Origin of the sequence: Lentzea aerocolonigenes, assembly GCF_000974445.1 — a bacterium.
Lineage (GTDB): Bacteria > Actinomycetota > Actinomycetes > Mycobacteriales > Pseudonocardiaceae > Lentzea > Lentzea aerocolonigenes.
The window spans coordinates 173,015-228,983 of record NZ_BBOJ01000002.1; the positions used below are offsets into that span (position 1 = coordinate 173,015).

At 70.0% G+C, this 55,969-nt stretch carries 58 protein-coding genes (2 of these 58 cut by a window edge); 24 read left to right on the forward strand and 34 right to left on the reverse strand.

The features are described from left to right. Both AOM45_RS04620 and AOM45_RS04625 read right to left on the reverse strand, forming a co-directional pair. On the reverse strand, nt 1–780 hold the 5' portion of the coding sequence (locus AOM45_RS04620; protein ID WP_081902648.1) for an AI-2E family transporter. Its footprint begins 366 nt before the window's first position; 780 of the gene's 1,146 nt are visible here — the first part of the coding sequence; it begins with the start codon at nt 778–780; its stop codon lies beyond the left edge, outside the window. A gap of 53 nt (nt 781–833) precedes the next feature. Then, nucleotides 834–1,241: a nuclear transport factor 2 family protein gene (locus AOM45_RS04625; RefSeq protein ID WP_030472422.1), complete on the reverse strand. Its 408-nt coding sequence runs from the start codon at nt 1,239–1,241 to the stop codon at nt 834–836. Nucleotides 1,242–1,324: 83 nt separating this feature from the next. On the opposite strand from AOM45_RS04625, the gene AOM45_RS04630 reads away from it, so the two are divergent. Further along, complete coding sequence (locus AOM45_RS04630) at nt 1,325–1,711, forward strand: winged helix-turn-helix transcriptional regulator (protein ID WP_030472423.1); 387 nt, start codon at nt 1,325–1,327, stop codon at nt 1,709–1,711. Here the strand turns inward: AOM45_RS04630 and AOM45_RS04635 are convergent. Further along, entirely contained in the window at nt 1,698–2,852 is a 1,155-nt protein-coding gene (locus AOM45_RS04635; protein ID WP_030472424.1) for an FAD-dependent oxidoreductase, read from the reverse strand. The two genes, AOM45_RS04630 and AOM45_RS04635, sit on opposite strands and share 14 nt — an antisense overlap. A gap of 15 nt (nt 2,853–2,867) precedes the next feature. Further along, a complete protein-coding gene (locus tag AOM45_RS04640; RefSeq protein ID WP_051784535.1) occupies nt 2,868–3,641 on the reverse strand; it encodes a DUF4142 domain-containing protein in 774 nt (257 codons plus the stop codon). 94 nt (nt 3,642–3,735) lie between these two features. Between AOM45_RS04640 and AOM45_RS04645 the strand changes: the two genes are divergently transcribed. Then, a complete protein-coding gene (locus AOM45_RS04645) occupies nt 3,736–4,224 on the forward strand; it encodes a MarR family winged helix-turn-helix transcriptional regulator (RefSeq protein WP_030472426.1) in 489 nt (162 codons plus the stop codon). Here AOM45_RS04645 and AOM45_RS04650 read toward each other — a convergent pair. From AOM45_RS04650 to AOM45_RS04665, 4 genes are all read right to left on the reverse strand, one after another. Next, nucleotides 4,171–4,728 carry a TetR/AcrR family transcriptional regulator gene (locus AOM45_RS04650; RefSeq protein ID WP_030472427.1) on the reverse strand — a complete coding sequence of 186 codons (558 nt, stop codon included), beginning with the start codon at nt 4,726–4,728 and terminating at the stop codon, nt 4,171–4,173. The genes AOM45_RS04645 and AOM45_RS04650 overlap by 54 nt on opposite strands. Nucleotides 4,729–4,737: 9 nt before the next feature. Further along, nucleotides 4,738–5,814, reverse strand: coding sequence for a CU044_5270 family protein (locus AOM45_RS04655; RefSeq protein ID WP_030472428.1), 1,077 nt, complete (start codon nt 5,812–5,814; stop codon nt 4,738–4,740). After that, nucleotides 5,807–6,397, reverse strand: coding sequence for an RNA polymerase sigma factor (locus tag AOM45_RS04660; RefSeq protein WP_030472429.1), 591 nt, complete (start codon nt 6,395–6,397; stop codon nt 5,807–5,809). Before AOM45_RS04660 ends, AOM45_RS04655 begins: the two co-directional genes overlap by 8 nt. A 70-nt stretch (nt 6,398–6,467) precedes the next feature. After that, nucleotides 6,468–7,034 (reverse strand): GNAT family N-acetyltransferase, encoded by a 567-nt coding sequence (locus AOM45_RS04665; protein ID WP_030472430.1) that lies wholly within the window; start codon nt 7,032–7,034, stop codon nt 6,468–6,470. A 58-nt stretch (nt 7,035–7,092) separates the two neighbouring features. Here AOM45_RS04665 and lexA point away from each other — a divergent pair, with 58 nt between their 5' ends. Continuing rightward, the gene (gene lexA / locus AOM45_RS04670; RefSeq protein ID WP_030472431.1) at nt 7,093–7,749 is read left to right on the forward strand and encodes a transcriptional repressor LexA; all 657 of its coding nucleotides are present in this window, start codon (nt 7,093–7,095) and stop codon (nt 7,747–7,749) included. Here lexA and AOM45_RS04675 read toward each other — a convergent pair. After that, nucleotides 7,746–8,639 (reverse strand): LysR family transcriptional regulator, encoded by an 894-nt coding sequence (locus AOM45_RS04675; protein WP_035913182.1) that lies wholly within the window; start codon nt 8,637–8,639, stop codon nt 7,746–7,748. The two genes, lexA and AOM45_RS04675, sit on opposite strands and share 4 nt — an antisense overlap. A gap of 56 nt (nt 8,640–8,695) precedes the next feature. On the opposite strand from AOM45_RS04675, the gene AOM45_RS04680 reads away from it, so the two are divergent. Next, the gene (locus AOM45_RS04680; protein ID WP_030472433.1) at nt 8,696–9,358 is read left to right on the forward strand and encodes a type 1 glutamine amidotransferase domain-containing protein; all 663 of its coding nucleotides are present in this window, start codon (nt 8,696–8,698) and stop codon (nt 9,356–9,358) included. On the opposite strand, the gene AOM45_RS04685 is transcribed toward AOM45_RS04680, so the two are convergent. The 3 genes from AOM45_RS04685 to AOM45_RS04695 are packed head-to-tail and all read right to left on the reverse strand — an operon-like array spanning nt 9,350 to nt 12,814. Next, nucleotides 9,350–10,873, reverse strand: coding sequence for a nucleotidyl transferase AbiEii/AbiGii toxin family protein (locus AOM45_RS04685; RefSeq protein ID WP_081902650.1), 1,524 nt, complete (start codon nt 10,871–10,873; stop codon nt 9,350–9,352). The two genes, AOM45_RS04680 and AOM45_RS04685, sit on opposite strands and share 9 nt — an antisense overlap. Nucleotides 10,874–10,901: 28 nt before the next feature. Further along, nucleotides 10,902–12,206, reverse strand: coding sequence for a DUF6297 family protein (locus AOM45_RS04690; RefSeq protein ID WP_156094300.1), 1,305 nt, complete (start codon nt 12,204–12,206; stop codon nt 10,902–10,904). Next, nucleotides 12,203–12,814: an ABC transporter ATP-binding protein gene (locus AOM45_RS04695; RefSeq protein WP_030472436.1), complete on the reverse strand. Its 612-nt coding sequence runs from the start codon at nt 12,812–12,814 to the stop codon at nt 12,203–12,205. Before AOM45_RS04695 ends, AOM45_RS04690 begins: the two co-directional genes overlap by 4 nt. A gap of 87 nt (nt 12,815–12,901) precedes the next feature. Between AOM45_RS04695 and AOM45_RS04700 the strand changes: the two genes are divergently transcribed. From AOM45_RS04700 to AOM45_RS04710, 3 genes are read left to right on the forward strand one after another with little or no spacing between them, the layout of a single operon-like run. Then, nucleotides 12,902–14,059 carry an LLM class flavin-dependent oxidoreductase gene (locus AOM45_RS04700; protein ID WP_030472437.1) on the forward strand — a complete coding sequence of 386 codons (1,158 nt, stop codon included), beginning with the start codon at nt 12,902–12,904 and terminating at the stop codon, nt 14,057–14,059. Between the two features lie 4 nt (nt 14,060–14,063). Then, nucleotides 14,064–14,489 (forward strand): MarR family winged helix-turn-helix transcriptional regulator, encoded by a 426-nt coding sequence (locus tag AOM45_RS04705; RefSeq protein WP_030472438.1) that lies wholly within the window; start codon nt 14,064–14,066, stop codon nt 14,487–14,489. Beyond that, nucleotides 14,486–15,154: a CE1759 family FMN reductase gene (locus AOM45_RS04710; RefSeq protein WP_030472439.1), complete on the forward strand. Its 669-nt coding sequence runs from the start codon at nt 14,486–14,488 to the stop codon at nt 15,152–15,154. Before AOM45_RS04705 ends, AOM45_RS04710 begins: the two co-directional genes overlap by 4 nt. Nucleotides 15,155–15,879: 725 nt before the next feature. Here the strand turns inward: AOM45_RS04710 and AOM45_RS04715 are convergent. From AOM45_RS04715 to AOM45_RS04750, 8 genes are all read right to left on the reverse strand, one after another. Next, nucleotides 15,880–17,010 carry an HNH endonuclease signature motif containing protein gene (locus AOM45_RS04715; protein WP_063778349.1) on the reverse strand — a complete coding sequence of 377 codons (1,131 nt, stop codon included), beginning with the start codon at nt 17,008–17,010 and terminating at the stop codon, nt 15,880–15,882. Nucleotides 17,011–17,091: 81 nt separating this feature from the next. Next, entirely contained in the window at nt 17,092–17,841 is a 750-nt protein-coding gene (locus AOM45_RS04720; RefSeq protein ID WP_035911793.1) for an ABC transporter permease, read from the reverse strand. After that, entirely contained in the window at nt 17,838–18,566 is a 729-nt protein-coding gene (locus tag AOM45_RS04725) for an ABC transporter ATP-binding protein (protein WP_030470102.1), read from the reverse strand. The genes AOM45_RS04720 and AOM45_RS04725 overlap by 4 nt, the downstream gene beginning before the upstream one ends. Further along, nucleotides 18,563–19,555, reverse strand: a complete 993-nt coding sequence (locus tag AOM45_RS04730) for an ABC transporter substrate-binding protein (RefSeq protein ID WP_030470103.1) — start codon at nt 19,553–19,555, stop codon at nt 18,563–18,565. Before AOM45_RS04730 ends, AOM45_RS04725 begins: the two co-directional genes overlap by 4 nt. A gap of 285 nt (nt 19,556–19,840) precedes the next feature. Next, nucleotides 19,841–20,215, reverse strand: coding sequence for a YciI family protein (locus AOM45_RS04735; RefSeq protein ID WP_030470104.1), 375 nt, complete (start codon nt 20,213–20,215; stop codon nt 19,841–19,843). Nucleotides 20,216–20,275: 60 nt separating this feature from the next. Beyond that, a complete protein-coding gene (locus AOM45_RS04740) occupies nt 20,276–21,955 on the reverse strand; it encodes a GMC family oxidoreductase (RefSeq protein WP_051784106.1) in 1,680 nt (559 codons plus the stop codon). Beyond that, nucleotides 21,952–22,230 (reverse strand): hypothetical protein, encoded by a 279-nt coding sequence (locus AOM45_RS04745; protein ID WP_030470106.1) that lies wholly within the window; start codon nt 22,228–22,230, stop codon nt 21,952–21,954. Before AOM45_RS04745 ends, AOM45_RS04740 begins: the two co-directional genes overlap by 4 nt. A 51-nt stretch (nt 22,231–22,281) precedes the next feature. Further along, the gene (locus tag AOM45_RS04750; RefSeq protein ID WP_030470107.1) at nt 22,282–22,614 is read right to left on the reverse strand and encodes a putative quinol monooxygenase; all 333 of its coding nucleotides are present in this window, start codon (nt 22,612–22,614) and stop codon (nt 22,282–22,284) included. A gap of 103 nt (nt 22,615–22,717) precedes the next feature. Here AOM45_RS04750 and AOM45_RS04755 point away from each other — a divergent pair, with 103 nt between their 5' ends. Next, a complete protein-coding gene (locus tag AOM45_RS04755; protein WP_051784131.1) occupies nt 22,718–24,673 on the forward strand; it encodes an MDR family MFS transporter in 1,956 nt (651 codons plus the stop codon). Here AOM45_RS04755 and AOM45_RS04760 read toward each other — a convergent pair. Continuing rightward, nucleotides 24,670–27,288, reverse strand: coding sequence for an AfsR/SARP family transcriptional regulator (locus tag AOM45_RS04760; RefSeq protein WP_201779888.1), 2,619 nt, complete (start codon nt 27,286–27,288; stop codon nt 24,670–24,672). The two genes, AOM45_RS04755 and AOM45_RS04760, sit on opposite strands and share 4 nt — an antisense overlap. 127 nt (nt 27,289–27,415) lie before the next feature. On the opposite strand from AOM45_RS04760, the gene AOM45_RS04765 reads away from it, so the two are divergent. Both AOM45_RS04765 and AOM45_RS04770 read left to right on the forward strand, forming a co-directional pair. Further along, a complete protein-coding gene (locus AOM45_RS04765) occupies nt 27,416–27,784 on the forward strand; it encodes a hypothetical protein (RefSeq protein ID WP_156094095.1) in 369 nt (122 codons plus the stop codon). Nucleotides 27,785–27,918: 134 nt separating this feature from the next. Beyond that, nucleotides 27,919–29,052 (forward strand): endonuclease/exonuclease/phosphatase family protein, encoded by a 1,134-nt coding sequence (locus AOM45_RS04770; protein WP_030470111.1) that lies wholly within the window; start codon nt 27,919–27,921, stop codon nt 29,050–29,052. 10 nt (nt 29,053–29,062) lie between these two features. On the opposite strand, the gene AOM45_RS04775 is transcribed toward AOM45_RS04770, so the two are convergent. Further along, entirely contained in the window at nt 29,063–29,353 is a 291-nt protein-coding gene (locus AOM45_RS04775) for a DUF1905 domain-containing protein (protein ID WP_030470112.1), read from the reverse strand. Nucleotides 29,354–29,492: 139 nt separating this feature from the next. Between AOM45_RS04775 and AOM45_RS04780 the strand changes: the two genes are divergently transcribed. From AOM45_RS04780 to AOM45_RS04795, 4 genes are all read left to right on the forward strand, one after another. Continuing rightward, nucleotides 29,493–30,503 (forward strand): iron ABC transporter substrate-binding protein, encoded by a 1,011-nt coding sequence (locus AOM45_RS04780; protein ID WP_236703132.1) that lies wholly within the window; start codon nt 29,493–29,495, stop codon nt 30,501–30,503. A gap of 62 nt (nt 30,504–30,565) precedes the next feature. After that, on the forward strand, nt 30,566–32,020 hold the full coding sequence (locus AOM45_RS04785; protein WP_081902397.1) for an ABC transporter permease: 1,455 nt from the start codon (nt 30,566–30,568) through the stop codon (nt 32,018–32,020). Then, on the forward strand, nt 32,017–33,018 hold the full coding sequence (locus tag AOM45_RS04790; RefSeq protein ID WP_030470115.1) for an ABC transporter ATP-binding protein: 1,002 nt from the start codon (nt 32,017–32,019) through the stop codon (nt 33,016–33,018). The genes AOM45_RS04785 and AOM45_RS04790 overlap by 4 nt, the downstream gene beginning before the upstream one ends. Further along, entirely contained in the window at nt 33,015–35,504 is a 2,490-nt protein-coding gene (locus AOM45_RS04795) for a non-ribosomal peptide synthetase (protein ID WP_035911802.1), read from the forward strand. Before AOM45_RS04790 ends, AOM45_RS04795 begins: the two co-directional genes overlap by 4 nt. On the opposite strand, the gene AOM45_RS52125 is transcribed toward AOM45_RS04795, so the two are convergent. After that, on the reverse strand, nt 35,488–36,075 hold the full coding sequence (locus tag AOM45_RS52125; protein WP_051784107.1) for a hypothetical protein: 588 nt from the start codon (nt 36,073–36,075) through the stop codon (nt 35,488–35,490). The genes AOM45_RS04795 and AOM45_RS52125 overlap by 17 nt on opposite strands. Before the next feature lie 85 nt (nt 36,076–36,160). Here AOM45_RS52125 and AOM45_RS04805 point away from each other — a divergent pair, with 85 nt between their 5' ends. From AOM45_RS04805 to AOM45_RS04815, 3 genes are all read left to right on the forward strand, one after another. Beyond that, nucleotides 36,161–36,712: a TetR/AcrR family transcriptional regulator gene (locus tag AOM45_RS04805; protein WP_030470118.1), complete on the forward strand. Its 552-nt coding sequence runs from the start codon at nt 36,161–36,163 to the stop codon at nt 36,710–36,712. Between the two features lie 5 nt (nt 36,713–36,717). Next, a complete protein-coding gene (locus AOM45_RS04810) occupies nt 36,718–38,883 on the forward strand; it encodes an MMPL family transporter (protein WP_030470119.1) in 2,166 nt (721 codons plus the stop codon). 71 nt (nt 38,884–38,954) lie between these two features. After that, complete coding sequence (locus AOM45_RS04815; RefSeq protein WP_156094096.1) at nt 38,955–39,365, forward strand: peptidase inhibitor family I36 protein; 411 nt, start codon at nt 38,955–38,957, stop codon at nt 39,363–39,365. A 128-nt stretch (nt 39,366–39,493) separates the two neighbouring features. Here AOM45_RS04815 and AOM45_RS04820 read toward each other — a convergent pair whose 3' ends face one another. The 5 genes from AOM45_RS04820 to AOM45_RS04840 form a co-directional block, all read right to left on the reverse strand. Then, nucleotides 39,494–41,218 (reverse strand): AfsR/SARP family transcriptional regulator, encoded by a 1,725-nt coding sequence (locus AOM45_RS04820; protein ID WP_051784108.1) that lies wholly within the window; start codon nt 41,216–41,218, stop codon nt 39,494–39,496. 190 nt (nt 41,219–41,408) lie between these two features. Then, entirely contained in the window at nt 41,409–41,762 is a 354-nt protein-coding gene (locus AOM45_RS04825; protein WP_051784109.1) for a DUF6292 family protein, read from the reverse strand. Nucleotides 41,763–41,877: 115 nt separating this feature from the next. Continuing rightward, entirely contained in the window at nt 41,878–42,828 is a 951-nt protein-coding gene (locus AOM45_RS04830; RefSeq protein WP_030470123.1) for a sporulation protein, read from the reverse strand. Between the two features lie 31 nt (nt 42,829–42,859). Then, nucleotides 42,860–43,891 (reverse strand): hemolysin family protein, encoded by a 1,032-nt coding sequence (locus tag AOM45_RS04835; protein ID WP_030470124.1) that lies wholly within the window; start codon nt 43,889–43,891, stop codon nt 42,860–42,862. Further along, complete coding sequence (locus AOM45_RS04840; protein WP_236703134.1) at nt 43,888–45,147, reverse strand: hemolysin family protein; 1,260 nt, start codon at nt 45,145–45,147, stop codon at nt 43,888–43,890. The genes AOM45_RS04835 and AOM45_RS04840 overlap by 4 nt, the downstream gene beginning before the upstream one ends. Before the next feature lie 121 nt (nt 45,148–45,268). Between AOM45_RS04840 and AOM45_RS04845 the strand changes: the two genes are divergently transcribed. Genes AOM45_RS04845 through AOM45_RS04855 form a run of 3 tightly spaced genes read left to right on the forward strand, consistent with a single transcriptional unit; the run spans nt 45,269 to nt 47,914 of the window. After that, nucleotides 45,269–45,673, forward strand: coding sequence for a helix-turn-helix domain-containing protein (locus AOM45_RS04845; RefSeq protein WP_236703136.1), 405 nt, complete (start codon nt 45,269–45,271; stop codon nt 45,671–45,673). A gap of 59 nt (nt 45,674–45,732) precedes the next feature. Further along, nucleotides 45,733–46,152, forward strand: coding sequence for a YybH family protein (locus AOM45_RS04850; protein WP_051784110.1), 420 nt, complete (start codon nt 45,733–45,735; stop codon nt 46,150–46,152). Between the two features lie 58 nt (nt 46,153–46,210). Next, complete coding sequence (locus tag AOM45_RS04855; protein ID WP_030470128.1) at nt 46,211–47,914, forward strand: dihydroxy-acid dehydratase; 1,704 nt, start codon at nt 46,211–46,213, stop codon at nt 47,912–47,914. Nucleotides 47,915–47,926: 12 nt separating this feature from the next. Here AOM45_RS04855 and AOM45_RS04860 read toward each other — a convergent pair whose 3' ends face one another. The 5 genes from AOM45_RS04860 to AOM45_RS04880 all read right to left on the reverse strand — a co-directional run bounded on the left by AOM45_RS04860 (nt 47,927) and on the right by AOM45_RS04880 (nt 52,025). After that, the gene (locus tag AOM45_RS04860) at nt 47,927–48,451 is read right to left on the reverse strand and encodes a class F sortase (protein WP_081902399.1); all 525 of its coding nucleotides are present in this window, start codon (nt 48,449–48,451) and stop codon (nt 47,927–47,929) included. Further along, on the reverse strand, nt 48,451–49,194 hold the full coding sequence (locus tag AOM45_RS04865; RefSeq protein ID WP_156094097.1) for a DUF4397 domain-containing protein: 744 nt from the start codon (nt 49,192–49,194) through the stop codon (nt 48,451–48,453). The genes AOM45_RS04860 and AOM45_RS04865 overlap by 1 nt, the downstream gene beginning before the upstream one ends. A 44-nt stretch (nt 49,195–49,238) precedes the next feature. Then, nucleotides 49,239–50,102 (reverse strand): PfkB family carbohydrate kinase, encoded by an 864-nt coding sequence (locus AOM45_RS04870; RefSeq protein WP_236703141.1) that lies wholly within the window; start codon nt 50,100–50,102, stop codon nt 49,239–49,241. A 28-nt stretch (nt 50,103–50,130) separates the two neighbouring features. After that, nucleotides 50,131–50,787 (reverse strand): hypothetical protein, encoded by a 657-nt coding sequence (locus AOM45_RS04875; RefSeq protein ID WP_059362218.1) that lies wholly within the window; start codon nt 50,785–50,787, stop codon nt 50,131–50,133. A gap of 116 nt (nt 50,788–50,903) precedes the next feature. Then, nucleotides 50,904–52,025 carry a GAF domain-containing protein gene (locus tag AOM45_RS04880; protein WP_169774270.1) on the reverse strand — a complete coding sequence of 374 codons (1,122 nt, stop codon included), beginning with the start codon at nt 52,023–52,025 and terminating at the stop codon, nt 50,904–50,906. Nucleotides 52,026–52,140: 115 nt separating this feature from the next. Between AOM45_RS04880 and exaC the strand changes: the two genes are divergently transcribed. The 4 genes from exaC to AOM45_RS04900 are packed head-to-tail and all read left to right on the forward strand — an operon-like array spanning nt 52,141 to nt 55,696. Then, nucleotides 52,141–53,664: an acetaldehyde dehydrogenase ExaC gene (gene exaC / locus AOM45_RS04885; protein WP_030470134.1), complete on the forward strand. Its 1,524-nt coding sequence runs from the start codon at nt 52,141–52,143 to the stop codon at nt 53,662–53,664. Continuing rightward, nucleotides 53,664–54,014: a DUF779 domain-containing protein gene (locus tag AOM45_RS04890; protein WP_030470135.1), complete on the forward strand. Its 351-nt coding sequence runs from the start codon at nt 53,664–53,666 to the stop codon at nt 54,012–54,014. The genes exaC and AOM45_RS04890 overlap by 1 nt, the downstream gene beginning before the upstream one ends. A gap of 9 nt (nt 54,015–54,023) precedes the next feature. After that, a complete protein-coding gene (locus tag AOM45_RS04895; protein WP_030470136.1) occupies nt 54,024–54,878 on the forward strand; it encodes a hypothetical protein in 855 nt (284 codons plus the stop codon). Continuing rightward, entirely contained in the window at nt 54,875–55,696 is an 822-nt protein-coding gene (locus AOM45_RS04900) for a hypothetical protein (protein WP_030470137.1), read from the forward strand. The genes AOM45_RS04895 and AOM45_RS04900 overlap by 4 nt, the downstream gene beginning before the upstream one ends. Here AOM45_RS04900 and AOM45_RS04905 read toward each other — a convergent pair. Next, nucleotides 55,684–55,969, reverse strand: partial view of an acetoacetate decarboxylase family protein gene (locus AOM45_RS04905; RefSeq protein ID WP_162185709.1) — the 3' portion only. The gene runs 305 nt beyond the window's last position; 286 of the gene's 591 nt are visible here — the last part of the coding sequence; its start codon lies off the right edge, out of view; the stop codon is at nt 55,684–55,686. The two genes, AOM45_RS04900 and AOM45_RS04905, sit on opposite strands and share 13 nt — an antisense overlap.

Sequence of the window (55,969 nt, forward strand, 5' to 3'; positions counted from 1 at the left end):
CGGGATGAAGCCGCCGAGGAACGTGAGCGCCGCCAGCGGAATCGCGAGCGGGACGCCGAGGATGACCAGTCCGAGGCCGATGAAGACCGCGTCGATCAGCGACACGACGGCCTGGCTGCGGATGAAGCTGCCGAGCGTGACCCAGACCCGCTCCAGCACGGTGGTGACGTGGCCGCCCGCGCGCTCACCGATCACGCCGCGCAGCCACGGCGTGAACCGGGCGCCGTCCTTGACGAAGAAGAACGCCAGCAGCAGCGCGACCAGCCCGGTCACGACGCCGGACGTCACCGCGCCCGCCCCGGTGAGCAGCCCGCTGGCGATCGACCCGATGCTCGACCTGAGCTGGTCGACGCCCTGGGCGATCAGCCGGTCGAGGTCGGTGTCGCGCAGGTTGAGCGGCGGCCCACCGGCCCAGTTCTGCAGCTGCGTGATGGCGTCCTGCGCGCTCTCCGCGATCTCCGGCACACCGGACGCGATCGACGACGAGATCGCCGCGATCACACCGACCAGCACCGCGAGCCCCAGGACCAGCACGATCGACGCCGCCAGTGCCGAGTTCAGCCCCTTCGACATGAGCCACCGGGCGGGCGGCCACAGCACCGTGGTGATCAGCAGGCCGAGCAGCACGGGCATGACGACCACCCACAGCTGCCCGATCAGCCAGAACACCATCCACAAGCCGAGCACGGCCAGCGCCGTCCGCAGACTCCACCGCGCGAGCCAGCTGATGCCGTGCCCGATGGCCTCACCCTTGTCCGCCCACCTGCGTTCCCGTTCCACGCCGCACAGTCTGTCGTGATCTAGCCCGAACGGGTGGCAGACATGCGGCAGCGTTACGACTTCGAGCCGCTCGGCCCCCAGAACGCGTCCTCTTCGGCGGGGTCGGCGGTGAACAGCCACACCTCCGCCACCTTGCCGCCGTCGACGCGCATCACGTCGACGCCGACCCCGTCCATCTCGGCCCCGGAACGCTTGCCGCTCCACTGCACGGACGCCGCGACGACGTCACCGTTCACCATCAACGGAGCGTTGCGCCGCAACGAAAAGGTGCCCTCGGACACGCTCATCATGCCGCCGATCATCGCGCCGACGGCCTCGCTGCCGCGGTGCACGCCGGAGAACTGGTTGTCGCCCGGCTGGTGCCACACGACGTCGTCGGCGAACTGGGCGGCGACGGTGGCGAAGTCACCGGACTCGAGAGCCTCGAAGTAGGTGGTGATGACGGCGAGCGGGGTGGTCATGGTTTCTCCTTTTCGCTGGTGTTGCCCTATGCTCACCTTTAGTAACCAATTACCTCAACGTAACTAATGGACGGATGTTCGCCATGTCACAGCCCTTGGTCTCGCCGGACCACTGGAACGTGCTGGCGTCGACCTGCCCCTCCCGCACAAGCCTCGCCCGCATCGCCAACAAGTGGACGGCGATGGCAGTGTCGGTGCTGGGCAACGGACGTCTGCGGTTCGGTGACCTGAAGACGCGGCTCGAGGGCATCAGCGGCAAGGTGCTGACGGAGACGCTCAGGGACCTGGAGCGCGACGGGCTGGTGACGCGGCACGTGCACGCCGAGGTCCCGCCGCGGGTGGAGTACGAGCTGACGCCGCTCGGGCTCACACTGCACGAGCCGTTGCTGGCGTTGTGCCGGTGGGCGGAGGAGCACATCGCCGAGGTGCTGGTGAACCGCGAGAACTACGACTCGCTCAAGCAGGTGTGAGCACGCCCTCGACGTCCGGCATCACCGAGCCGCGGATCAACCCCCGCACCACCGGCAGCCCCGACAGCCGGAAAGCCAGGTCGCGCAACGAGATCCGCCACCGCGACGACGGCGCCATCCAGCCGATGAACCGCCGCCCGAACTCCTGGGTGTGCTCCACGGCGGGCTTCATCCGCGCCTGGTAGCGGCCGAACGCGCCCTCGAAGCCACTGGAAAGCTCCTCCGCCAGAACACAGGCGCCCGTCATCGCGAGCGACGCGCCGTGCCCCGCGAACAGCGACACCGCCCCGCACGCGTCACCCACCAGGACGACCTTGCCGCGGTGCCACACCGGCATGTCCACTTGGGACACCTCGTCGTAGTAGATGTCGTCCGGCACAACGGAGAGCAACGACGGCGCCACCCAGCCGAGGTCGCCGAACCGGTCGCGCAGCGCCGCCGCCGGGTCCGCCGGCAAGGTCTGCGACGGGGATCGGTACAGCATCAGCGCCGCCATCGCACCGTCGCGCACGGCGTAGCAGCCGATCATCCGGTGCGGCACGGTCAGCATCTGGTAGCGGTAGCCGATCCGGGCGCTCAGCGCGGTGTCCTGGACCGAGAACGCCGCCGTGTGGTGCCCGAGATACCGCACGAACTGCGCCGACGGGCCGAACACCAGCTCACGGACCCGCGAGTGCACCCCGTCCGCACCCACGACCAGGTCGAAGGCGTCCACCGAACCGTCCGAGAACGTCACGACACCGTCGTCGATCGCAGAAACCGTTGTGCCGTACCGGATCGAAGCCCGCACGTCGTCCCGGATCACCGACGCCAGGTCGCCGCGGAGGAGGCTGATCACCCCGGACGCGACCGACTCGTACGCCTCGGCGGAGATCGTGGCGCGCGAGCGGCCGCGGGCGTCCACGCTGGTCACCGACGAGATGGGGGCTCGCCGGGCCTCCAGGGCCGGCAGCAGGCCCATGCGGCGCGCCACCTCGTGACCGGGGCCGAAGAAATCGATCATGTAGCCGCCCGCGCGGAACGACGACGCCCTCTCCACGACCAGGACGTCCCACCCGGCACGTTCCAGCCACCACGCCGTCGCCAGCCCGGCTACTCCCGCTCCCACCACCAACGCTCGTTGGGCGTCCGACTTAGGCATATGCCCAATCTAGCATCACGGGTGCATTTTGCGACTGCTCCGCCCTCCGCTCCACAGCCAGATCGCGATCGCCGACGCCACCAGCACACCCAGGCCGATCAGACCGTCCGGGACGCCGCCGATGTCCTGCTGCTGTTGCGGCTGCGAGGTGTTCTGACTGACGACCGGCGCCTGACGAGGAGGTGTCGCGGGAGCGGCAGAGGAAGGTTGCGCCACCAGCGCCAACGGGATCGCCTTCGTGTCGGCGAAGTCGACCATCCCGGTCGCTTCGAGCACCGTCATGTGGTCGAGCACGGTGTCCATGCAGACCTTGGCGTAGTCGCGGATCGCGGTGTTGCGTGTGCCGGTGCGCACGGTGGCCAGGAACTTGTAGACGCCGCCGTGCGCGGCGCGCAGCCGGTTCGCGAAGACCTTGTCGAACTCGGCACTGCGCGCGGGCGCGGCCTGCATCTCGTTCAACCAGCCCTGCTGGTCGGCGTTGGGCTGTGTGGGGAGGTCCACGCCCAGCGTGCGGGCGAGCTGGACGGTCCGCCGGTCCAGGTCGGCGTGACCTTCGATCAGGTGCCGGCCGGCCTCCTGCACCAGCGGGTTGGCCGACTTCTCCAGGCCCATCCGCCCGGCGGGGCCTTCCCACAACCCGGCGAGCGCCACCTTCTGCAACAGGTCGCGCCCGGCCGGTCCCATGGGTCCGAACTGGGTCTGGACGTAGTCGGGGCCCAGGTCCGGCTGCGCGAACGCGGACGGGGAGCCGAGCAACACCATCAGCAGTGCGACGAGGAGTATCCGCATGCCGGGAGGTACGGACGGAGCGGGAAGCGCCGACCGTTGCACAGTGCAATGGTTATCGGTTCGTTACCAAAAGCGGGGCCTGTAGAACTGACGGGTGAGCGATGTCGACGACCTGACCGACGCGGTCCTCACCGCGTCCCGCCTGCTGATCGCCGTGTCAGCGCGCTCGCTCGCGGCGGTCGAGGAAACGCTGACGTTGCCGCAGTTCAGAATGGTCGTGCTGCTGGAGGACCGCGGTCCGATGAGCCTCACCGCGCTCGCCGACCTGCTCGAGGTCAACCCGTCCACGGCCAAGCGCATGATCGACCGGCTGATCACGTCCGGCATGGTCGACCGCGAGCAGAACCCCTCCAGCAAACGCGAGGTCGTGGTGGTGGCCAGCGAGGAGGGCCGCCGGGTCGTCGGCCAGGTGATGGCGCGCCGGCGTGCCGAGATCAGCTCGATCGTGGCCCGCATGCCGGAACACCTGCGGCACGGCCTGGTCGAGGCGCTGACCGCGTTCACCGAGGCCGGTGGCGAACCGCGCTGGTCAGCCCGCGACGAGACGCCGGAACGGGGCCGCGACCACGCGGAAGTCGACTGACTCGTCCAACGCGCGGTGCAGCACCAACCCGTCGATGGCCGCTCCCAACAACAACGCCACCGCCTCAGCGTCGCGAACGTCCGCCGCACGCAACCAGTCCGCCACACGTTTCCGGAACTCCGCGACCAGCGACGACAGTCCGGCCCGCAGCGCGGGAAGCCGGTGCGCGGCCAGGAACGCCTCGGCCAGCAGCAACGACTCGGGGTCCGTGCCGGTGTAGCGCGCCAGCTCCTCCAGCATCCGCTCGATGCCGTCGGCGGGGTCCGCGAGCGACAGCGCCCGCGCCGACTCCTCCAGCGCCTTCGCGGCGAACTGCAGGGCGGCCGTCGACAACAGCTCCTGCACCGAGGAGAAGTGGTAGTGCACGAGCGCCGCGTTGACGCCCGCCCGTTCGGCGACCAGCCGCGTGGTCACCGCACCCCAGCCGACCTCGCCCACCAGGCCGGCGGCGGCGTCGAGGAGCTGTTCACGGGTGCGGCGACCGCGGTCGGCTGACTTGGGCACGCGCCTAACTTACGGACGGGCGCCGAGCGAGTCCACGACCGCCGAGGTCACGGCGTAGGACTGGCGGACCGTGCCCTTCTCCAGCCCGCCCTCGTCGTCCGGCTGGTCCTCGGCGACGGTGTCCCTGCCGCCGATGAAGTCACCGTTCTCCGGGTCGACGATGATCTCGGTGAAGTTGTCGTAGGACTTGATGCCCAGCGCGACGCCTTCCTTGCCGTCGAGGTTCGCCTTCTTGTCGGTGACGACCAGGCCGGGCAGCAACGCGAGCGCGCGGAAGATGTTCGCCCGCACCTCCGCCGGGAACTGACCCGACTGCAGTGCCGCACGAGCCGACGTCAGCACACCGGAGTCGTCGGTGTGCCCCTCTTCCTTGAGCGTGGCGTACAGCTCCTTCGGGTCCTTCGGCAGCGACGCGATGAACTCCGGCGTGGGGTTCGAGAAGGAACCCGCGGTGCAGCGGTCCTGCTGACCCTCGGCGTAGTAGGAGTACTTGCCGCACTTGCCGCGGAACTCCTGGCCGTCCTTGAACCGGCCACCGTCCGGCGTGCCGTCGCCCTCGTGACCGTCCAGCCACTCCGGAGCCTTCACGCTGAACTTGATCAGCCACTCGTCGCGGCGGTCGGCGGGAATCCACTGCTCGGTGGTCTGCTCGCTCGACCACGCCTTGGTCGAGCCGAGCTCCACGGTGATGCCGGCGTACCGGCTGCGCACGTAGCGGTACTGACCGGGCGACAGCGGCCGTTCGACGACACGGGAGGCGAGGTCCGCGGCACGGATCAGCTCCTCGGCGGCGGTCGCGGAGTTGCTGCCGACACCGGTGAGGTCGACGGTCGACGCGACCAGGGCACCACCGGTCAGCACGGCGACGGCGGCCGCGGCGGCGAGCCATCGAGTGCGACGACGCGGCCGGCGCCCCGCTCCGACGGCGGCGGGCACCTCCGCGGGTTCCTCCGCACGAGCCTTGAGCGCCGTGGCCAACGCGGTCCTGCCCGCGGCGACGTCGAAGTCGACGGGCTCGTCGGCGGCACGGGCCAGCACGGCGTCGAGCACCCGGTCGAGGGTCTCGGGCTTGGTCGGCTCAGACATGGCGGTCCTCGGTGAAGTCGTGGTCGGTCGCGGCGAGACGGGTGCGGAGCCGGGAGCGGCCGCGGTGCAGCCTGGTGCGCACGGTGGCCACCGGGACGTCGAGCGCCACGGCGATCTCGGCGGGCGCGAAGTCCGCCCACGCGTGCAGCAGCAGCACCTCGCGTTCCTCGACGCGCAGTTCGGCGAGCCAGGCGGTGAGAGGTCCCGCGAGCACGTCCGCGTCCGCCGCGGCACTCACCCGGTCACCGATGTCGGCCTCGTCGGTGCGCGCGGCGTGAGCCTTGCTCCACGCACGCAACTTGCGTTCCTCCGCGCGCACGTGCCCGCGCAGCAGATTCGTCGCCACGCCGTAAAGCCACGCACGCACGGCATCGGCCTCATAGGACTGTCCCGCGCGTTGGTCCCACAGCACCAGGAACGCCTCGGACACGACGTCCTGCGCGGTGTCGGCACCGACCCGTCTGGCCACGTAACGGTGCAACCGCTCGGCCGTCGACTCGTACAGGGTGAGCAGCGCTGCCTCATCGAGCACGGCGGGCGCTTCTTCGGGTGTCAGCGCCACTGGCGCCACGTCGCTTCGCACACCCCTACCTGGCCGCAGGCCCCAGGAGCGTTCCCGGCGTGTGCTCACCGCCACATGGTGGAGGCTGAGCTCAGATCTCGCGCGGGAACGGGTGCCGTGCGGCGAACTCGGACGCCGTCATCCCGAACAGCACCACGTCGTGATGCCGACCCGCGTGGAACTCGTGATCGCGCAGCCTTCCCTCTTCGGTGAAACCGAGCTTGCGCTGGAACGCGAGAGAGGGCTCGTTGTACGCCCACACGCTCGCCTCGCACTTGTGGAACCGCCGCTCGCCGAACATGAAGTTCAGCAGCAGCGGCACCGCGTCCGACCCGTAGCCGCGTCCTTTGTGGTCACCGCAGACGGCGATGCCGTACGAGAACCGTCCCGCGCGGTGGTCGATCAGCGCCGTCGACACCGACCCCACGAGCGCGCCGTCGGCCAGTGACTCGATCGCGAGCTGGAACTTGTCGCCGTCCGGCTTCTCGAGCGCTGCCTGCTCGGCCCACTCGCGTTGCCTCGCGGCCGAGCGCGGCGGGTAGATCTTGTCCATCCGCCGCATGTCCACGCTGTTCTCGTCGAAGCCGTGGAAGACCTCCCAGTCCTCCGGTTCCACGCCGCGGAGCCGTACGAGGTTCCCCACCCAGAATGAGCTCATGCCGTGATCAAACGACCACCCGATCGTGTCCGGCAACCGGATTACTACTATCTGCCCGGTGACCGCCTACGACGATCTTGAGCTCGACACGACGGTGCTGCCGGAACGCCAGCAGAAGATCCTCCTCGCCATCCGCGACTGGGTCGTCGAGCACGGCTACTCCCCCAGCACCCGCGAGATCGGCGAGGCGGTCGGGCTGAAATCCTCGTCCAGCGTGTCGAAGCACCTGTCGGCGTTGGAGGACAAGGGTTTCCTCAAGCGCGGCGCCTCCGTGACGCGGCCGATGGACGTGCGGGTCTTCCTGGACGGGACGGCGGTGCCCGGCCAGGTCTCCGAGGACTCGATCTCCGTGCCCGTCGTCGGTGACATCGCCGCCGGCACGCCGATCTCCGCCGTCGAGCACGTGGACGACGTGCTGAACCTGCCGCGCGGGCTGGTGGGGCGCGGCAGCAACGTGTTCGCGCTGCGCGTGCGCGGTGACTCGATGATCGACGCCGCGATCTGCGACGGCGACATGGTCGTGGTGCGGCAGACGCACGAGGCCTACAACGGGCAGATCGTCGCCGCCATGATCGAGGAGGAGGCGACGGTCAAGGTGTACCAGCGCCGGGGCGGCCACGTGTACCTCGAACCGCGCAACCCCGACTACCCGGTGATCGACGGCGACAAGGCCGTGATCCTCGGCATCGTCGTCTCGGTGCTTCGCAGCGTCTAAAGCACGCCCCAGTCGCGTGACCTGAGGTGCTCCACCACGAGGTCCGTGGCCGGAGTCGTGGCTCCCCGCGTCACGACGTAGAGGGTGTTGAGCGGCGCGACCTCCGGGTGGTGCAGCAGCTCGACGGCACCGGCGGTGAGCGCGGACTCGGTGAGGTAGCGCGGCAGTGCCGACACGCCCGCACCGGCGATCACCGCGGCCAGGGCCGCGCGCAGGTCCGGCACGACGACGGCGGTCGGGTTCTTCGGGCGCTCGCCGAACTCGCTGCGCCAGTACCGCCGGATGATCGGCAGGTCGGCGGAGTAGGCGACCAGCGGCAGGTGTTCGAGCGCTCGCGCCGGGTCTCGCGCGAGCAGCTCCTGGTCGACGGTCCTGGCCAGCAACGGCGGCCCGACCAGCAGGAACTCCTCGTCCGTCAACGGTGTCGCGGTGAAGTCCTCGCCTGGCCGGACGGCGGACAGCACGACGTCGAGTCCGTCCGTCCTGAGCGCGGTGAGGAGATCGTTCGCGAGGCCCAGCGTGATCTCGAACCGGAGACCGCGCCGGGTCAGCGGAGCGAGCGCGGCCAGCCCGCGGACCGTCATGAACTCGGTGGCTCCCCCGACCCGCACCGTGGCCTCGACGGCGGGCGCGGGGTCGAGAGCGGTTCTGAGCTGGTCGATGTGCGACCCGACGCGGCGCGCGAGCTCGTCGGCCCTGGCCGTGGGCGTGACCCCGCGGCCGCCGCGGAGGAACAGCGGTTCGCCGAGCTCCCTCTCCAGCCTGGCGAGCTGACCGCTCACGGCGGGCTGGGTGAGTCCGCGCCTGTTCGCCGCGGCCGTGATCGAGCCGCCGCGGTAGATCTCGAGGAACGTCGCGAGCAGATCGAGGTCTGTCAACTTCTCAGCCATAAGGCAGCTTATGGCTCAGCCGACACGTCCCGCGAATTCGTGATGGTATGGCTGACATGAAGAAGCTGCTGATGGTCGTGTCCGCCGCCGACTCGCTGACTCTGGCGGACGGCACGAGCCACCCCACGGGGTTCTGGGCCGAGGAGGTCGTCGAGTCGGTGCGCGTGCTGCGGGAAGCCGGCGTCGAGGTCACCCTGGCGACGCCCGGCGGTGTCCTGCCGACGGTCGACAAGGCGAGCCTGGACGGCCGGTTCGACGACGCCGTCACCTCACTGGAGGACCTGCGCGCGCCCGCGACGCTGTCCGAGCTGGACGCCGCCGGCTTCGACGCGATCTACCTGCCCGGCGGGCACGGGCCGATGGCGGACCTCGCGTCCGACCCGGCACTGGGCGCGTTGCTGGCGGACTTCCACGACGGCGGCAAGGTCGTCGCGGCGCTCTGCCACGGACCGGCCGGCCTGCTGAGCGCGGTCCGCGCGGACGGCACGTTCGTGTTCGCCGGCAAGGAGATGACGGTGTTCAGCAACGAGGAGGAGCGCCAGGGCGGCCTGAACGTCCCCTACCTCGTCGCCGACCGGCTGGCGGAGCTCGGCGGACGCGTGACCACGGGTGAGCCGTGGTCGAGCACGGTCGTCGTGGACGGCACGCTCGTGACGGGCCAGAACCCGCAGTCCACCGTGGCCACCGCGGAACGCGTCGCCTCGCTGCTGTCAGCGTAGGGACGCCGCGATCCGTTGCAGCAGAGCCGGTTCGTCGGCCTTGGTGACCGGCAGCTCGGACGGTGCGTTGTCCCAGTCGACGTGGTCGAGCGAGAGCAAGGACTTCCGGTCGAAGTCCAGCGCACGCTCACCCAGTTCGGGTTCCAGGAGCTCGATCACGAGACCGGTGTTCACGGTGGTGCGTTCCGCGAGCAGCGCCGCGTCGTAGAGGTCCTTGGCCTGCGGGTAGCTGTCCGTCACGAGCCACTGGAGCTTCCAGGCGAGCGACAGCTCCTGACCGGCGGCGAGCAGGATCGTGCCGGCGACCTCCACGGGCTCCGGCGCGATCGGCAGTTCCTCGTTGAACACCAGGTCGATCTGGACCGCACCGTCGGGCAGGCCGTCCACGGTGAACGGGAACACGATCCGCCGTCCTGGCACCCGTTCGTACGTCCAGATGTGCGAGGTCTCGGCCCCGCTCGCCCACACGCCGGGCCCGGGATCGTCCGCCACGGCCTCGACGATGTCGTCGATGAGCTGCTGCGCCCTCGGGCTCTCGAAGGTGATGTACCGCGGGGTGACCACGAAGTCGAGGTCGCCGGGCTCCCGCGCGACGTCGCCGAACCACGCCCGCATCACGACGCTGCCGCGCAGCACCAGGTTCTCGGCCCAGTCCGAGCTCCCGATCAGGTTCAGGACGTGCGCCATCGCCTTCCTGCGCGCGTCGAGCCACCGTGCTCCCTCCGCCGGGTCGCCGAACCTCGGTTCGCCGCCGCGGAAGGCGTGGGAGAACTGCTTGAGGGCGGGGTCGAACACCGCGCGTTGCGTGATGTCCTGGCCCGGCTTGATGTCGAGCGGGTGAAAGGTCGGGGGAAAGCCCCGCACCCAGCGCGGTGCCCGGCGCAGGCGTTCGTCGTGGCTGAGGCCGGTCTCGCCGTGGATCCAGCCGTTGTCGATGTGCAGTGCGTCGTCCTCGACGACGTACTCCTCCTCGACCTCCAGCGCCTCGAACGCGTTCAGGTCTTCGAGCAGCGCGTCCAACCGCTGTTTCGCCGTGGACCTGCCCACGCCGAAGCAGCGCTGCGTGACGAACCGTTCCTCCGTGCCGTCCTCGCTGATGCGGCGCGCGTTGCGGGAGACATGGGCGTCGTGCGAGTCCATCGCCTTGTAGAGACCCATGTAGTAGTCGCGCCACGACCCCTGCAGACGCAACTTCACGTGGTGCTCGAAGTAGAGGCCGGGATCGGCGTCGTCGTCGTTCTGCGGCACGCCCTCGTTCCACGGCGCCGCCTCGATCTTCACCCGCACCAGGTGCAGCTCGGCCTCGAACATCTTCGCGCGCCAGCCGTCGGCGACCGCCCTGACCTCGTCGATCGTGCCCTTGGCACCGATCGTGAGCATCGGCTGCGACGGCACGTCACCCCGCGCCAGCTCGATGTGCGTGAACTTGAGCCCGTGGCGCCCGGCGAACTCCCGCAGCTCGTCGACCTGCCACTCCGAGCCGGTCAGGTGTAACTCGAACTCGCCCGCATACATGATCTCCCCCTCTTCGAGGGCGCTGACCTTAGCCGAGGATCACCTGCAACACGCACAACAAATACAGCAGCACCGGCCCCCGGCCCAGCTGCACGACCAGTCCCAGCGGAACCGGCCCGAGCACCCCGAAGTCGATCGCGGCCACTCCGTAGTCGAGCGGCGGGCGGGTCGAGATCCGGTACACCACGACGACCGCCCCGATCGCCGACACCACTGCGGTGAGCCAGGAGACGTGCGGCGTGAACGACGCAGTGATCGCGCACCACACCACCGCACCGCCGGCGGGCACGACCAGGTGCGTCAGCCGCGACAACCGGTCCGGCCCACCGAGCATCCTGCGGATCGCCGCGGACCGGCACACGGCTTTGAGCCCGGCAGCCAGCCGATCCGTGGCGACGAACGCGGCGACCAGATGCACCGCGGGCACCCAGTCGACCTCCCCGCCCAGTGCCACCAACGCGGGCAACGGCAGCAGCCCGGCCCAGACCAGCAGCGCGTTCGGCGCCCGCCGCACCCGGAGCACATCCGTCCACACCAGCACGGTCAGCCGCGATCCCCGCAACCGGGCCGAGCGCACGCGGCCGAGCAGCCGCGCCCGGCGTTCGGTCAGGATCGCGCCCAGCAGAGCCAGATCGAGCCAGCTGACCGACACCCGCACCGCCGCGGCGAGGTGCGCTCCGGCGGCCAGGTCGGCTCTGTCGAGCCGCCGCAGCGACAGAGCCGCGACCAGGACGAGCAGCACCGCCACCGGGGCGAGCCAGACCGCGTGGGGAACAGCGAACTCCAAGGGGCGCCAGAACAACGCGATCACGCAGGCACCGGCGAACACGCTCAGCCACGACTGCGAGGGCCGCATCCGTTGCAGAACCACCGCACCCGCAGCGATCGCGACCCCGGCCGCCGCGGATCCCGCGAACAGCAGCGGTCCTGGTGGTGAGGCCGCTCCGACGACCCCGAACACCGCGGCGGGCCAGACCGCGCCCAGCACCGCACCGAGGCCGAGCAGTCCGAGGAAACGGGGAAGCAGCAGCGCGGCCCGGTCCACCGGCGCGCTCAGCACCCAGAACATCCGGTCCCGCCCCGCGAACACCGGCCCGAACGCCAGCAGGACCTTGAGCAGCACCACCGCCGCCAGCACCGAGAGCCACAGCGCGGTCCACTCGCTCGCGCCGGACCGCCCGGTCTTCTCCAGGCCCTTGAACGCGAGTCCCCACCCGATCGCACCGACGATCGCGGTGTTCACGAGCCTCTCGTACAGGCGGGCGAGCCGGAACCGCCACGGCGGAGGAGGCCGCCGCACCCTTCGGCGGACCTCCGCGGCTGATGGCGTCACAGCGTCACGCTGCGGTCGGCGACCGCCTCGACGAGCTCCTGGTCGTGCGACGCGAACACCACGGCCACCCCGGCCGCCTTCTCCGCTTCGAGCCGCTCCCGCAGCCACGTCCGCCCCTGCACGTCGAGCCGCTGTTCCGGTTCGTCCAGCACCAGCAGGCCGTGCGGCCGCACGAAGCACGAGGCGAGCCCCAGGCGGTGCCGCTGCCCGCTGGACAACGTCGGTGGCAGCTTGTCCCTCACCACGTCCAGCCCCAGCTCCCCCAGCACGTCGAGCACCGCGCGTTCCGGCTCCGGGGTGCCGTGCAGCCACGCCAGCAGCCGCAGGTGCTCGACCACCGACACGTCCGGGAAGTAGTCCGCGTCGTCGAGCAGCGAGGCGGTCAGGGCCCGGAACGACGCGGAGGCCTCGTCGCGCGGCACGCCGTCGACCAGCACCTCACCGCTGTCCTGCGGCTCGGCCCCGACCAGGCACTTCAGCAGCGTCGACTTGCCGGAGCCGTTGCTGCCGACGACGGCGACCGCTTCCCCCGCCCCCGCGGTGAACGTCAGTGCCGAGAACACGGGGTCGTCGCCGTAGCTCTTGCGGACGTCCCGCACCTCAAGCATGTGATCAGCGTAATGGGAATAGCTCGCCCGCCCGTGCGTTAAGGTAGATGCAAACGCATGGAACTCAGATCGAAGGAGGCGGGGACCGTGCAGTTCGGAGTGTTCTCGGTGAGCGACATCACCAGGGACCCGGTCAGCGGCGAAACCCCCAGCGAGGCCGAGCGCATCGACGCCATCGTCCAGATCGCGGAGAAGGCCGAGGAGGTCGGGCTCGACGTGTTCGCGATCGGCGAGCACCACAACCCGCCGTTCTTCTCGTCCGCGCCCACCACGCTGCTCGCCCACATCGCGGCGAAGACGAAGAAGCTGATCGTCAGCACCGCGACGACGCTGATCACCACCAACGACCCGGTGCGCATCGCGGAGGAGTACGCGATGCTGCAGCACCTGGCCAAGGGCCGCATGGACCTGATGCTGGGCCGCGGCAACACCGCGCCGGTCTACCCGTGGTTCGGTCAGGACATCCGGCAGAGCCTGCCGCTGGCGCTGGAGAACTACAACCTCCTGCACCGGTTGTGGCGCGAGGACGTCGTGGACTGGGAAGGGAAGTTCCGCACGCCGTTGCAGGGCTTCACCTCCACGCCACGGCCGTTGGACGACGTGCCGCCGTTCGTGTGGCACGGCTCGATCCGCACGCCGGAGATCGCGGAGCAGGCCGCCTACTACGGCGACGGCTTCTTCGCGAACAACATCTTCTGGCCGAAAGAGCACTACATGCGCCTGATCAAGTTCTACCGCCAGCGGTACGCGCACTACGGCCACGGCACGGAGAAGCAGGCCGTCGTCGGCCTGGGTGGTCAGGCGTACATCGCCAAGCGGTCGCAGGACGCGATCAAGGAGTTCCGCCCGTACTTCAACGAGGCCCCGGTCTACGGGCACGGCCCGAAGATGGAGGACTTCATGGAGATGACGCCTCTGTCGGTCGGCAGCCCGCAGGAGGTCATCGACAAGACGCTGACCTTCCGCGAGCACTTCGGCGACTACCAGCGCCAGATGTTCCTGATGGACCACGCGGGACTTCCGTTGAAAACCGTGCTGAACCAGCTCGACCTGCTGGGCGAGGAGGTGGTTCCGGTGCTGCGCAAGGAGATCGAGTCGCGCCAGGACCCGGAGACCGCCAAGCCGCCGACGCACGCCCTGCGCGTCAAGGAGAAGTACGGCGACAAGCCCGCGCGTCAGCCCAGGCCCAACGCCAACCGCGGCGACAACGTCACGGGCGGCTCGCCCTACCAGGACGCCGAGTAAGACCATGACCCGCGCGAACGAGGCGTGGGAGTCGCTCATGAAGGCCTACGCCGTGTTGATGAAGCAGTTCAACGCGGAGGACGTCTGGGGCGAGCTCACCATGCGGGAGTACGACGTGCTGTACCAGCTGTCCAAGTGCGACAGTCCGCTCAGGCTGAGCGAACTGAACCGCCACGTGCTGCTGAGCCAGCCCGCTCTGTCCCGCATGGTCGACCGCCTGGTCGAACGCGGCCTGGTCGAACGGTGCCCGGATCAGGGCGACCGCCGGGGTGTGCGCCTGTCGCTCACCCCGGCGGGCCGCGAGACCCAGCGAGCCATCGGCCGCCCGCACGCCCGCAGCGTCACGCGCGCCCTGAGCGTGCTGACGCCAGAGGAAATCGCACAGCTAGCCGTGATCACCGGCAAACTGGCCGGAAACGAGGAGAAATGACCACACAGTTCCAGCTCGTGGTGGTGTCGGCCGGCACGAGCGACCCGTCGTCCACGCGCCTGCTCGCCGACCGCGTCGCCCAGCGCGTCGCCACGCTCGGCACCCAGAAGAAGCTCACCGTCGACGTCCAGACGATCGAGCTGCGCGAACTGGCTGGCGAGATCGCGAACGCCCTGGTGTCCAACCACATCGGCGCCCGTCTGCAGAAGGCGATCACCGCCCTGCAGCACGCCGACGGCATCGTCGCGAGCACGCCGGTCTACAAGGCGGGCGCGAGCGGACTGTTCACGTCGTTCTTCCAGATCCTCGACAACGACCTCCTGATCGCGAAGCCGGTCGTGCTGGCCGCCACCGCCGGAACCGCACGGCACGCGCTCGTGGTCGACGACCAGATGCGCGGCCTGTTCGCCTACCTGCGCACCGTCGTGGTGCCGACGTCACTGTTCGCGGCGACCGAGGACTGGACGGACACGGGGCTGAACAAGCGCATCGACCGCGCGGCCCTCGAACTCGTGGCGCTCATGGCCGCAGGGTTCGAGAAGACGGTGCGCGACGAGTCGTGGGGGCGCTACCAGCACGAGTTCGGCAGCGCGGGCGGGACCGAGCTGTCGATCGACCTCGACTCCGACCTGATGCGGCTCGCCGCGGGCGGGGCGGCCAACTAACGCCTGTCCTGCAAGTCAACGGAGCCCGCCGTGTGAGCCTCTTGTCCACGCGGCGGGCGATCCTGGCATCACGCTCAGGTTTGACACGATGCGGCGGGCCTGTGGCGCCTCGCGGGTCGACGGATGCGGGTAGGGCTTGTCCGCGACCACTACATCCGGGTCGGGGGCGAAGCCTGCGCGGCGGTGAGCAGCTCCCGCTCCCGCAGGCCACAGTTGTCTACCGCTCGGTGGGCCTTCAGCGGTTCGCAGCTTCCGCAGACGTCGCGTTGATCACCTGCTTGTCATTGCGCCGCCTGCAGCCGCGCACGCTCGATCCGTCAGCTCGACCCGACTTGCACCTGATCAACGAATTGCAGGACCAGGCTCTCGTCGGGGTGACGGCACGGCTTCGCCGACCCGGCACATGCCCTCCTTCGTCGGGCGTGTGCCGGACCGAATTTCTGTGGTCGCCCTGCGGGGGTGGTTGCGGGGCGTGGTCCAGTGCCGTGTGGTGGCCGCCGGTTGCGGTGGTGGTCCTTGGGCGCGGGTTGCGGGGCCTGGTCGAGTGCCCCGCGGTGACCTCCGGTTGCGTGGTGGTTCTTAGGCGCGAGTTGCGGAGCCTGGTCCAGTGCCGTGCGATGGCTGCCGGTTGCGTGGTGGTTCTTAGGCGCGAGTTGCGGGGCGTGGTCCAGTGCCCCGCGGTGGCCGCCGGTTCGTGGTGGTTCTTAGGTGCGGGTTGTGAATTTCTAGAATGGTGGTGGGTCGCCCAGTACTGGTTCGGGGTGGCGTTCGTAGGCTTTTCCTGCCGGGCTGCGGAAACAGAACCTGCCCGGTTTCGGTTGGCTCACCTGCCAGGCCGTGCGGTGTTTCACGCGGTGGTGTCTGCGGCAGAACGCCCCCAGGTTGGCTGAGGAGGTCGTGCCGCGTGGGAACGGGACCGTGTGATCCAGATCCGACTCGTGTGACGGGCGCATGCAACCGGGGAAGCGGCAGGTCCGGTCCCGCGTCCACACGAAGCGGCGCAACGCTGCGGGCGGGCGGTAGGTGCTGGTGCCGAACTCCAGGGCCTCACCGGTGACCGGGTCGGTCAGCAGCCGTCGCCACGTCGCGTCCCCGGCCAGGTCGCGGGCCAGCTCGGCGGTGATCGGGCCGTAGCCGGCCAACTCGCCCGGCTGCGACGAGAGGCCCAGCAGGGTCGCGGCTGAGATGGTCACGTACAGCTCGACCTTGACCGCGCTGGTCTTGTCGGGAGTGGCGAGCAGCAGATCGGCGAACACGTCCGCGCGGACCTGGTCCAGCGTGCGCGGATCGGACGGCGTGTGGGCCTGACGCGCGATCGCGTCGACCCGCGCCGAGCACGCCGCCGCCAGATGTGCGGGCAGGAACGCCCAGATCCGCGCCATGTCGTCCTCGACCGAGTCCAGACCGGTGCAGCGCTGCTTGCGGCGCTCCCGCGCCCGTTCCTCATGCCCCGCGGGGTCGACCTTCATCACCACGCGACGGGTCAGCTGCCGCATCTGGGCGCCGGTCTGGCCCGCGGCCTTGGCCAGCAGGCGGGCCTCCACCTCGGCGGCCAGGTCGGCCGACAGCGGCATGGTCTGGTCGTGCAGCACGCGGGCCTTGTAGAGGTCGATCTCCCCCTTCTCCAGGGCATCGAGCGTCAGCGGCAGCCTGGACGCCAGGTCCAGCGCCAGCGCGATCTGGTCGGTGGTCCAGCGCGACGTCCACCGCATCGCCGCCGCGATCTCGGCGTCGAAGAACTCCTCGCCCTCACAGGCGATCGCGTACTCCGCGAGCACACGCAACGACTGCGCCTGGTGATAGGCGATCTGTTTGTGGTGATAATCGAGAGCATCGAGGACCTCGACCGCTTCCATGCCCACAATTTTATTCGTGATCAAAAACCGCAAAGGGGGCTCAGAGCCTCACGATCGAGTGAAAACGCGGCGTTGATCCGTCTAGAAGTCGCGGTGCTCCTCGGCCCACGGCAACAACTTCCGTTCAGCGAACGTCAAGCCGTAGAAGAGCGCGACGCTGATGATCGCGAGCAAAGCCATTGCCGCGAACGCCAGTGAGGTGTCCGCGCTGGCCCCGGACGTGGAGATCACGTACCCGAGGCCCGCGCGGGCACCGACGAACTCACCGATCACCGCACCGATGACCGCGAGCGTGACCGCCAACTTGAGCCCGACGAAGATCTGCGGCAGCGCGTGCCACAGTCGCAGCTTGAAGAACTCGTGCGTGCGCGAGGCGTCCAGCGAGCGGAACAGCTCGACGAGGTCCCGGGGCGTCGACTTCATGCCCGACGCGGTGGAGACGACGATCGGGAAGATGCACACCAGCACCACCATGAGCACCTTCGAAGAGATGCCGAACCCGAACCACACCACCACGATCGGTGCGATGGCGACCTTCGGCACGGCGTTCAGTGCCACCAGCAACGGGTAGAACATCCGCTCCAGCACCTGAGACCCGACGATCAGCAACGCCAGCGGCACCCCGATCGCGACGGACAGGCCGAAGCCCGACACGGCCTCCCACAACGTGATCAGCGTCTGTTCGAGCAGATATCCGGGCAGCTCCAGGAACGACGCGACGACGTCGGCCGGTGACGGCACCAGGAACGGCTCGATCCCGAACACGATCGTCGCGAGCCACCACAGACCGACGATCACCAGCATTCCCAGCACCGGCAACGCGATCCTCACGCCGTCACCTCGCCCAGCAAGCCGCGCAACGACCGGCTCACCTCGTCCAGCTCCACCTGCCCGAGCGCACGCGGCCGCGGCAGGGTGACGTCGACGATCTCGTGGATCCGGCCGGGGCGCGGGCTGAGCACGACGATCCGGTCGGCGAGCAGCACGGCCTCGTCGATGGAGTGCGTCACGAACACGACCGCGCGCGGGTGCTCCAGCTGAATCCGTTGCAGTTCCTCGGAAAGCTCCGTGCGGGTGATCGCGTCCAGGGCGGAGAACGGCTCGTCCATCAGCATCACGCGCGGGCTCTGGATCAGCGACCGGCACAGCGACACCCGTTGCTGCATGCCGCCGGACAGCTCGTGCGGCAACCGTTTCTCGAACCCGGCGAGTCCGACGAGGTCCAGCAGCTCGTGCGCCCTCACCCGGTGATCACCCAGGCCCAGGACCTCGGCCGGCAGCAGGACGTTGGCAAGCACCGACCGCCACGGCAGCAACGCCGGGCGCTGGAACATGAGCGAGACGTCACGGCGCGGCCTCGTGACCTCCTGCCCCGCCACGAGAATCCGCCCGGAGGTGGGTGCGAGCAGCCCTGCGATCAGCCGCAGCAACGTCGACTTGCCGCAGCCGGACCGGCCGATCACCGCGACGAACTCGTGCTCACCCACCTCCAGGTCGATCCCGGCCAGCGCGTGCACCGGCCCGAAGGTCCGCGCGACCCGCTGGAGCGAGATCACTTCGGCGCCAGGTCGAAGGAGGCGACGTCGCCGGGACGCACCGACCCGTCCGGGATCGCACCGGCCCCGACGAGCGTGCGGAGGACCGTCTCGACCCGCGGCTCGGTCAGCTCGCCGACAGGGCCCCGGAAACCGACCGGCTTGACGTACCACTTCATCAGGTCCAGCTCGGCGCGCGCGACGGCGGCATCTTGGGTCGGCTGGTACTTCTTGAGGATCTGACCGGTCTCCTCCGGGTGCTCGACCGCGTAGTCGAGGGCGCGCAGCAGCACGGCCGTGAACCGCTGCACCAGACCGGGATCGTTCTGCGCCATCTGCTTCGACGTCACCAGCACGTTGCCGTACAGGTCGGGAACCAGATCGCCGTACGGCAGGACCACCGCCTTCCGCCCCTTGGCCGCGGCCTCGATCAACGGTGTGCCGACGACGAACTGCCCGATCCCGTCCACCTGCCCGGCCGCGAGCAGCTGCGGGAGCGACGGCGGAGGTGACGGCACGAACTGGACCTGCGCCGGGTCGATGCCGGCGGCCTTGGCGTAGACCGGGAACATCACCTGGTTCGTGGAACCGGGCTGGTCACCGATCTTCTTGCCCACCAGGTCGGCAGGCTTGGAGATCCCGTTGCCCTCCAGGGAGACGATCGCGGCGAGCGACCGCTGGTGGATCGCCGCGACGGCGGTGACCGGCAGCTTCTCCTTGGCGACGGTGATCGCGGTGGCGGTGAAGTCGGCGATGCCGAAGTCGGCGCGGTTGCCCGCGACCAGCTTGAGCACGTCGACGCTGCCGGTGCCCGGCGTGATCGTGACCTCGATGGCCTCGGCGTCGAAGAAGCCCTTCTCCAACGCGATGTACACGTACGCGTCGCGGCCGAAGGTGCTGAACGACGTGAGATAGTTGATCTTGCTGAAGCCCGTGTTGTCCCGCGGTGGCGGTGTGCCGCAGGCGGCGACGGCGAGCACGACCAGGACAGCTGCGACGACTTTCCGCATTGTTCCCCTCCCCCGGAAACGTCCTTCTGGACGAACATAGAGGCTGGGGAGGACGAATGAACACGACCAATCCGCCCGTGGCCGTCAACGGCACGGGCCGATCGGAGTGTCCAGAACCGCTACCTGCGGGAGGTGCGCCTTGCGGGGTGACCTCGTGCTCTCACCGTCCGGCGAGAAGATCGTCTCACCGACGTCGGCAGTCGTCCACCGGCCCGTGCACAGGCTGACGAACACCGTGCACGACCCTGGACCTGGAGGGTTGTGCACGGTGGACGGCGAACTGAGTTACTTGTTCAGGTAGGGCTCCAGGTCCTCGAACTCCGCGACCTTGCGGACCTCGACCGACATCTCCTCGACGCCGGCGAAGCAGGTGATGTACTCCTGCGCGACGGCCGTGGCCTCGGCCAGGTCCTTCGCGTTGATCAGCAGGAACCCGCCGACGACCTCCTTGGCCTCGGCGAACGGTCCGTCGATCGCACTGATCGCCGCACCACGCCTGCGCACCACGGCGCCGGCCTTCTGCACGCCCTCGGCGCCGAGCATGACGCCGTCCGCGGTCAGCTTCTCGACGAACGCGTTCATCCGGTCGATGAGCTCGGCGTTCGGCTCCCACGAGGCCGGGTCGTCTTCGGGGACCCGGTGCATGAGCATGAACCGCATGTTCTCTCCTCGGTGTCGACTGGCAGCGTCGAACAGCTGCCACCCCTGCGTCGAACGACGTCACGGAGCTTTCGACATTGTGCAGACAACTTCTTCCGGACGGCGCGACACGAGGTGGCCGGCCGTCCGCAGGGCGAGCGCCGCCATCGTCAGCGACGGGTTCGACGTGCCGAGCGACGGCATGCTCCCGCAGCCCACCGCGTACAGGTTGGGGTGGTCCCAGCACCGCTGCCACCTGTCCACCACCGAGTCGCGTGGCGAGTCCCCCATCACGTGCGTGCCACCGCCGTGGCCCGCGCCCCAGTACCGGAGCGGCTCGCCGTCGTGCTCGAAGTACCGTTCGTCGTCCGGCTTGTACGACGTGTGGTCCTCGGCGCCGAGCAGCTCGAAGATGCGGTCCGACGCCCGTTTCGCGGCCAGCAGACCGTCCTTCACGTAGTCCGACAGTCCGTAGTGGACGCTCGGCCGCGGGTTGCCCAGGGCGTCGAGGTCCGTGCCGAGCGTGACCCGGTTCGCCGGATCGGCCTCCTGCTCGATCTCGAACTGCAGCGCGAACTGCCGGCCGACCCGGTCCGCGACGGCCTGCCGCAGCGCCTTGCCGCGCAGGCCCGCCGCGACGAACTCGGCCGTGTCCGAGCCGGGACTGCCCGCCGACCAGCCCCAGCCCCAGTTGCCGATCTCGATCCGGAACGGCGCCCGCGTGCAGCGCTGCGGACCGGAGCGGAACACCTCGATGCCCGTCGTCGAGCCGGGGCCGCGGAACGGGCCGATCTGCTGCGGCATCAACGCCCACGTCAGCAGCGCCGGGTGGTCCATCAGGTTGCGGCCCACCTGGTCGCTGCTGTTCGCGAGCCCGGACATCAGCAGCAGTTTGGCGTTCTCGATGGCGTGCGCGGCGAGGACGACGAGGTCCGCCTCTTCCTCGTGCCGCGTGTGCCTGCCGCTCGTGTCGTCCTCGTAGCGCTGGTAGGTCACTTTGGTGATGCGCCCGAACTCGTCGGCGTGCACCCGGTTCACGACGCAGCGGGTGCGCAGCTCGACGGCGGCGGACCACTGCTTCTGCGTGCGGTGCGGCGTGTACTTGGCGTTCTCCGGGCAGATCGGCACGCAGCTCGCGTAGCCCGCGCACAGCTGCCCGTGCGGCCGGTAGCCGTTCACCGGAATCCCGTTGCGCGCCTGAGGAGTTCCGACGACGAGAAGCTCGTTCCCGTCGATGCTCTGACCGTCCACGACGGACGCGATCGCCTCGTCGAGGTACGTGCGGGGCAGGGCGTGCATGGGATAGCGGTAGCCGTCCGCCACGGGAAGGTGCTGGCGCTGCTCGTCGGCGTCGGCCGCGACGCCGATCTCCCACTCCGCGGCGCGGTAGTAGGGCTCCAGCTCGTCGTAGGAGAGCGGCCAGTTGCGGCCGCGCCCGAGGTCGGCGGTGCGGAAGTCCTCGGGATGCATGCGCGGTGTGATGCCGGTCCACGCGGTGCCGGTGCCACCGTTCATCCGCAGGTAGGGGCTGCTGTAGTCGAACGGCCCGGTGTTGATCAGGTAGTCGCTCGACGGCGCCGCGGCGGTCGTCCGGTACGGCGCGAGCGGTGTCTTGACGAGCGCGGTCCGGAACCTGCGCACCGCCTCGTCGTGGTCGTTGTGCGCTCCCGCCTCCAGCACGAGCACGCGAAACCCGTTGTCCCCCAGCACCTTGGCGATCAGCGAGCCGGCGAACCCCGCGCCGACGACCACGGCCCTCACGAGGTGCTTCTTCTGGGTCTGCGCTCCCAGCTGCCGAAACCGGGCGCGCGGGTGCCAGGCGCGGCCACCCCGACGGCCTTCCACGCCAGCCCTTCGGCGTAGGCGCGGGCACTCGGCACGACCCCGTGCCACACCCCGGTGTACCAGAGCTCGATGATGTCGGCTTCCGGCGCGCCCTGCGCCAGCGCGCGGTACTGCTCGACCAGTCCGGTCGACCTCAGCTCCTCCGCCGAGAACCCGGTCAGCTCGGCGGACAACTCCACGAACGCGTCCATCGCGCCATCCTCACGGAGGCCCTGTCCTGCGCCAAACGATCTGACCAAGGCTCACCCGCGTGGCCCAACCGCCATTTCGCCCAGCAACGACCAGTCGTCCTGCTCCAGCACGGCGTTGACGATCCGCGGCGTCTCCTGCAGGTACGGCGGCAGCTCGGCCTGCGCGACCTTGAAGTGCGCGGACTGCACGTGCGCGGCCCCGGCGTCCCCGTCCCGGAACGCCTCGACGAGCACGTACTCGGTCTCGTCGTCGAGGCTGCGCGACCAGTCGAACCACAGGCAGCCGGGCTCGCCGCGGGTGGCCTCGGTGAAGGCGCGGGAGAGCTCGGGCCAGGTGTCGGCGTACTCGGGCAGGACGCGGAACTTCGCGGTGATGAAGATCAAGACGGCCTCCTTCGCGTGATCACGCCCCGAGCCTATGGGGTGAGGCGGGGTTGCGCGCCCTGCGAGGTCGCACAACCTGCGCGATCATCCCCGAGTGCCCGAGATGATCGACACCCGCCGGCGCAACCTCGTCGTCGCGGCCGTCCTGCTGGCCATGCTCCTGGCCGCCCTCGACCAGACCATCGTGTCCACCGCTCTGCCGACGATGGTCGCCGACCTCGGCGGCGGCGCGCACCTGTCGTGGGTCGTCACGTCCTACCTGCTCGCCGAGACCGTCATGACGGTCCTGATCGGCAAGTTCGGTGACCTCTACGGGCGCAAGAAGACGTTCGTGGTCAGCGTCGTCCTGTTCCTGGCCGGCTCGTTCTTCGCGGGCTGGTCGGAGTCGATGGGCACGCTCATCGCGTTCCGCGCTGTGCAGGGGCTCGGCGCGGGTGGGCTCATGGTCACCTCGACGGCGATCATCGCGGACGTCGTGCCGCTGCGGGAACGCGGCAAGTTCCAGGGGTTCGCGGGTGCGGTGTTCGGCATCGCCACGGTGGCCGGGCCGTTGCTCGGCGGACTGTTCGTGGACCACCTGAGCTGGCGGTGGGCGTTCTACGTGAACATCCCGCTCGGCGTCGCCGTGATCGCAGTGGCGCTGGCGGCCCTGCCCACGATCAGGACCGACGCCCACCCGAAGATCGACTACGCCGGCATCGCGCTCATCGCGCTCGCGGCCACCGGGCTGACGCTGGTCACGAGCTGGGGCGGCACCGAGTACCCGTGGACGTCGCCGACGATCCTGGGCATGGCCGCCGGGTCGGTCGTGCTGCTCGTCGCGTTCGTGTTCGTCGAGCAGCGCGCGGCCGAGCCGATGCTGCCGATGCGGTTGTTCTCGAGCCGGGTCTTCACGGTGTCGGGTGTGCTGAGCTTCGTCGTCGGGTTCGCGATGCTCGGCGGCATCACCTACCTGCCGATCTACCTCCAGTACGTGCGCGGCGAGTCGGCGACGGCCTCCGGGCTGTGGATGCTGCCGCTGATCGCCGGACTCATGACCACGGCATTGCTCACCGGCAACGTGATCAGCCGCACCGGCAGGTACCGGATCTTCCCGCTGGCCGGGTCCGCGGGGCTCGCACTCGGCCTCCTGCTGCTGTCCTTTTTGGACGCGACCACGAGCTACTGGGTCGTGGGCACGTTCATGGTCGTGCTGGGCGCGGGCATCGGCCTGGTCATGCAGGTGCCGGTGATCGTCGTGCAGAGCACCACGAACTACACCGACCTCGGCGTCGCCACGTCCGGCATCAGCTTCCTGCGCACCATGGGCAGCTCGTTCGGCGTCGCGCTGTTCGGCACGATCTACGCGAACCAGCTGCCGAAACACCTCCAGGGGATCGACCCGCGCGCCACCGCCAGTCCCGCCGCCGTCCACGCGCTGCCCGAGGCCGTCAAAGCGCCGATCGTGAACGGGTACGCGGAAACCGTGCAGACGATGTTCCTCATCGCCGCCCCGATCGGCCTGGTGGCGCTGGCCGTCGCGTTCTTCCTGCCGCAGGTGCGGTTGCGCGACACGTCACGCGCCGCCGCCACCGGCAACAGCGGTGTGGGCGAGAGCTTCGCCGCGCCGCCGTCCAGCTCCTACGACGAACTGCGCAAGCTGGTGTCCACGGTCGTCGCGAAGTCCGGCGAGGACCCGCACCTCGCCGTGCTCCGGCGGTCCGGCGTCGCGCTGCCGCTGGAACAGGCGTGGCTGCTCGGGCGGGTGTACCGGGCGTCGACGGACGACGGGGTCGCCACGCTCGACGAGATCGCCGAGATGACGGAGGTGCCCGGCGGCATCTTCGAACCGACGGCGCAGGCGCTCGTGCGGTCGGGGCACCTGACGTTCAGCGGCGACGGCTACCGGTTCACCGACGAGGGCGCGGACGTGTTCGCCCAGCTCGTCAGGGCGTGGCGGCGGTGGCTGCTCGACCAGCTCGACGACTGGCACGAGCCGGACCAGCGCGACTTCGCGCAGGCGCTCGACTCGTTCACCGACGAGCTGATCGAGAGCGGCCGTCAGATGAGCAGGGTCTAGATCCTGGCCTCCAGGGCCGCCGCCTCCGACACACGCCCCTGCACCCGGTACAGCTCCAGAGCCCGCCCCCACTGCTCGCGCGCCAGGTCGTCCTCCCCGGCCGCCGCGTGCACGTCGCCGAGGTGCTCCAGCACCGTGGCCTGCTCCGCCGAGTTGTCCAGCTCCCGGTAAAGCGCCAGCGCCTCGCGGTAGTGCGCGACGGCGTCAGCGTGCCGGCCGTCGTGGTGGGCGATGTGCGCGAGACTGTCCAAAGTGGCCGCCGAGCCCTCGGTGTGGCCGAGTTTGTCGTTGAGCAGCACGGCGTCCTCGCAGTACGTCCTGGCTTCGGCGTAGCGGTTCAGGCACGCGTACCGCCAGCCCACCTCGTTCAGCGACTCGGCCTCCCGGATCTGGGCACCGGCCGCGCGGAACTTCTCCAGGCCCAGCAGCGAGTGCTCCAGCGCCTTCTCCAGATCGCCCTCGAACTCCGCGGCCCACGCGATCGCCCGGTGCGCCGCGCCGTGCGCCGCGTTGTCGCCGGTCCGCGCGAACAGCTCCAGGCTGCGGTCGAAGTGCCTGTGCCCCAACGAGGACTGGCCCAGCTCCACGTAGTCGGCGCCGAGGCACATGTGCGCGGTCGCCTGCCTGGTCTCGTCTCCCAGGGCTTCTGCCGCGCGCAACGCCATCAGCCACGCATCCACGTCGTCGGAGGTGCGCCCCCGGCGGAGGTGGTAGCTGTTCATCGTGCGGCCGAGCATCGACACGACCTCGAAGTCACCTCGCTCCAGCGCAAGCCGCTGCTCGGTCATCAGACACGCGTGCTCGGCGTCGAACCACGCCATCACCGCAGCCCGGTCCGCGAACGACAGGACGTGGCCGCTTTCGTGCTCCGGCAGGGCTTTGTGCGGCTCCAGCGCGAGCGCCGCGGCCCGCGCGGTCGCCGCGTAGAAGTCCGCCAGCCGGGAGCCGGGGGAAGCCGGGAGGTCCGCCGCGTACAACCCGACCAGGTCGTGCATCCGGTACCGGCCGGGCACGTGCTGCTGCACCAGGTGCGCGTTCTCCAGCTCCCGCAACACCATCCGCGTCCGCGTCACGGACCTGTCCAGCAGCGCCGCGACCGCCGCGAGCGACACGTCCGCCGTGCCGACGGTCCCGAGCAGCCCGAACGCGCGCGCCGCCTCGTCCGACAGCGCCGCGACGGACCACGAGAACACCGCGCGCAGGTTCGTGCCGATCTCTCCCGCGTCCAGCGCGTCGAGCGGCTGTTCCCGCAGCTCCTCCGCGAACACCGCCAGCGGGAAGTCCGGTTCCATCGCGGCCCGCGCGGCGACGATCGACAACGCCAGCGGCAGCCCACCGCACCAGCTCACCAGGTCGGCGACCACGCCGGGCTCGGCCGCCACCCGCTCCACGCCGAGCCGCGCGGCCAGGAACTCGTGGGCATCGACAGGCAGCAGCACGTCGAGCGACACCGACCTGGCGCCGTGCGCGGCCACCAGTCCCGCCAGCTTGAGCCTGCTCGTGACGAGCACCGTCGCGGTCGGGCCCGGCAGCAGCGGCACGACCTGCTCGGTGGACCGCGCGTTGTCGAGCAGCACCAGCATCCGCTTGCCCGCGACCACGCTCCGGTACCGCGCGGCCAGCGCGTCCAGCCCGGCGGGGATCGTCCTCTCCCCCAACGCCTCCAGGAACTCCCGCAGCACGGTCTCCGGCGGCGTCGGCTCAGCCGACGGGTCGAACCCGCGCAGGTTCACGTACAGCTGACCGTCCGGGAACTCCTCGACGTGCCGGTGCGCCCAGTGCAACGCGAGAGCGGTCTTGCCGATGCCGCCCGTGCCGCCGATCGCGGTGATCACGACGGTGCCCGACGACCCCAGTGCGGCCAGTTCGTCCGAACGGCCGGTGAACCACGGGTGCGGCGCCGGCAGCTGCCGTGGCCCGCTCGGGCGCGGTTCCGCGTCTCCGGCGAGGACCCGCTGGTGGACCTCCTGCAACGGCTTGCTCGGATCCACGCCGAGCTCGTCGGCGAGCCGGCGACGCACGGAGTCGTAGTGCCGCAACGCCTCCGCGTCGTTGCCGGACAGGTGCAGCGCCAGCACCAGTTGCGCGGCAAGGCGTTCGTCGTGCGGTCGTTCGTCGGCCGCCCGCCGCAACGCGGGCAGCACCGCGGCGTGCCTGCCGTCCGCGAGCGCCACGTCGTTGCGGTCCAACTCGGCGGCCTCGCGTTCGGCGTGCAGGCTCTCCCGCAGCGCGTCGAACCACGGCGACTCGAGCCCGTCCAGCGCCTGCCCGCGCCACAACGCGAGTGCCGCGTCGAAATCGCCTTCCCGCACCAATGCCCGGAATCGGAACAAGTCGACCCGAGACGACTCCACGGTCAGCCGATAACCGGCGGGAGAACGTTCGATGTCCACCCCGAGAACCTTGCGAAGCTTCGACACGTATCCGTACAGCGTCTCGCGCGCTCTCAGCGGCGCCCGGTCGCCCCACACGCGGTCGAGCAGCCGGTCGACCGGTACCGGCCTCCCCTCCTCCACCAGCAGTGCGACCAGCACGGACCGTTGCCGGACGTGGCCGATCTCGACCACCTCACCCCGGTCTCGCACCTCGACGGCACCGAGCAGCCCGAACTCCACTTCCCACCCCTCAGCTGCGGATTCAAGGTTCATCCTAGGTTCGCACCCGACCGAAGGAGCAACGTCGTGGTCACGGGCCGAACGGCTCGTGGGAGATCTCCCGGATTTCAGATGTCAAGGGGTATTCGTGAAGTCTCGTAATTTCGTCCTGGCAGTCGCGGGTCTGGGGCTCGCACTCGGCGGGCTCGTTCCCGCTGTCGCCAGCGCGGAGACCTCCGGCGACGTGTCCGTCCAGGAAGTGCACCGCAAGTCGGCGAAGTGCCGCACGCCGGAAGGCCAGAAGATCAACATCTCCTGGGGCGACGGCAACGTCAGCACGACGGTCTACTACAACAACCACTGCAACCAGGCTCGGGCGATCGAGCTGGAGTTCGTGAAGGAGAGCGGCGAGCGCTTCAACAAGTGCTTCGTCGCACCGGCGCGGACGCAGGGCCACAAGAAGATCGATTACGGCATGCCGAACAAGGTGTCGATCCTCGACGGCGGCCGCTGCTGATCGGGTCCTGATGCCTGGAGGGCCCCGGACACCAACCGGCAGCCCGGCCGCGGGGCCCTCCACCATCAGCCCAGCGAAAGATCACCCGACCAGACCAGGGCGGAGTCGTTCCTCCACATGCGACCCTGGAACCGATGAGCACCACGCGAATCGGGTCGTTCAACGTGGAGAACATGTTCGAGCGCCCCAAGGTGATGGCCAGGGGCGCGACGAAGCACGCGGCCCCGGTTCTGGCCGCCCACGCGCGTTTCAACGAGCTCATCGCCTCGGACGACTACTCACCCGAGGTCAAGGAAGAACTGCTCGAACACCTGGCAACGCTCGAGTTGCTGCGCAGCGACCGCAGCAGGTACGCGATCCTGCGCCGCATCCGCGGCAGGTTCCTCGCGCGGCACCGCACCGGCGAAACCTCAGTCGTGGCAAGCGGTCGCGAGTCCTGGGTCGGCTGGGTGGAGCTCACCACCGAACCCATCAGCGAGCTCGCCACGCGGCACACCGCCCAGGTGATGCGCGACGTCGGCGCCCACGTCCTCGGCGTGGTCGAGGCCGAGTCCCGCGAGCTGCTGCACATGTTCTCCGCCAGCATGCTCAAGAACGTCGGCTGGACCCCGTACGAGGAGGTCCACCTCATCGACGGCAACGACGAACGCGGCATCAACGTCGGCCTGCTGACCCGCGACGCGCACGAGGTCATCACCATCCGGACCCACGTGTACGCCAAGGACAGCTCCGGCGTGATCTTCTCCAGGGACTGCGCCGAGTACCACGTGCGCACGCCCGCCGGTCCCGAGCTGGTCGTGCTCGTGAACCACCTGAAGTCCAAGGGTTACGGTGCTCCCGGCGACCCGATCGGCGCCCGCCGCCGGTTCCGCCAGGCGGTCCGCATCGCCCGCATCGTGAACCGGTTGCGCGACGAGGGCCACGAGCACATCGCCGTCGTCGGCGACCTCAACGACACCGCCGACAGCGAGGCGCTGCGTCCGCTCTTCCAGCGCACCGGCCTGCGCGACATCAGCGAGCACGAGAACTTCGACTGGGACCACCGCCTCGGCACGTACCGCGGCGTGAACGAGAAGGGCAAGATCGACTACGTCCTGCTCACCCCGGACCTGTTCGCGAAGGCCACCGGTGGCGGTGTGTTCCGCAGGGGCGTGTGGCGTGGGCCGCGGACGAAGAACCGTTGGGACGTCTACGAAACCCTGACCAGCGAGGTGCACGCGGCCAGCGACCACGCGGCGATCTACGCCGACATCGACTGGAGCGCCTAGACAACTGTGCTCAGACCACGTCGACGGTCACCTCGACGACGTCTCCCGGCCCCACGTCGTTCTTCTTGCGCACAGCGGCCTTGATCGGCAGCACGTAGCAGCCGGACTGCTTGTCCGGAAACACCGACGTCGACCACGACGAGGCGCCGAGCCCTGCGCGGACCTTCACGGAACCGAAGCCGGCGCCGGGCGTGGCGAGTTCCCTGATCTGTTCGGAAACGTCCTCCGGCAGCGTCACGAAAGTCCACGTGTCCATGCGCCGGGCGTCCCAGAGCCACAATTCCGCGTCGAAGACGAACATGCTCACATTATGGGGCCAAACAGGTGATGTGTCCGTCGTCGCATCACGTAATGGCATCCACGTCTTGAATGCGACCTTAGGTTAGCTTTACCTTGTCGACGCCCGTTCTGACCTGGGGGTGAGTCGAGGAGGACCGCTGGTGAGGCGTCGTGCACGCACCGTGATGGTGGTGGCCGCGCTGTTGGCGTCGACGTTGTCGGCCTGCAGTTCCGCGAACGACCTGGTCATTTATTCGGGCCGCAACGAACAATTGGTCGGCGCCCTCCTCGACCAGCTGGAAGCCGCCGTCGGAATCGACGTCCAGGTGCGGTACGGCGGCAGCGGTGAAATGGCCGCGCAGCTGCTGGAAGAAGGCCAGGGAACCGAGGCCGACCTGTTCTTCTCGCAGGACGCCGGTGCGCTCGGCGCCGTCGGCGCGCAGGGCAGGCTGGCGGAGCTGCCCGCGGACGTGCTCGGCATGGTGCCGGAGAACTACCGGGCGCGCGACAAGCGGTGGGTGGCCACGAGCGCACGTGCTCGCGTCATCGCCTACGACCCCCGCGTGCTGCAGGAGACCGAGCTGCCCCAGACGGTCGACGAGGTCGTCGACCCGAAGTGGAAGGGCAAGATCGGGTACGCGCCGACCAACGGGTCGTGGCAGGCGTTCGTGACGTCGGTCCGGGTGCTCAAGGGCGAGGAGTTCGCCAAGGACTGGCTGAAGAAGTTCGCCGCCAACGAGCCCAAGCGGTTCGACAACAACAACAGCATCCTCAAGGCCGTCGACGACGGTCAGCTCCCCTTTGGACTGATCAACCACTACTACTGGTACGCCATGGTCGCGGAGAAGGGCGGCGAGGCGAACGTCAAGGCCAGGCTGCACCGCGTCGGCAACGGTGACCCGCTCGCGCTGGTCAACGTGGCGGGCGTCGGGATCGTCCAGGGCAGCAACCAGAGCGAGGCCGCGCAGAAGGCCGTCCGGTTCCTGCTGTCCGAGCAGGCGCAACGGCACTTCGCCGACGTGACCGCCGAGTACCCGGCCAACCCCGGGGTGAAGCCCGGCAAGCACCAGCTGCCGCCGATCACGGACCTGCACGCCCCCGACATCGACCTCTCCAAGCTCTCGTCCCTGCAGGAGACGGTGAAGCTGTTGCAGGAAGCGGGGTTGTCCTGAGGCCCGCCCACCGGGCCGCCCCTGCACTCACCACGCTCTCCCTCCTCGTCGCCGCGGCGGCCGTGCTGCCGCTGGCGTACCTGGCCGTGCGCTCGTTCGAACGCGGCGGAGGGGTCGTGTGGGACGTGCTCGCGCGGACCCGGACCGCGGAACTGGCGCTGCGGAGCCTGTCGCTCGCGGTGGCGGTGACGGCCTCGTGCCTCGTCCTCGGCGTGCTCGGCGCGTGGCTCGTCGTGCGTTCGGATCTGATGGGGCGCAGGGCTTTCGGCGTGCTGCTGGTGCTGCCGCTCGCGGTGCCGTCGTACGTCGCCGGGTTCACCTGGATCTCCGTGGTGCCGGACCTCACCGGGTTCGCGGGCGCGTTCGTGGTGCTGACGCTGGTGTCGTACCCGTACGTGCTGCTGCCGGTGGCGGCCGCGTTGCGCACGGCCGACCCGGCGGTGGAGGAGGTCGCGCGGTCACTCGGGCGGACCAGCCGTCAGGTGTTCTTCTCCTTGACGCTGCGGCAGATCCGCCCCGCGGCGCTCGCGGGCGGGCTGCTGGTGGCGCTGTACGTGCTGAGCGACTTCGGCGCGGTGTCGCTCATGCGGTACGAGGCGTTCACGCTCGGCATCTACACGAGCTACCGGGCGTCGTTCGACCGCACCCCGGCGGCGGTTCTCGGACTGGTGCTGGTGGTGCTGGCGATCGCGTTGACCGTCGGTGAACGCAAGGCACGCGGTGTGGTGGCGCACCGCGGCCGACGGCAGCCGTCGACCGTGCCGCTCGGACGGGCGCGAGTACCGGCGTTGGCGGGAACGGTCGTGCTGGTCCTGCTGACGCTCGGCGTGCCGGTGGTCAGTCTCGTGTGGTGGCTGGTCGCGGGCACTTCGACGTTCTCCGTCGCGGACCTCCTCGCCACCACCGGGAACACGGTCGCGGTGTCGGCGTTCGGCGCGCTGCTGACACTCGTTCTGGCGTTGCCCGTGGGAATCCTGGCCGCGCGGCACCAGGGCCGGCTCGTACGAGGGGTCGAGCTGGCCGGGTTCGCGGGGCACGCGCTGCCGGGCATCACCGTCGGACTCGCGCTGGTGTTCTTCGGCATCCGGTTCGCCCCGCCGCTGTACCAGACGACACCGATGCTGGCGTTCGCGTACGCGGTGCTGTTCCTGCCGCTGGCCATCGGGGCGGTGCGCACAGGTGTGGCGCACGCGCCGCCCGTGCTGGAGGACGTCTCCCGGTCGCTCGGCGTCGGGCGCTGGGAGACGGGCCGGCGGGTGACGGTGCCGCTGGCCGCGCCGGGGATCCTGGCCGGGACCGCGCTCGTGTTCCTGACCTGTGCCAAGGAGTTGCCGGCGACGTTGCTGCTGCGACCGACCGGGATGGACACCCTGGCGACCGAGCTGTGGACGCGCACGGAGATCGGCGCCTATGCCGCGGCGGCGCCGTATGCGGCGGTTCTGCTTGTGGTGGCAGCGATTCCGGCGGTGGTGCTGGACCGGTTCCTGCGCCGAACAATTCAGGGAGGTGAGCGGTGAGCGGCTTGACCGTGAAGCGACTGGTCGCGGGCTACGGCGGGGATCCCGTGCTGCGCGAGGTCGATTTCGAGGTGCCGGAAGGCGGTCTGCTCGCCGTGCTCGGGCCCTCCGGGTGCGGCAAGACGACGTTGCTGCGCGTCCTGGCGGGCTTTCACCCCGTGTCGTCGGGCGAGGTGTGGCTGGGTGGGAGGCAGCTGACGTCCGCCGTGCCGCCCGAGCAGCGCGGGATCGGGATCGTGCCGCAGGAAGGCGCGTTGTTCCCGCACCTGACCGTGGCGGGCAACGTCGGGTTCGGACTCCGGCGAGGTGACCGCGGCGCACGGGTCGAGGAACTGCTCGACCTGGTCGGACTCGCGGGCTTCGGTGCGCGCATGCCCGCCGAGCTGTCCGGCGGCCAGGCACAACGGGTCGCGCTGGCACGCGCGTTGGCACCACGACCGGGAGTCGTGCTGCTCGACGAACCGTTCTCCGCGCTGGACGCCGGACTGCGCGAGGAGCTCCGGGCCGACGTGCGCGCGACGCTGAAGGCGGCCGGCGCGACGGCGTTGCTCGTGACGCACGACCAGGAAGAAGCGCTGGGGATCGCCGACCACGTGGTGGTGCTGCGCGACGGTGCCGTGGCGCAGTTCGCGAGGCCGCAGACCATCTACACCTCCCCCGCAGACCTCGGCGTGGCGCTGTTCGTGGGCGAAGCGGTGACGTTCCAGGGCGTCGCCCGCTCCGGCCTGGTCGCCACACCGCTCGGCGAGCTGCGGACGTCCGGCGACGGACCCGGAACCGTGCTGGTGCGCCCGGAACAGCTGATCCTCGGCACCGGCGGAGTCATGTCCACTGTGGACGACGTGCGGTTCCACGGCCACGACGCGACGGTACTGCTGCGCCTCGCCGACGGCACGCGGGTCCGGTCCCGCGTCCAGGGACGGGTTCCGGTGCGCGCAGGGGACTCGGTCGCGGTGTCGGTCGACGGTCCGGCGTTGTTCTTCGGAGACACACCGTGACGGCGACCGCGGACCTCGGGTTCGCCGACGACCTCGCCGTGCACGGAAACCGGCTCGCCCTCGTGACCGAAGACGGCTCCCTCACCTACGAGGAACTGGACCAGCGCGTGGCGGCGGCGTGCGAACGGCTCGGCACGACGCGCCGGCTCGTGCTGCTCGCCGCGGAGAACGACGTCGACTCGATCGTGGCGTACCTGGCGGCGTTGCGCGGCCGGCACCCGGTGGTGCTCGCGGCGGCGGGGCAGGTTCCGGCGCTCGTGTCGGCGTACGACCCGGATGTGGTGGTCTCGGGCTCGTGGGAGGACCGGCGCCGCGGCACGGCGTACGACTCGGACGCGAGGGCCACCGGCACCTGGACCGAGCAGCACCACGGCACCGTCCACGACTCCCACGCGAGAACCACCGGCACCTGGACCGAACGACACCACGGCACCGTTCACGACCTGCACCCCGAACTCGCCCTTCTGCTCTCGACCTCCGGCACCACCGGATCACCCAAGCTCGTCCGGCTCAGCCTCGACAGCCTCACCGCGAACGCCGCCGCGATCGCCACCTACCTGGACATCCGGCCGTCCGACCGCGCCATCACCTCGTTGCCGCTGCACTACTGCTACGGCCTGTCCGTCGTGAACAGCAACCTCGCGCGTGGAGCCGGCCTGGTGCTGACCGGCCGTTCGGTGATCGAGCCGGAGTTCTGGGACCTCGTGCGTTCCCACGGCGTGACGAGCCTGCACGGCGTGCCGCACACGTTCGGGCTCCTCGACGGCATCGGGTTCGCCGGCATGGACGTGCCGTCGCTGCGGTACGTGACGCAAGCCGGTGGGCGGCTGGCCCCTGCGGACGTCGCGCGGTACGCGGCACTGGGCGAAGAACGCGGCTGGCAGTTCTTCGTCATGTACGGCCAAACCGAGGCCACCGCACGCATGGCCTACCTGCCGCCGCAACTCGCAGCGACCCACCCGTCCGCGATCGGGGTCGCGATCCCCGGCGGCGAGCTGCTGCTGGACGACGGTGAGCTGGTCTTCCGCGGCCCCAACGTCATGCTCGGCTACGCGCACTCCCCCGCGGACCTGGCGCTCGGCCGCACGACGTTCGAGCTGCGGACCGGAGACCTCGGCTCGGTCGACGGCGGCGTGTACTCGGTGACCGGCCGCAAGAACCGGTTCGTGAAGCCGTTCGGGCTGCGCGTCGACCTCGACCAGATCGAACGATCACTGCTGGCGGACGGCCTCCGCATGGCCTGCACGGGCGACGACGACGGCCTGGTCGTCGCGGTGCTCGGCCCGGCCGACCGCGCGGTGCGGCTGATCCGCGCCCTCACCGATCTTCCCGCGTCCGCCGTCCGCGCCTACTCGGTGACGTCGATTCCGTTGCTGTCCAACGGGAAAATCGACTACAAGGCCGTCGCCGCGCCTCAGGATCCCGAGTCGGCGTCGGTGCGCGAGGTGTTCGCGACGGTGCTCGGTGTGCGGTCGGTGCCGTCCGACGCGACGTTCAACTCGCTGGGCGGCGACTCCCTGCGCTACGTGCAGATGACCGTGCGACTGCAACGGTTGCTGGGCGACCTGCCCCGCGACTGGCCGACGACGCCGGTGTCGTCGCTGGAAGAGCTCCGCGGCAGGCGCGGCCGGTTGCCGATGATCGACACCACGATCGTGCTGCGGGCGTTGTCGATCCTGCTGATCGTCGGCTCACACGTCGGGTTCTTCAAGCTGCTCGGCGGCGCGCACCTGCTGCTCGTGGTGGCGGGCTGGAACTTCGCCCGCTTCCTGCTGCCCGCCGACCCGCTGCGGATCCTGCGTGCCACGGCCTTCATCGCCGTGCCGACGTCGCTCTGGCTCGTCTACCGGGCCGCGGTCACCGACGACGTCACGCTCGACAACGTGTTGCTGGTCAACAACTTCACGAGGGTCGGCGCCGCCGGCTACTGGTTCGCCGAGGTGCTCGTCCACTTCCTCCTGTTGTGCGCCCTGATCTTCGTGATCCCGGCGTTCCGGCGCTGGGAACAACGGCACGGCTACGCGTTCGCACTGGCGTTGCTCGGCGTGACGCTGGCACTGAGGTTCACCGTCGAAGGCGACTTCTTCGTGCGCAACATGACCACGCTCGGCGCGGCGTGGTTCATCGCGCTGGGCTGGCTCGCCCAGCGCAGTGCCGTGAGCCACGCCGCGCTGTGGCAGAAGTGCCTCGTCGTGGTGGTCGTGGTCGCGATGGTCCCCGGCCGCATGGAGGACCTCTCCCGCGAGATCGTCGTGATAACGGGCCTGATCCTGCTGCTGTCGCTGTCCCGCCTGCCGGTGCCGCGCGCCCTGCTCACCCCGCTCAGCCTGCTCGCCAGCGCCTCACTCGCCATCTACCTGACGCACTACGCCGTCTTCCCGCACCTCCAACCGGAAGTGCCGGCGGCGATCGTCTGGGTGGTGTGCATCGCGGTGGGCTGTGCGGTGTGGAGCGGGATCACCAGGGTGGTCAGAGCGGCGCGCTGATCCGGAAGTGCTCGTCTAACCGTTCGGCGAGCTCCTCCCCCATCCCGTAGGGCGCCTGCCCCCGCACCAGGTCGAGGAACCCGAGCAGGTCCTGCCGCACCACCGCGAGGTGCACGGGCAGCTCGGCCAGCGGAACCTCGCAGGCCGGTCCGTCGGTCTTGCCGTCGTCCGGCCACACCCGGACGACACCGTCCCCGAACTCGATCTTCGGATCCGGTGAGTGCCCGAGCCACGGGTGCACGCCGTCGAGCACGCCGCACCAGTCCCGCCAGTCCTCGATCCCCTGGCAGCACCCCGGCTCGATCACCACGCCGGTGCGCGTGTCCCGGACCAGCAGGCCGCCGGACATGATGATCTTCTCCGCCTCCAGCAGCACCCGGAGCATCGACGGCCCGTCCTGCTCGACCTGCTGGTGGTTGTTGTACTGCGCGATCGAGGCCAGGGCGGTGCCGACGTCCTCGCGCGACATCCGCCCGGACAGCACGACGTCACCGTCCGAGTACGGCCCGGTGGGCCAGTCGGGGAAGTTGACCAGGTGGTGCGCGGCCACCACAGCGGACATCTCGATCACTCACCCATTATGGTGACGAACACCACCGACCACTTCGGTCGGTTTACCTACCGAACCGGTCGGTAAACGTCGTAAAGTCGTCGGCATGCCACGACAGCCCAGGACCGGGGTCGACGAGAAGCTCCTCGACGCCGCCGCCGCGCTCTTCGCCCGGCACGGCTTCGAGCAGACCTCGTTGAAGTCGCTCGCGGACGCCGTCGGCCTGTCCAAGGCGGGCCTGCTGCACCACTTCCCGAGCAAGGACGCCCTCTTCGAAGCGGCATGGGCGCAGAGCCGCGTGCTGAGCAAGCAGGTGGCCGACCTCGTCGCCCCCCTGCCTGCCGGGCCCGCGCGGGAACGCCGGGCGCTGGAGCTGCTCACCGACGTCGCGCTCGACCGTCCAGGGCTCGTCGCACTGCTGTTCCGGTCGTTGACGGCACCGCGTGAGGACCCGCAGCAGGCGCAGGACGAACTGCTGATCAACGAGATGTTCGTCGTCGACCCCGAGAAAGAGCTCGCGCGCGCGATCCGGATCGTCGGCGCGCTCAGCGCCATGGCCGTACTGACCCTCATGGCCAACCAGGAGGGCGACAAGACGACGTGGCGCCCCTTGATCCTCGCTACCTGTTACGACGCACTCGGCCACCAGGAGGCCTGACCACCATGGCGAAACTGCTCTACAGACTGGGACTGGGTGCGCACAAGCACCGGCTCTCCGTCGTCCTGATCTGGCTGCTGGTGCTGGTCGGTTCCGGTGTCGGCGCCTTCACGCTCGGCGGTGAGACGTCCCAGTCGATGTCGATCCCCGGCCAGGAGTCCACGACCGCGCTGGAGCGCATCCAGCAGAAGTTCGGCTCCGGCGAGACCGCGACGGCCCGTGTCGTCGTCAAGGCGCCAGAAGGCCAGAAGCTGCCTCAGCACGTCAAGGCGATCACCGAGCTGGTGGCCGACGAGTCCGCGCTGAAGGGCGTGCGGTCGGCGACCAACCCGCTCGACCCCGCCGCGCCCAGCGTCAACCGCGACGTCAACGTCGGCTACAGCACCGTCACCTACGACGTGAAACCGGGCGAGGTCACCGCCGACCAGCGGGCCGAGCTCACCAAGGCCGTCGACAAGGCGCGGGCGAGCGGGCTGACCGTCGAGGTCACCGGCACCGCGATGCAGGAGACGCCGCACGTCGGCGGGCCCAGCGAGGTCCTCGGTGTCGTGCTGGCGCTCGTCATCCTCGCGCTGACCTACGGCTCGCTGGTGACCGCCGGCATGAACCTGCTGTCCGCCGGCATCGGGGTCGGCATCGGCACGCTCGGCATCACGATCGTGTCCGGGTTCATGGACCTGCAGTCGACCACGCCGATCCTCGCCTCGATGCTCGGCCTCGCGGTCGGCATCGACTACGCGTTGTTCATCATCAACCGCTACCGCCAGGAACTGCGCCGCGGCTCCGACGTCGGTCACGCGGTCGCCACCGCGGTCGGCACGGCCGGTTCCGCCGTCGTCACCGCCGGTCTCACCGTGGTCATCGCGCTGGTCGGCCTCGCGATCGCCGGCATCCCGTTCCTGACGCAGATGGGCGTCTCGGCCGCCGCCACGATCATCGTCGCGGTGCTGATCGCCATCACGCTGGTGCCCGCGGTGCTGGGCATGCTCGGCCGCCGCGTGCTGACCCGCAAGGAGCGCTCGCAGCCCGACGCCGAACCGAAGGACCGCGGTGTCATCCGCGGCTGGGCGGGCGCCGTCACCCGCAACCGCGTCGTCGCGCTGCTGCTCTCGGTCGTGGCGCTGGGCATCGTCGCGATCCCGGTCGCGTCCATGGACACCACGCTGATCCAGAAGCCGCCCGCCGGCTCCACCCAGGAACGCGCCGACCAGATCCTCGCGCAGGGCTTCGGCGAGGGCTTCAACGGTCCGATCATCGTCCTCGTCGAGGGCAACGGCGCCGCCGCCACGGCCACCAAGGCCGCGGAGCCCATCGCGAAGATGGCGGACGTGGCTCTCGTGACGCCCGCCCAGCCGAGCCCGGACGGCAGCGCCGCGATGGTCACCGTCATCCCGAAGTCGGGCCCCGACAGCGCCGCGACCGAACAGCTCGTCGCCGACCTGCGCACCGAACTGTCCGGTGTGGAGGGTGGCAAGGCCTACGTCACCGGCGCCACCGCGGTGAGCGTGGACGTGGCCACCTCCCTGGACCGCGCGCTGCCGATCTACCTCGCGGTCGTCGTCGGCCTGGCACTCGTGCTGCTGGTCCTGGTGTTCCGCTCACTGCTGGTGCCGCTGGTCGGTGTCCTCGGCTTCCTGCTGACCATCGGCGCGTCACTCGGCGCCACGGTGGCGGTGTTCCAGTGGGGCTGGCTCTCCAGCGCGGTCAACCTCGACGCCACCGGCCCGCTGATCAGCCTCACGCCGATCCTGGTGATCGGCATCCTGTTCGGCCTCGCCATGGACTACCAGATCTTCCTGGTGTCCCGCATGCACGAGGCGCACCACCGCGGCGCCAAGCCGATCGAGGCCATCACCACGGGCTTCCGCCAGGCGGCCCCGGTCGTCATGGCCGCGGCACTGATCATGTTCTCGGTGTTCGCCGGCTTCGTCCCCGCGGGCGAGGCGACCGTGAAGTCGATCGCCTTCGCCCTGGCCGTGGGCATCTTCGTGGACGCGTTCGTGGTCCGCATGGTGCTCGTGCCGGCCGCGCTGGCCCTGATCGGTGAGCGCGCCTGGTGGCTGCCGAAGTGGCTGCGCTGGCTGCCGGAGCTCGACGTCGAGGGCACTGCGCTCGACGAGCTGTCCAAGACGGACGAGCCGGAGCCGGTCGGCGCGGTTAGCCGCGGTTAGCGGGCACATAGCGGCATTCCCCAGTCTTCTCGGTGAGGCGAACCCCGCCTCACCGAGAAGGGGGAACTCTCTTGATTCGCAAGACGATGACGGTCCTGGCCGGCGCCGCGTTCGCGGCCGCGCTGGTGTCGATGCCCGCGAGCGCGTCCGCTCCCAGCCGGGGAATCCTCGAGCCCACCGGCGACGTGTCGATCACCGCCTACAGCGACTGCCCCGCCGCCCGGATGTGCATCTGGAACAACCTCAACGGTGGCCGCCCGTGGGGCTACTTCGCCGTCGGTGACGCCAACCTGGGTGCCGCTCCCGGCCCCAGCGGGCTCAACAACAACACCGAGAGCGCGTGGAACCGCACCAGCCAGAACTGGTGCTTCTACGACGGCGCCAACTACACGTCGCTGCTCGGCTACATCCCGCCCGGCGGCCAGGGCAACCTCGACGCCCAGTACCGCAACAGGATCACCTCGCTGCGGGTCTGTCCCTGACGTGACACGCACGACATCGGCGCTGGTCGCCGGTGTGGTGATGGCGGGGTCGCTGCTCGCAGCGGCCCCGGCCGTCGCTTCCCCGGTCTCCACCGCCTCCTACCACCAGTGCGCTCTCAACCGGTTCGTCAGACGACCGCGTGCCGGTCGGGTTCGGCCTGTTCGGCGGCGAAGCAGCGCAACAGGTCGTGCATTCCGTAGCAGGTGGTGCCGCCACGCCTGACCACGGTCACCAGGTGCCAGCTCACGAGGTCCTCCAGCACCCGTTCCGCGTGGTCGCGTCCGCTGTCGAGCAGTGCCGCCGCGACCCGCGCGGGCACCGGCGCCGCGGGCAGCAGACCCATGCGGCGGAACAACGTCTGGTGCTCCGCGGGCAACCGGCGGTAGCACGCGGTGAAGCACGCCCGCACGTCCAGGTCGCCCGCTTCGAGCCAGTCGAGCCGGGTGCGGTGATCGGCCAGCCGCCCGGCCAGGTCGTCACAGGTCCAATGCGGACGACTGACGAGCAGCGCGCCCGCGATCCGCAACGCCAGCGGCAGACCACCGCAGCACGCGACCAGCGCGTCACCGGGCGGCGCACCGGCGATCCTCGTGATCAGCTCGACCGAGTCGCCCGCGGTGAGCAGCCCGAGCCGGACCAGCCGCGCGCCTTCGAGCTCACCGAGCGCGCGCCTGCTCGTCACCAGCACCGCGCAACCGGGTTCGGCGGGCACGAACGGGCACACCTGGCTCGCGTCGGCCGCGTTGTCGACGACCAGCAGCACCCTGCGGCCCGTCAGCAGGTCGCGCAACAGCGCCGAGCACTCCTGCCCGCCGTCCGGCACGAGGTCGGCGGGCACCCCGAGCGCGCGCAGGAACTGGTGCAGCACAGACGTTGTGTCGTCACCGTGCACCGTCGCGAAGAGCCGGCCGTCCGGGAACCGCTCGCGCACGCGGTGAGCGAGCTGCACCGCGAACGACGTCTTGCCCACGCCCGGCGTGCCGGAGATGACCACGAGCGGCGGCCGGGCGCGCTCGGGCAACGTGAGGGCGGTGGCCAGTTCCGCGAGCAGGCCTGCCCTGCCCACGAAGTCGGGCAGCGCCGGGGGCAGCTGGTTCGGCCGGTGTTCCTTGCGCCGCAACGGAAATGTCGGCCGTTCCTCGCCACTCAGGATCCTGGCGTGCAGCGCGGTCAGCCGCGCGGACGGCTCAACACCCAGTTCCTCGATCATCGTGCGCCGGAACGCGCGGAACACCTCCAGCGCCTCGGGCACGCGGCCGCGCTGGGCCAGAGCGGTCATCAGCTGGGCGCGCAACCGTTCCCGCAACGGGTGTTCGGCCACCACCGCCGTCAGCTCGCCGATCAGGTCCGCGCTGCCGCCGAGCAGGAGATCGGCGTCGACGCGTTCCTCCAGCACGGTCATCCGCAGCTCCGCGAGCTGACCGGCCACCGGCTCGGCCAGCTCCGGGTTCACGGGTCCGTGCCAGCGGCCGAGCGCCTCCCGCAGCCGGGTCGCGCCGAGCGCCACGTCACCGTTCGCGACGAGCTCCCGCGCCCTGGCCAGGTCCTCGCGCACGAGCTCGACGTCGAGCTCCTCCGCATCGGCGCGCAGGACGTACCCCGTGGCCGTGGTCCGGATCCGCTCCTTGCCGAGCAGACGTCTCAGTCGCGAGATGATGCCCTGCACCTGGACCTTCGCCGACGACGGCGGCGCGTCACCCCACAGCTCGTCGAACACCCGCCCGAGCGGCACGACGTCGTTCGCGTGCCACACCAGCAGCGCCAGCACCGTGCGCGTCTGCGGGGTGCCGACCGCGATCTCCTGACCCTCTCGTTCAACGCGCAACGAACCCAGCATTTTGAAGTACACCATGCTCCCCCAGTACCTCCCCTTTGTTCAGGGTGGCACAGCGGGTGAACTCGTCGCATGCACTTCGGCGCAATCCAAAACGTCGCGCGCGTGGATCACTCGCATGGAATCGCACTGCGGTTCTGAATCACTTTTCCAAGCCGTCGCAATTCCGGCAGGAATTACCGGAAAGCATTTGTGAACCGATTTCCGGTCAGGCGACGTGTCCACTGTGCACGGCCGTGCTGACCGTCGCCGGACGGGACGGCCGAGCGAACACGCGGCGCACCCACCGCGCCACCGTGCGCGGCGGCGGCTCCACGGCGCCACCCAGGTGAGCCACCACGGTCAACTCGGAGCCGCCGGGCTCCTCGACCGCGATCGCCCACCCGTGACACTCCGACCACAGCAGCGCGACGTCGCAGTCCGGGTGGTCCGGCAGCCTGCCGTCGACCGCGATGTACACCCGCAACGGCCTGTCCCTGTCCACACACGACGACTCGCCGCTCAGACCCAGTTCCCGCGTCACTCGCAGCGCGTAGTCGAGCACCTGCGCCAGCGCCACCACGTCGTCACCGCCTTCCGTCCGAACGGGGCAACAGCGCCGACTGCTTGACGCAGGGGCCGAATACCCCGTTCTGCCGACCGGAAACCGCGCTGGGCCGTCTGTCCGCGCTGGGCCGTTACTCGCCGCCGAAGTCGCCGAAGTCCTCGAACGCGTCGTCGAGCATCTCGCCCATCACCATGCCGCCCACGACACCCGCGGCGCCGGCCGCGACGACCGTGCCCATGCCGGGACCGCGACCGTGGTGACCGCCGTGGTGACCGTGGTGTCCGTGCTGGTCGTAGCCGTGCATCGCGGCGCCGCGCTCGGCGATCTGCGAGAGCCAGCCGTTGATGGACGACGCCCAGTCGGCGACCTGGGCCTCCTGGTGCGACAGCCGGAAGTGGCCGAACGCGTCACCGCCGGAGGAGAACATCCCGCCGCGCTTGTCGGCCTCGAGGACCACGTAGAGCTCGTGCGGGTTCGCCACGAACGTCAGCTCGACCTGCTGGATCCGGCCCGCGAAGTGGGCCGGCGGGAAGAACTCGATCTCCTGGTAGAAGCCGAGCTCCTGCGGGACGCCGTGCAGGCGCCCGGCCTCGACGTCGGCACTGCGGAACGTGAAGCCGAGCTGCCCGAACGCGTTCAGCACCGCGTCCTGCGAGGGCAGCGGGTGGACCAGCACCGGGTCGAGGTCGCCCTTGTCGGGCGCGCCCGCGATCACGAGCTCGGTCCGCACGCCCACGGTCATGCCCGGCAGCGGCGCGCCGCCGACCGCGGTGATCGGGGTCTCCCACGGGATCGGCAGCTGGAACGGGATCGCCAGCAGCTGACCCGCGGCGACCCGCACGCCCTGCTGCACGACGACCCTCATGAACTCGGACACGCCGCCGTACTCGTGGTCGCCGTGCTCGACCTCGACGCGGGTGACTAGCGACAGCACGACCTGGCCGATCTCGGCGTCCGCGCTGCCACCCTGGATGCGCACCTGCCCGGTGACGACCTGGCCGGGCGCGGCGTGCGGCGAGTCCAGCACGGTGTCGACCGACGGGCCGCCAACGCCGAAAGCGCTGAGCATCCGTTTGAACATTTTCGCGTTTCCTCTCGGAGGGAAACTCCGGTCAGCGGGCGCCGACCGGACGGGTGTCGGTTTCATCCTCGAAGTCGCCGATCAGCTCTTCGAGGAGGTCTTCCAATGCGGCGATGCCACGAATTCCGCCGTCTTCGACGAGCGCGAGCTGCGCGCGTGCGTTCCGCATCTCGGTCACGGCCTGCGCCACCGGCATCGACGCGGGCAACGTCAGCACCGGCCCCATCAGCTCCTGCGCCGCCGGGTCCTCACCGCGCGCCGTGGCCCGCATGGCCTCGCGGATGTGCACCAGGCCGACGTACCGGCCCCGCAGGTCGACCACCGGGAAACGCGACCGTCCACACTGGAGGCTGCGCCGCTCGATCGCCCTCGCGGTGGTGTGCGGGGACACCGTCGACGTCTGCGCGATCGGCACCATGACCTCGCGCACGGTCGTGCGCTGGACCTGGAGCATCCGGGTCAGCAACCGTTGCTGGGCCTCGGGAATCAGGCCGTGCTCGGCGGACTGCCGCAGCAGCATCCGCAGGTCGTCCGGCCGGTGCGCCTGTGCCAGCTCGTCCTGCGGCTCGACCTTCATCAGGCGCAGCAGGCGGTTCGTCGTCGAGTTCAGTCCACTGAGGACCCAACGGACCGAGCGGGCGAACGCGCGGAACGGCAGCGCGAGGATCAACGCGGACCGTTCGGGGTGCGCGATGGCCCACGACTTCGGCGCCATCTCGCCGACGACCATGTGCAGGAACACCACCAGCACCAGGCTGATCGCGAACGCGACACCGTAGGCGAACGCGTCCGGCAAGCCGGTCAGCTTCAGCGCGGGCTCCAGCAGGTCCGCGACGGCAGGCTTGGCCAGCGCGCCCAGACCCAGCGTGCACAGCGTGATGCCGAGCTGGGCACCCGCGAGCATCAGCGACAGCTCGCGGACACCGGCCACGGCGGCGCGCGCCGCCCGGGACGTCTCGGCCGCCTGCTCCAGGCGGTGCCGCTTCGCCGCGATCAGCGCGAACTCGGCGGCGACGAAGAACCCGTTGAGCGCCAGCAGGACCACGGAGAGGACGATGCTCATCGGGCCACCTCCAGCACGTTGATCTCCACCGAGTCCGGCACGTTGCGCGCCACCGCCGTCACCAGCAGCGTCACGCCGTCCAGCACGACCTCGTCACCGGGCTGCGCCACGCGGCCGAGCCGGTGCAGCACGAGACCCGACACCGTGTCGTAGGCGTCGTCCTCCGGCAGCGCCACACCGGTGGCGTCCTCGACCTCGTCGAGCCGCAGCCGTGCTGGCACCTGCCAGCGGTGCTCGCCCAGGGCCGCGATCGTGTCCGCGACCAGGTCGTCCTCGTCGTGGATCTCGCCGACCAGCTCCTCCGCCAGGTCCTCCAGCGAGACCACGCCGGCGAACCCGCCGAACTCGTCGACCACGCAGGCGAGCTGACGGCGTTCGGTGCGCAGCCGTTCCAGCACCGCGGGCAACGGCAGCGTCGCCGGAACCACCAGGGCGGGCGAGGCGATCTTCTCGATCGCCACCGAGGAACGTTCCTCGGGCGTCAGGGTCAGCACCTCGGCCAGGCCGACGACACCACGCAGGTCGTCGAGGTCGTCGCCGACGACGGGAAAACGCGAGTTCCCGTTGTCCAGCAACGAGACGACGCGAGCGGCGGGCTCGTCGAACCGCACCGTGTGGACGTTCACGCGCGGGGTCATCGCCTGCTCCGCGACCAGGTCGCGGAACCCGATCCCGTGCTCCAGCAGCCGGGTCAGCTCGGGATCCAGGTGCCCCTGCTCCCCCGCGTCCTCGACGATCTGCTTGAGGTCGTCCGGCGTCGCACCCTGCGGCAGCTCCTCGACCGGCTCGATGCCGATCGCGCGCAGCAGGCGGTTCGCGGCCGCGTCGAACAGCCGGATCACCGGCCCCGCGACCTTCAGGTACGCGAGCGTTGACGCGCTCAACGCCAGCGCCAGCCGTTCGGGCCGGGCGATCGCGAGGTTCTTCGGCAGCAGCTCACCGAGCACCATCTGCACGAAGGTCGCGAACACCAGCGCGATCACCATCGAGCCCGGCACGCCGAGGCCGGTGCCGAGCAACGGCTCGGCCACGTACCCCACGAGCAGCGCCGTCACCGTGATGCCGAACTGGGCACCGGACAGCATGAAGGAAAGCTTCGAAGTCACGCGCAGCGCACGCTCGGCGGGCCTGGAACCGGCCTCCGCCAGCTGCTGCAGACGGCCGCGATCGACCGCCATGTACGCGAACTCCTGAGCAACGAAATAGCCCGTGGCCACAGTCAGGACCACGATGGCGAGCAAGCCGGACGCGATCAACAAGTCGCACCCGGCCACGTACTACAGCCGTCTACGTCGGCATCATCAGGCATACTCCAACAGTAGCACGTAGCACTGTATGGTTTTGGGCGATGGTTTCGGTCGACGGTTCGGGACGGAGGTGGTCGAATTGTCCGAATCACTGCTCAAGATCGGCGAACTGGCCGCCCGCGCCGGCGTCAGCATCCGCACCGTCGACTACTACACGACCCTGGGCCTGATCAGCCCCGCCCAGCGCACGGCGAGCAACTACCGCCTCTACCGCGCGGACGACGTGGACCGCATCCACCTCGTGCAACGCCTGGAGGTCCACGGCCTGCCGCTGGAGGACATCGCCCGCGCGTTCACGGCGCGACCGGCCGACACGGCGGCGGTGCTCGGCCAGATCGACACGGACCTGCGCACGCTCCAGGAGGCCTGCGACGCCGCGACGCCGGAGATGCACGGGCTGCTGACGGTGATCGCGAACCGGGTCCACTCGCTGATCACCATCGCGCTGCAGCTCCCGCCCGACCTGTCGCTGTAGCCGGGACGGGCTGGCGGCGTCATGCTCTGCGGATCCGCCACCCGCAAGGAGCGTTCGCGATGAGCTTCCAGGACGAAGTGCTGCCGCTGCTCGAACAGGACATCCGCACCATGCACGACGGCGACTCCGGACCGCGCAAGGAGATGTGGTCCCGCACCGAACCGCTCACCCTGTTCGGCGCGATCTACACGACCACCGGCAGAACCGAGCTGGAACGGACCTTCGACCTGCTGGCCGGCTCGTGGCGCGGCAGCAGGGCGGGCGAGGTCGAGATCGTGGCCGCGGAGGCGACCGGCGACCTCGGCTACACCTGCGCGATCGAACGGTCCTCGGTGGTCCAGGCCGACGGCAGCGTCGCCACCTACGCGCTGCGCGTCACGACGGTCTTCCGCCGCGAGAACGACGCCTGGAAGATCGTCCACCGCCACGGCAGCCCCCTGGACGACCGCGCGACGGACGCCTCGAAGAGCCTCCGGTAGCCGCACCGGGCCCACTGAAAAGGTTGCGCATTCGCACGCCGACCCGTACGACGGGAGCGTGACCCTCCGCAGCGCGCACTGGTACGCAGGTCAGGACCGCAACGCCTACATCCACCGCGCCTGGATGCGCCGCGGCGCACCGGACGACGCCTTCGCCCGACCCCAGATCGCCATCGCCAACACCGCCTCCGACCTCACCCCGTGCAACGCCCACCTCGACGAGGTCGCGAAGTCGGTGTCGAACGGCGTGCACGAGGCCGGCGGCATCCCGCTCAACCTCCCCGTGGTGTCGCTGGGCGAGACCAACGTCCGCCCGACCGCCATGCTGTGGCGCAACATGGCCGCGATGGCCGCCGAGGAGATGCTGCGCGCCAACCCCGTGGACGGCGTGGTGCTGCTCGGCGGGTGCGACAAGACGATCCCCGCGCTGCTGATGGCCGCCGCGTCCGTGGACATCCCGGCGATCGTGGTGCCCGGCGGCCCGATGCTGACCGGCACGTTCCGCGGCATCCCCCTCGGCTGCGGCACCGACGTCTGGCGACTGTCCGAAGAGGTCAGGGCCGGCACGCTGTCCCAGGAGGCGTTCACCCGCTCGGAATCCGCGATGATCCGCAGCCGCGGCCACTGCAACACGATGGGCACCGCGTCCACGATGGCACTGGTCGCGGAGGCGCTCGGCACCGTCGTCCCCGGCGTGGCGGGCACTCCCGCGCCCGACAGCAGGCTGCTCGAAGCCTCCCACGGCACGGGCCGCCTGATCGTCGAGCTGATCGAGAAAGACCGGCGCCCCAGCACGTTCCTGACCAAGGCCGGCTTCCACAACGCCATCGTCGCCCTGGCCGCGATCGGTGGCTCCACCAACGCCGTCGTGCACCTGCTGGCCATCGCCGGACGCCTCGGCGTCGACCTCACCCTGGACGACTTCGACCGCATCGGCTCCGGCGTGCCGCTGCTCGTGGACCTCCAGCCCGCCGGCCGGTTCCTGATGGAGGACTTCCACCGCGCGGGCGGGCTCCTGGCCGTGCTGCGCGAGGTCCGCGACCTGCTCGACCCCACCGCGTTGACCGTCACCGGCCTGCCGCTGGTCGACTACCTCGACGACGCCCCGATCTGGGACCCGGAGGTGATCCGCAGCCGTGCCGAACCGATCATCGCCGAGGGCGGGATCGCGGTGCTGCGCGGCAACCTGGCACCGTCCGGCGCGTTGATCAAACCAGCGGCCGCGTCGGCACACCTGTTGCAGCACAGGGGAAAAGCCGTGGTGTTCGACAGCATCGAGGACTTCCACGCCCGCGTCGACGACCCGGACCTCGACGTCGACGCCGACTCGGTGCTGGTGCTGCGCGGCTGCGGCCCGCGCGGCTATCCGGGCATGCCGGAGGTGTCGAACATGCCGTTGCCCAAGAAGCTGCTGGAGCAGGGCGTGCGGGACATGGTCAGGATCTGCGACGGACGCATGAGCGGCACCGCGTACGGCACGGTCGTGCTGCACGTGGCACCGGAGGCGGCCGCGGGCGGACCGCTCGGCCTGGTCCGCACCGGCGACGTCATCGTGCTCGACGTGGAGAACCGGCGGATCGACGTGGAAGCACCCGACTTCGCCGACCGGGCGCCCAGCGCTGAGATGACCGCGGCGTTCGCGTCACCGAAACGGGGCTGGGAACGGCTCTACGTCGACCACGTGCAGGGCGCCGACACCGGCGCCGACCTGGACTTCCTGGTCGGGTCCAGCGGCAGCGAGGTCGCCCGCGAGTCGCACTGAGCCGATGGCAGATCAGACCTTCAGCACCGCTTCGACGACGACGTTGTTCCGGTAGCTGCCCGCGACCCGGTCGAACTCGCCGCCGCACGTCACCAGCCGCAGCTCGGACAACGGCGTCGGCGCGTAGACCTCGGCCGTCGGGAACGCCGTCTTCTCCGTGGAGAACGTGTGGTTGACGACGAACGTGAGTTTGCTGCCGTCCTTGCGCTCCACCAGCACCTCGGCACCGGGTTTGAGTTCCGGCAGCCGGAAGAACACCCCAGGCCCGGTCTTCGAGTCGACGTGTCCCGCGATCACCGCGGGACCGGCGTCACCCGGCGCGACCCCCTTCGCGTACCACCCGGCCTTGTCAGCACGCGTCGGCGGCTCCAGCACCCCGGCCGAGTCGACCTTCAGGGCTTCGAGCGTGGTCTCCACGCCGATCGACGGGATCCGCACGGTCACCGGCTCCGGCACCTCGTCGGCGCCGGGGCCCTTGACGATGTAGATCAACGTGACCAGTACCGCCGCGCCCATCACGAGCTTGCCCTTGCTCATCAGCCGAACCGGAACAGCCTGCCGCGCACCGAGAACATGGCGATGCCCACGATGAGCGCGATCACCAGCGCGGTGAACCAGTCCCATCCGCCCGCCATGCCGCCGAACCCGGTCTCCGTCCCGCCGCCGGGCACGACCTCGGCCGCCTTGGCGTCGGTCCGCAGCTCGATCCGCCGGGCGTTCACCAGCAGCGAGTACACGGCGCCCGCCTCGATGGGCGCCTCCAGCCTCGTCGAGTCCTTGCCGCGCTGCAGCACCTGCAGCTCGCCAGAGCCCGGCTGCACCAGGACGTACCCGGTCGTCGAGTTCGCCTGCACGTTGCGGTGCACGGAGGTGCCACCGCGCACGAGGTCCATCTCGGCGTCGCCCGCGTTGATCACCCGCAGCCGCGCCTGCCCGTTCGGCGGCAGGCTGACGTCGTCCTCCAGCACCTTCATCGACGACGCGATGTCGATGACGGTGTACGCCGCGCCCGCACCCGCCTTGACCAGCACGGACCGCAGCACCGGGCTGCCTGAGTCCGCGCCGCCCGTGCGGAACTCGACGACGTGCTCCCCCGGCTCGACCCGCCGGTACTCGTAGAGCTGCGCGTAGTCGAGCGTGCCGAGCTTCACCCCGTCGAGAGTGGCGTCGACGCGCGCCTGGTCCATCGAGAAGTGCCCGATGCGCACGTACGTGCCGGTCGCGGCCTGCGCCGGGGCAGCGCAGAGCAGCAGCAACAGCACGACTGCGAGCACTCGCACGCGGACCTCCCCTCACCGGACCTCACCAACGATAACGCGGCTGATCAGCATCCGGTGAGGTCAGGACGCCCACCTGGACGCGTCACGGTGGCTCCGGCCGCCTCGACCGCCCGGCGCGCCGCGTCCTCGGGGCCGTCTCCGCGCGTGAGACCGAACGTCAACGCCGCCACAAACGCATCACCACCACCAGTCGTGTCCACGACCTCGACGTCCCCCAACGGCACGACGAGCTCTCCCCCGTCCCACGCGAACACGTTGCCGACGTCGTCCACGGCGAACGCCACGAACCTCGGCCCCCGCTCACGCACCTGGTGCGCCGCCCGCAGCGCGTCGTCCGCACCGGTGAGCTTCCGGCCGACCAGCAGCTCGGCCTCCTGGTGATCGGCGCGCACGACGTCCGCGCACGCCAGCAGCTCGTCGCCGAGACGTTCCGGCGCGCCGTCGAGCACGACACACCCCGTCGCCGCGCGTGCTGCCTTGAGCGCCACCTCAGGCGGTTGCTGCAGCTGCACCACCACAGCCGCCGCACGCGCGATGAGGTCTATCGGCAGGTCGTCCTCACGCAGCAGCACACCGTCGGGCAGGTCCTCGAGGTAGCGCCACCCGTCGGCCACGACGTTCACGATCAACCCGGTCTCGCAGCCCTTCCTCGACACCACGGCTCCGGTCCCGATCCCGTCCGCGGCGGCACGGGCGATCAGCCGTTCGCCGGTGTCGTCGTCGCCGACCACGCCCACGAGCTCGACCGCCGCGCCCAGCTGGGCCAGGCCGACCGCGATGTTCGCGCCCTTGCCGCCCAGCACCTCGCGGCGTTCGCGCACCGGCGCCGTGCCGCCCGGACCCGGCACCTCGTCGACGACGAGGACCAGGTCCCGTGCCATCTGTCCCACCACGACGATCTCGTCCACGGTGGTGGACTACCCGGTGGAGGTCCGATCAACTCCGCGAGTACTCGTCGGTGACGTCGAGGCCGTCCGGCAGCACCGCGAAGAGGTCCACCGGAGTCCGCTGCGACACCATTTCCGTGCGGTGCAAGCGTTTCAGCCGGTCCCGCGCGACCGTGACGTCCTGCCTGGCCGCCGACAGCACCAGAACGGGAACAGCACCCTGCGCCACGTGCCCGCCCACGCGTTCGGTGTTCCCGCGCCCGAACTTCAGCACTTTCCCGTACCGCACCAGGTAAAGCAGGTTCTCCTCGCCGCGTGAGTGCTTGAGCTGCTGCACCTCACCCGTCTCGTCGTTGCGCCCCCACGTGCCGTGCGACTTCGTCAGCCAACGGAAACCCGTCCACGGCAAGCCGTGCACGTCCGTCGCGAGCACGGTCCAGCCCGGCTGGAAGTACTTGGCGAGGCGGATCTTCACGGTCGTCGCGGCGATGAGCTCCGAGTTCTCCCGCCAGGTGCCGTCGAGCTCGAGCCGGCCCGCGATCTTCTGCACCGCCGGATCCGGCACCGACCTGTCGTCGAGGCACACCAGGCACCGCGTGCGCGAGCCGACACCGCACGACCGCGTGACACCGCACCAGCCGCACTGCAGGATCTGCACGGCAGCGCCACCGGGCCTGTCGTGCAGCACCTTCATCTGGTCCGACACCGCACTCAGGCACGGCGCGCACAAGGCACACCAAGCGACCTCGGTGACCTCTCTGCGCGGCAACCGAGTCATGCAGTTGATGCACTGCTTCACTTTGCCCTCCCCCGCGGGAAAGCCTATTCCAACGCCCTTCGCAGGCGCGAGGAGACGAGTGCGTGACGAGGATCCGCGGCCGGGAGCAGCAGACGCAGGCGTTCGAGCACCTCCGCGTCCTCACCGCTGTCCGCGAACGACAGCAGCGCGTCGAGATCTCCCCGCTCCAGCACGCCCTTGCGCACCGCGGCGGCGAGGTCCACGCGTTCCTCGCGGATCACCGGCGCGTCCGAACGGGGCAGCAGCTCGCCGCTGTAGTGCCGGGTGGCCTTCCCCGCGTCACCCGATCTCAGCGCCGTGCGCACGTCCAGGAAATCGCCGCGAACCACGGCGTCCAGCCGATACGGCCTCGTCAACAGGACACCACCGAGCTGCGCGCGCAGCCGATGCAGCTCCGCGCGGACCGTGGTCGGGTTCCCACGTTCACCATAGAGCAACAACGCGAGTTGTTCCGCCGTGAGGCCTTTCGGGTGCAACGCGAGCGCGGTCAGCACCTCGGCGTTGCGCAACGTCAGCACCAGCGGCCTGCCGTCGATTTCCGCGTGCAGGCCGCCGAGGAAGTTCAGCGTCAGCACGTGGTGGCGGGGCGCGACCTGGAGCAGCTGGTGCTCGGCCAGCCGGGCGGCGGCCGACACGAGCTGCGCGACGGCCGGGTGCATGGTGCGCAGCGGCCCGCTGACGTCGACGACACCCAGCAGCAGCCCGGTGTGCGGGTCGTGGATCGGGCTCGCCGCGCACGTCCAGCCGTGGTAGGTGCGCACGAGGTGTTCGCGGGAGTGCACGGTGACGGGCCTGCCGGTCGCGAGCGCGGTGCCCATGGCGTTCGTGCCGATGACGTCCTCGCTCCAGCGCGACCCCTCGGTGAGGTGGACGCGTTCGGCCTTGTGCCGCACCTGGTTGTCGCCCGTGCACCAGAGGATGTGGCCGCCCGCGTCGGTGACGATCATGATCGTCTCGTCCATCGACAGCGTGTGCTCGAGCAGCGGCACGGCCGTCGAGAGCGGGTGCGTGCCCCGCAGGTCCTCGATCTCGTCCGGCGCGTAGACGACCGGGGCCTCGTGCCGGTCCGGGTCCACGCGCGCCGCGAGGGACCGCCGCCACGACTCGGCGATCACCGGCCGCGCTGCTTCGCCGAGGTCCGTCACCACCTCAGGATGACGGGCCTTCTGGCGCCTCGCGTTACTCCTTTCGGATGCAACGTGCGTGAAACGTTGCACTACCTACCGTCGTCACCCAGTGCGCAACGATGCGGGAGGCGAAATGACGAAGTACGCGGCTCCAGGGCAGTCCGGCAGCGTGGTGACGTACCGCGACCGGTACGACCACTTCATCGGAGGCGAGTACGTGCCGCCCGCCAAGGGCGAGTACTTCGCCAACCCCACCCCCGTCACCGGTGAGGAGTTCACCGAGATCGCCCGCGGCACCGCGGACGACGTCGAACGCGCCCTCGACGCGGCCCACGGCGCCGCCCGCGGGTGGGGCAAGACCTCGGTCGCCGACCGCGCGAACGTGCTGAACAAGATCGCCGACCGCATGGAGGCGAACCTGGAGGCACTGGCGGTCGCGGAGACGTGGGAGAACGGAAAGCCGATCCGCGAGACGCTCGCCGCCGACCTGCCGCTCGCGGTCGACCACTTCCGCTACTTCGCGGGCGTGATCCGCGCGCAGGAGGGCGGGATCTCGCAGATCGACGAGGACCTGATCGCGTACCACTTCCAGGAGCCGCTCGGCGTCGTCGGCCAGATCATCCCGTGGAACTTCCCGATCCTCATGGCGGTCTGGAAGCTCGCGCCGGCACTGGCCGCGGGCAACGCGGTGGTGCTCAAGCCCGCCGAGCAGACACCGGCGTCGATCCACGTGCTGATGGAGCTCATCGCCGACCTGCTGCCGCCGGGCGTCGTGAACGTGGTCAACGGTTTCGGCGTCGAGGCGGGCAAACCCCTCGCGTCCTCGCGCCGGGTCGCGAAGGTGGCGTTCACCGGCGAGACCACCACCGGCCGGCTGATCATGCAGTACGCCAGCGAGAACATCATCCCGGTCACCCTGGAGCTCGGCGGCAAGTCGCCGAACGTGTTCTTCTCCGACGTCGCGGCCGAGCGGGATGCCTTCTACGACAAGGCACTCGAGGGCTTCACGATGTTCGCGCTGAACCAGGGCGAGGTCTGCACGTGCCCGTCGCGCGCGCTGATCCAGAGCTCCATCTACGACCAGTTCCTCGGCGACGCCGTGGAACGGACCCGCGCGGTCAAGCAGGGCCACCCGCTCGACACCGACACGATGATCGGCGCGCAGGCGTCCAACGACCAGCTCGAAAAGATCCTGTCCTACATCGACATCGGCAAGCAGGAAGGCGCCCGCGTGCTGACCGGCGGCGAGCGCGCGGACCTCGGCGGCGAACTGTCCGGCGGCTACTACGTGACGCCGACGGTCTTCGAGGGCGACAACAAGATGCGGATCTTCCAGGAGGAGATCTTCGGCCCGGTCGTCGCCGTCACGCAGTTCTCCGACTACGACGACGCGATGAAGACCGCCAACGACACCCTCTACGGCCTGGGCGCGGGCGTGTGGTCCCGCGACGGCTCCGTCGCCTACCGCGCGGGCCGCGACATCCAGGCGGGCCGCGTGTGGGTGAACAACTACCACGCCTACCCGGCGCACGCGGCGTTCGGCGGCTACAAGCAGTCCGGCATCGGCCGCGAGAACCACCGCGTGATGCTCGACCACTACCAGCAGACCAAGAACCTGCTCGTCAGCTACTCCCCGAACGCCCAGGGCTTCTTCTGATGGCGCGTGTGGCACTGACGCGAGAGGCGGCGGAGGTTCTCCGCCGCCTCCGGGCTTCACACGGCGACCTGATGTTCCACCAGTCCGGCGGCTGCTGCGACGGCTCGGCCCCCATGTGCTACCCCGCCGGCGAGTTCCGGACGGGCTCGTCGGACGTGCACCTGGGCGACCTCTCGGTGGACGAGTTCGCGGTGCCGGTGTGGATGTCCGCGGCGCAGTTCGAGTACTGGAGCCACACGCACCTGACGATCGACGTGGTGCCGGGACGTGGAAGCGGCTTCTCGCTGGAAGCACCACTGGGAGTGCGTTTTCTGGTGCGTTCCCGTCTGCTCAAAGACGAGGAGCTCTAGCATGCCCGCATGACCGTCCAATGCGGATGCTGCGGAGCCGACATCACGTCTACGGACCGCATCGACTACCGGTTGAACCGTCCGGAGCAACTGATCGGCGTGCCCGCTGAGCAGCTCGGCGCCCCGACAGGCGGACTGCTCGTCGGACCGGACGGCGACTCCTACCTCCGATGCCTGCTGCCCGTTCGGCTGACCGGCGGAGTCGAGCTCGTGTTCGGCGCGTGGATGCAGATCAGCAAGGTCGACGCGATGTACGCCCACGCCGTGTGGGACAACGACGCCGAGTACGCGAACCTGCACGTCTCGGGCAAGTTCGCGAACATCATCCAGCCGTGGGACCTGCTCGGCGTCCCGGTCGAGGCGGCGGTGCTCAACACCGACGAGCTGCCCTACTTCACCTCGCACCCCGCGCTGGAGCAGGAGTGGGACCGCGACGAGGTGCTGTGCCGCATCCGGCAGCCGTTGCCGATCCCCGTCCGCGAGACCCTGGGCGAGGTCTGGACCATCGAACGGTCCGCGGGCATGCGCTGCGTGGTCGAGGACCACACCGTCTGGTTCTCGAGCCCCGACCGCTGGGTGGGTCTCGACGTCTACGCCGACCGCACGGGTGGCAGCCCGAGCGACTTCCTGGGCGCGGTCCTCGACGGCTACCCCGCGAGCGCCGAGCACTCCGTCGAACACAACGGCGACGAGCTGCGCCACGCGTTCTGGCTGAGCGAGGTCATCGACGGCCAGGAGGAGCAGGTGTTCCACGGCCACGTCGTCCGGCGCGGCGTGATGCTCTCGGTGCGCTGCGTGCACCGCTACCCGGCGGACCGGGTGTGGGCGCAGCACGTGCTCAACAGCGTCCGGTACATCGGATGACGGCCTGCCACTGCTGCGGCGCGGAGGTCGACGAGTCCGGCGCGCTCGACCTCGACCTCGGCCTGCCGCCCGGCACCAGGGACGCGGAGCGCCGGGCGGGCGGCAACGTCCTGCTGGCGGGCGACGCGGCGTACGTCCGTTGTGTGCTGCCCGTGGAGCTGACCGGCGACCTGGAGCTGTGGTTCAGCGCCTGGATGCGCGTCACCGCCGCGGCCGCCCGCCGCGCGGAGACCGCGTGGGGCAGCCCTTCACTGCGCCTGACCGGCACGTTCGCCCACGACATCAAGCCGTGGGACGACCTGCACGGCGCCGAGGTCGCCGCCGAGGTCCGCGAACCGGACGACCTGCCAGAGCTCGTCCGGCACCCGCTGCTCGACCAGACGTGGGACCGCGACCGCGTGCTGAGCGCGTTCCTCGTGGAGCTGTCGGTCTCGGTCCAGCAGCGGCTGCGCGGCCCGTGGAGCGTTGAACGCACCGCCGGCCTCACCCCGCACCTGCTCGACGACGGCCTGCGGTTCGCCGGTCCGGGACGCACCGTGTTCGTCGACACCCGCAAGGCACAGGGCACACCGGCCGAGCGGTTCCTCGAGATGGCCCTGAGCGGCGCCCCGGACGTACCCGAGGACCAGCAGTTCCTGGTCAGGGACGGCGTCGAGCTGCGGCACGCCCTGTGGCTCACCACCAAGACCGGCGGGCACGAGTTCTACGGCCACGTGGCACGGTTCGGCGAACTGCTGCTCGTGACGTGCCTCTACGACGACCCCGCGGACCACGCGTGGGCGCGGCACGTGCTGAACAGCGTCCGCTACGGCGCCTGAGGGTCCTGGCCGAACGTCAGCCGCATGTCGTCCATCGCGACGCTCACGAGCGGCGTCCGCCCGGTCAGGTAGCCCAGCGGCCCGCCGGTGGGGAACATCCACCCCGCCCGCACCAGCCTGGCCCGGCCCGACATGGCCGCGTGCGCACGCACCTCACGGCCGTCGAGGCGTTGCGCGGTCGGCCCCGCGAACCGCCACCGCCCCGGCAACGACACGCCACCGGTCACCGCGACCCCCGCGATCGACGAGCCCTCGCCGAACCGCGCGAGCAGC

Coding starts and splice junctions, on each gene's coding strand:
- AOM45_RS04625 (WP_030472422.1), bottom strand. CDS start 1,241: ATGACCACCCCGCTCGCCGTCATCACCACCTACTTCGAGGCTCTCGAG.
- AOM45_RS04630 (WP_030472423.1), top strand. CDS start 1,325: ATGTCACAGCCCTTGGTCTCGCCGGACCACTGGAACGTGCTGGCGTCG.
- AOM45_RS04635 (WP_030472424.1), bottom strand. CDS start 2,852: ATGCCTAAGTCGGACGCCCAACGAGCGTTGGTGGTGGGAGCGGGAGTA.
- AOM45_RS04640 (WP_051784535.1), bottom strand. CDS start 3,641: ATGCGGATACTCCTCGTCGCACTGCTGATGGTGTTGCTCGGCTCCCCG.
- AOM45_RS04655 (WP_030472428.1), bottom strand. CDS start 5,814: ATGTCTGAGCCGACCAAGCCCGAGACCCTCGACCGGGTGCTCGACGCC.
- AOM45_RS04665 (WP_030472430.1), bottom strand. CDS start 7,034: ATGAGCTCATTCTGGGTGGGGAACCTCGTACGGCTCCGCGGCGTGGAA.
- AOM45_RS04675 (WP_035913182.1), bottom strand. CDS start 8,639: ATGGCTGAGAAGTTGACAGACCTCGATCTGCTCGCGACGTTCCTCGAG.
- AOM45_RS04680 (WP_030472433.1), top strand. CDS start 8,696: ATGAAGAAGCTGCTGATGGTCGTGTCCGCCGCCGACTCGCTGACTCTG.
- AOM45_RS04685 (WP_081902650.1), bottom strand. CDS start 10,873: ATGTATGCGGGCGAGTTCGAGTTACACCTGACCGGCTCGGAGTGGCAG.
- AOM45_RS04695 (WP_030472436.1), bottom strand. CDS start 12,814: ATGCTTGAGGTGCGGGACGTCCGCAAGAGCTACGGCGACGACCCCGTG.
- AOM45_RS04705 (WP_030472438.1), top strand. CDS start 14,064: ATGACCCGCGCGAACGAGGCGTGGGAGTCGCTCATGAAGGCCTACGCC.
- AOM45_RS04710 (WP_030472439.1), top strand. CDS start 14,486: ATGACCACACAGTTCCAGCTCGTGGTGGTGTCGGCCGGCACGAGCGAC.
- AOM45_RS04715 (WP_063778349.1), bottom strand. CDS start 17,010: ATGGAAGCGGTCGAGGTCCTCGATGCTCTCGATTATCACCACAAACAG.
- AOM45_RS04730 (WP_030470103.1), bottom strand. CDS start 19,555: ATGCGGAAAGTCGTCGCAGCTGTCCTGGTCGTGCTCGCCGTCGCCGCC.
- AOM45_RS04735 (WP_030470104.1), bottom strand. CDS start 20,215: ATGCGGTTCATGCTCATGCACCGGGTCCCCGAAGACGACCCGGCCTCG.
- AOM45_RS04745 (WP_030470106.1), bottom strand. CDS start 22,230: ATGGACGCGTTCGTGGAGTTGTCCGCCGAGCTGACCGGGTTCTCGGCG.
- AOM45_RS04755 (WP_051784131.1), top strand. CDS start 22,718: ATGATCGACACCCGCCGGCGCAACCTCGTCGTCGCGGCCGTCCTGCTG.
- AOM45_RS04770 (WP_030470111.1), top strand. CDS start 27,919: ATGAGCACCACGCGAATCGGGTCGTTCAACGTGGAGAACATGTTCGAG.
- AOM45_RS04775 (WP_030470112.1), bottom strand. CDS start 29,353: ATGTTCGTCTTCGACGCGGAATTGTGGCTCTGGGACGCCCGGCGCATG.
- AOM45_RS04805 (WP_030470118.1), top strand. CDS start 36,161: ATGCCACGACAGCCCAGGACCGGGGTCGACGAGAAGCTCCTCGACGCC.
- AOM45_RS04810 (WP_030470119.1), top strand. CDS start 36,718: ATGGCGAAACTGCTCTACAGACTGGGACTGGGTGCGCACAAGCACCGG.
- AOM45_RS04820 (WP_051784108.1), bottom strand. CDS start 41,218: ATGGTGTACTTCAAAATGCTGGGTTCGTTGCGCGTTGAACGAGAGGGT.
- AOM45_RS04830 (WP_030470123.1), bottom strand. CDS start 42,828: ATGTTCAAACGGATGCTCAGCGCTTTCGGCGTTGGCGGCCCGTCGGTC.
- AOM45_RS04835 (WP_030470124.1), bottom strand. CDS start 43,891: ATGAGCATCGTCCTCTCCGTGGTCCTGCTGGCGCTCAACGGGTTCTTC.
- AOM45_RS04850 (WP_051784110.1), top strand. CDS start 45,733: ATGAGCTTCCAGGACGAAGTGCTGCCGCTGCTCGAACAGGACATCCGC.
- AOM45_RS04860 (WP_081902399.1), bottom strand. CDS start 48,451: ATGAGCAAGGGCAAGCTCGTGATGGGCGCGGCGGTACTGGTCACGTTG.
- exaC (WP_030470134.1), top strand. CDS start 52,141: ATGACGAAGTACGCGGCTCCAGGGCAGTCCGGCAGCGTGGTGACGTAC.
- AOM45_RS04890 (WP_030470135.1), top strand. CDS start 53,664: ATGGCGCGTGTGGCACTGACGCGAGAGGCGGCGGAGGTTCTCCGCCGC.
- AOM45_RS04895 (WP_030470136.1), top strand. CDS start 54,024: ATGACCGTCCAATGCGGATGCTGCGGAGCCGACATCACGTCTACGGAC.
- AOM45_RS04900 (WP_030470137.1), top strand. CDS start 54,875: ATGACGGCCTGCCACTGCTGCGGCGCGGAGGTCGACGAGTCCGGCGCG.